Annotated in this window: 50 protein-coding genes and 3 tRNA genes (1 of these 53 running past the window's edge); 25 read left to right on the top strand and 28 right to left on the bottom strand. The window is 43.4% G+C overall.

All coding sequences use genetic code 11. The annotated features are described in order from the left end of the window. Positions 1-239: 239 nt before the first annotated feature. Complete coding sequence (locus H0S56_RS04400; RefSeq protein ID WP_005252483.1) at positions 240-845, bottom strand: LysE family translocator; 606 nt, start codon at positions 843-845, stop codon at positions 240-242. Between the two features lie 112 nt (positions 846-957). On the opposite strand from H0S56_RS04400, the gene H0S56_RS04395 reads away from it, so the two are divergent. Next, a complete protein-coding gene (locus tag H0S56_RS04395; RefSeq protein WP_004645712.1) occupies positions 958-1,452 on the top strand; it encodes an Lrp/AsnC family transcriptional regulator in 495 nt (164 codons plus the stop codon). 209 nt (positions 1,453-1,661) lie between these two features. On the opposite strand, the gene H0S56_RS04390 is transcribed toward H0S56_RS04395, so the two are convergent. The 7 genes from H0S56_RS04390 to H0S56_RS04360 form a co-directional block, all read right to left on the bottom strand. After that, positions 1,662-2,045 (bottom strand): hypothetical protein, encoded by a 384-nt coding sequence (locus H0S56_RS04390; RefSeq protein ID WP_195725744.1) that lies wholly within the window; start codon positions 2,043-2,045, stop codon positions 1,662-1,664. 230 nt (positions 2,046-2,275) lie between these two features. After that, complete coding sequence (xerA, locus tag H0S56_RS04385; protein ID WP_195725743.1) at positions 2,276-3,211, bottom strand: site-specific tyrosine recombinase/integron integrase; 936 nt, start codon at positions 3,209-3,211, stop codon at positions 2,276-2,278. After that, positions 3,212-3,817 carry an alpha/beta fold hydrolase gene (locus H0S56_RS04380; protein ID WP_195725742.1) on the bottom strand — a complete coding sequence of 202 codons (606 nt, stop codon included), beginning with the start codon at positions 3,815-3,817 and terminating at the stop codon, positions 3,212-3,214. 85 nt (positions 3,818-3,902) lie between these two features. Then, complete coding sequence (gene dapF / locus H0S56_RS04375; RefSeq protein WP_195725741.1) at positions 3,903-4,748, bottom strand: diaminopimelate epimerase; 846 nt, start codon at positions 4,746-4,748, stop codon at positions 3,903-3,905. A 12-nt stretch (positions 4,749-4,760) separates the two neighbouring features. Continuing rightward, a complete protein-coding gene (gene lysA / locus H0S56_RS04370; RefSeq protein ID WP_005252491.1) occupies positions 4,761-6,005 on the bottom strand; it encodes a diaminopimelate decarboxylase in 1,245 nt (414 codons plus the stop codon). Positions 6,006-6,029: 24 nt separating this feature from the next. Continuing rightward, entirely contained in the window at positions 6,030-6,263 is a 234-nt protein-coding gene (gene lptM / locus H0S56_RS04365) for an LPS translocon maturation chaperone LptM (RefSeq protein WP_195726050.1), read from the bottom strand. Positions 6,264-6,395: 132 nt separating this feature from the next. Then, a complete protein-coding gene (locus tag H0S56_RS04360; protein ID WP_129716710.1) occupies positions 6,396-7,799 on the bottom strand; it encodes an amino acid permease in 1,404 nt (467 codons plus the stop codon). Between the two features lie 319 nt (positions 7,800-8,118). Here H0S56_RS04360 and H0S56_RS04355 point away from each other — a divergent pair, with 319 nt between their 5' ends. Continuing rightward, entirely contained in the window at positions 8,119-9,465 is a 1,347-nt protein-coding gene (locus H0S56_RS04355) for an alanine/glycine:cation symporter family protein (protein WP_005103909.1), read from the top strand. A gap of 95 nt (positions 9,466-9,560) precedes the next feature. On the opposite strand, the gene H0S56_RS04350 is transcribed toward H0S56_RS04355, so the two are convergent. Then, positions 9,561-9,965: a hypothetical protein gene (locus H0S56_RS04350; RefSeq protein ID WP_195725740.1), complete on the bottom strand. Its 405-nt coding sequence runs from the start codon at positions 9,963-9,965 to the stop codon at positions 9,561-9,563. 174 nt (positions 9,966-10,139) lie between these two features. On the opposite strand from H0S56_RS04350, the gene radA reads away from it, so the two are divergent. The 6 genes from radA to H0S56_RS04320 all read left to right on the top strand — a co-directional run bounded on the left by radA (position 10,140) and on the right by H0S56_RS04320 (position 15,926). Beyond that, on the top strand, positions 10,140-11,531 hold the full coding sequence (gene radA / locus H0S56_RS04345; protein WP_004731817.1) for a DNA repair protein RadA: 1,392 nt from the start codon (positions 10,140-10,142) through the stop codon (positions 11,529-11,531). A 118-nt stretch (positions 11,532-11,649) separates the two neighbouring features. Continuing rightward, positions 11,650-12,654, top strand: coding sequence for a Tim44 domain-containing protein (locus H0S56_RS04340; RefSeq protein ID WP_004731819.1), 1,005 nt, complete (start codon positions 11,650-11,652; stop codon positions 12,652-12,654). 223 nt (positions 12,655-12,877) lie between these two features. Further along, the gene (locus H0S56_RS04335; protein ID WP_034438312.1) at positions 12,878-13,234 is read left to right on the top strand and encodes a hypothetical protein; all 357 of its coding nucleotides are present in this window, start codon (positions 12,878-12,880) and stop codon (positions 13,232-13,234) included. Position 13,235: 1 nt separating this feature from the next. Then, the gene (locus H0S56_RS04330; RefSeq protein WP_195725739.1) at positions 13,236-14,969 is read left to right on the top strand and encodes a PepSY-associated TM helix domain-containing protein; all 1,734 of its coding nucleotides are present in this window, start codon (positions 13,236-13,238) and stop codon (positions 14,967-14,969) included. Further along, positions 14,966-15,304 (top strand): DUF3325 domain-containing protein, encoded by a 339-nt coding sequence (locus H0S56_RS04325; RefSeq protein WP_195725738.1) that lies wholly within the window; start codon positions 14,966-14,968, stop codon positions 15,302-15,304. Before H0S56_RS04330 ends, H0S56_RS04325 begins: the two co-directional genes overlap by 4 nt. A gap of 97 nt (positions 15,305-15,401) precedes the next feature. Then, positions 15,402-15,926, top strand: coding sequence for a tetratricopeptide repeat protein (locus H0S56_RS04320; RefSeq protein ID WP_195725737.1), 525 nt, complete (start codon positions 15,402-15,404; stop codon positions 15,924-15,926). A 35-nt stretch (positions 15,927-15,961) separates the two neighbouring features. Here the strand turns inward: H0S56_RS04320 and H0S56_RS04315 are convergent, their stop codons facing one another. Beyond that, a complete protein-coding gene (locus tag H0S56_RS04315) occupies positions 15,962-16,540 on the bottom strand; it encodes a hypothetical protein (RefSeq protein ID WP_227554926.1) in 579 nt (192 codons plus the stop codon). A gap of 229 nt (positions 16,541-16,769) precedes the next feature. On the opposite strand from H0S56_RS04315, the gene ahcY reads away from it, so the two are divergent. The 6 genes from ahcY (at position 16,770) to H0S56_RS04285 (ending at position 26,722) form a co-directional block, all read left to right on the top strand. Beyond that, positions 16,770-18,152 carry an adenosylhomocysteinase gene (gene ahcY / locus H0S56_RS04310; protein WP_168386983.1) on the top strand — a complete coding sequence of 461 codons (1,383 nt, stop codon included), beginning with the start codon at positions 16,770-16,772 and terminating at the stop codon, positions 18,150-18,152. 181 nt (positions 18,153-18,333) lie between these two features. Beyond that, positions 18,334-19,170: a methylenetetrahydrofolate reductase [NAD(P)H] gene (metF, locus tag H0S56_RS04305; RefSeq protein ID WP_085064772.1), complete on the top strand. Its 837-nt coding sequence runs from the start codon at positions 18,334-18,336 to the stop codon at positions 19,168-19,170. Between the two features lie 37 nt (positions 19,171-19,207). After that, complete coding sequence (locus tag H0S56_RS04300) at positions 19,208-19,918, top strand: 16S rRNA (uracil(1498)-N(3))-methyltransferase (protein ID WP_195725736.1); 711 nt, start codon at positions 19,208-19,210, stop codon at positions 19,916-19,918. 177 nt (positions 19,919-20,095) lie between these two features. Further along, positions 20,096-22,972: a putative bifunctional diguanylate cyclase/phosphodiesterase gene (locus tag H0S56_RS04295; RefSeq protein ID WP_195725735.1), complete on the top strand. Its 2,877-nt coding sequence runs from the start codon at positions 20,096-20,098 to the stop codon at positions 22,970-22,972. 140 nt (positions 22,973-23,112) lie between these two features. Then, positions 23,113-25,392, top strand: a complete 2,280-nt coding sequence (locus tag H0S56_RS04290) for an NADP-dependent malic enzyme (protein ID WP_004280528.1) — start codon at positions 23,113-23,115, stop codon at positions 25,390-25,392. 94 nt (positions 25,393-25,486) lie between these two features. After that, entirely contained in the window at positions 25,487-26,722 is a 1,236-nt protein-coding gene (locus tag H0S56_RS04285) for a multifunctional CCA addition/repair protein (protein WP_195725734.1), read from the top strand. Between the two features lie 84 nt (positions 26,723-26,806). Here H0S56_RS04285 and epmA read toward each other — a convergent pair whose 3' ends face one another. From epmA to greB, 5 genes are all read right to left on the bottom strand, one after another. Further along, complete coding sequence (gene epmA / locus H0S56_RS04280) at positions 26,807-27,781, bottom strand: EF-P lysine aminoacylase EpmA (RefSeq protein ID WP_195725733.1); 975 nt, start codon at positions 27,779-27,781, stop codon at positions 26,807-26,809. Then, entirely contained in the window at positions 27,778-28,845 is a 1,068-nt protein-coding gene (locus H0S56_RS04275; protein WP_195725732.1) for a 4-phosphoerythronate dehydrogenase, read from the bottom strand. The genes epmA and H0S56_RS04275 overlap by 4 nt, the downstream gene beginning before the upstream one ends. Before the next feature lie 180 nt (positions 28,846-29,025). Further along, positions 29,026-29,115: transfer RNA gene (locus H0S56_RS04270), tRNA-Ser, on the bottom strand. A 271-nt stretch (positions 29,116-29,386) separates the two neighbouring features. Beyond that, positions 29,387-29,476 (bottom strand) — tRNA-Ser (locus H0S56_RS04265). A gap of 88 nt (positions 29,477-29,564) precedes the next feature. Continuing rightward, entirely contained in the window at positions 29,565-30,059 is a 495-nt protein-coding gene (gene greB / locus H0S56_RS04260) for a transcription elongation factor GreB (RefSeq protein ID WP_004645740.1), read from the bottom strand. 363 nt (positions 30,060-30,422) lie between these two features. On the opposite strand from greB, the gene H0S56_RS04255 reads away from it, so the two are divergent. After that, positions 30,423-31,538 (top strand): MltF family protein, encoded by a 1,116-nt coding sequence (locus tag H0S56_RS04255; RefSeq protein ID WP_004731846.1) that lies wholly within the window; start codon positions 30,423-30,425, stop codon positions 31,536-31,538. A gap of 93 nt (positions 31,539-31,631) precedes the next feature. Here the strand turns inward: H0S56_RS04255 and H0S56_RS04250 are convergent, their stop codons facing one another. Further along, complete coding sequence (locus tag H0S56_RS04250) at positions 31,632-32,018, bottom strand: SCP2 sterol-binding domain-containing protein (RefSeq protein ID WP_004280536.1); 387 nt, start codon at positions 32,016-32,018, stop codon at positions 31,632-31,634. A 203-nt stretch (positions 32,019-32,221) separates the two neighbouring features. Continuing rightward, positions 32,222-33,148 (bottom strand): tRNA 2-thiocytidine(32) synthetase TtcA, encoded by a 927-nt coding sequence (gene ttcA, locus H0S56_RS04245; RefSeq protein ID WP_005097691.1) that lies wholly within the window; start codon positions 33,146-33,148, stop codon positions 32,222-32,224. Positions 33,149-33,647: 499 nt separating this feature from the next. Here ttcA and H0S56_RS04240 point away from each other — a divergent pair, with 499 nt between their 5' ends. Together H0S56_RS04240 and htpX are read left to right on the top strand one after the other, a co-directional pair. Continuing rightward, positions 33,648-34,520, top strand: a complete 873-nt coding sequence (locus H0S56_RS04240) for a lytic transglycosylase domain-containing protein (protein ID WP_071850722.1) — start codon at positions 33,648-33,650, stop codon at positions 34,518-34,520. Positions 34,521-34,696: 176 nt separating this feature from the next. Next, positions 34,697-35,602, top strand: coding sequence for a protease HtpX (htpX, locus tag H0S56_RS04235; RefSeq protein WP_004280540.1), 906 nt, complete (start codon positions 34,697-34,699; stop codon positions 35,600-35,602). Positions 35,603-35,683: 81 nt separating this feature from the next. Here htpX and H0S56_RS04230 read toward each other — a convergent pair whose 3' ends face one another. From H0S56_RS04230 to H0S56_RS04205, 5 genes are all read right to left on the bottom strand, one after another. Then, entirely contained in the window at positions 35,684-36,265 is a 582-nt protein-coding gene (locus tag H0S56_RS04230; protein ID WP_195725731.1) for a DUF4112 domain-containing protein, read from the bottom strand. A 74-nt stretch (positions 36,266-36,339) separates the two neighbouring features. Next, the gene (mgtE, locus tag H0S56_RS04225; RefSeq protein WP_195725730.1) at positions 36,340-37,680 is read right to left on the bottom strand and encodes a magnesium transporter; all 1,341 of its coding nucleotides are present in this window, start codon (positions 37,678-37,680) and stop codon (positions 36,340-36,342) included. A gap of 163 nt (positions 37,681-37,843) precedes the next feature. Next, positions 37,844-40,972, bottom strand: coding sequence for an efflux RND transporter permease subunit (locus H0S56_RS04220; protein ID WP_195725729.1), 3,129 nt, complete (start codon positions 40,970-40,972; stop codon positions 37,844-37,846). A 172-nt stretch (positions 40,973-41,144) separates the two neighbouring features. After that, positions 41,145-44,240: a multidrug efflux RND transporter permease subunit gene (locus H0S56_RS04215; RefSeq protein ID WP_195725728.1), complete on the bottom strand. Its 3,096-nt coding sequence runs from the start codon at positions 44,238-44,240 to the stop codon at positions 41,145-41,147. Positions 44,241-44,496: 256 nt separating this feature from the next. Further along, positions 44,497-46,098, bottom strand: coding sequence for an isocitrate lyase (locus H0S56_RS04205; RefSeq protein WP_004280550.1), 1,602 nt, complete (start codon positions 46,096-46,098; stop codon positions 44,497-44,499). Positions 46,099-46,759: 661 nt separating this feature from the next. Here H0S56_RS04205 and H0S56_RS04200 point away from each other — a divergent pair. The 3 genes from H0S56_RS04200 to H0S56_RS04190 all read left to right on the top strand — a co-directional run bounded on the left by H0S56_RS04200 (position 46,760) and on the right by H0S56_RS04190 (position 49,543). Next, positions 46,760-47,749 (top strand): LysR family transcriptional regulator, encoded by a 990-nt coding sequence (locus tag H0S56_RS04200; RefSeq protein WP_005103940.1) that lies wholly within the window; start codon positions 46,760-46,762, stop codon positions 47,747-47,749. A gap of 127 nt (positions 47,750-47,876) precedes the next feature. Further along, positions 47,877-49,199, top strand: a complete 1,323-nt coding sequence (locus H0S56_RS04195) for a hemolysin family protein (protein ID WP_195725726.1) — start codon at positions 47,877-47,879, stop codon at positions 49,197-49,199. A gap of 65 nt (positions 49,200-49,264) precedes the next feature. Beyond that, the gene (locus H0S56_RS04190; protein WP_195725725.1) at positions 49,265-49,543 is read left to right on the top strand and encodes a hypothetical protein; all 279 of its coding nucleotides are present in this window, start codon (positions 49,265-49,267) and stop codon (positions 49,541-49,543) included. Between the two features lie 42 nt (positions 49,544-49,585). On the opposite strand, the gene H0S56_RS04185 is transcribed toward H0S56_RS04190, so the two are convergent. Beyond that, positions 49,586-50,092 carry a hypothetical protein gene (locus tag H0S56_RS04185; RefSeq protein ID WP_004280554.1) on the bottom strand — a complete coding sequence of 169 codons (507 nt, stop codon included), beginning with the start codon at positions 50,090-50,092 and terminating at the stop codon, positions 49,586-49,588. Positions 50,093-50,266: 174 nt separating this feature from the next. On the opposite strand from H0S56_RS04185, the gene H0S56_RS04180 reads away from it, so the two are divergent. From H0S56_RS04180 to H0S56_RS04170, 3 genes are all read left to right on the top strand, one after another. After that, positions 50,267-50,995, top strand: coding sequence for a hypothetical protein (locus H0S56_RS04180; RefSeq protein WP_004645749.1), 729 nt, complete (start codon positions 50,267-50,269; stop codon positions 50,993-50,995). Positions 50,996-51,165: 170 nt separating this feature from the next. Beyond that, positions 51,166-51,251 (top strand) — tRNA-Leu (locus H0S56_RS04175). A 91-nt stretch (positions 51,252-51,342) separates the two neighbouring features. Beyond that, positions 51,343-52,029 carry a hypothetical protein gene (locus tag H0S56_RS04170; protein ID WP_195725724.1) on the top strand — a complete coding sequence of 229 codons (687 nt, stop codon included), beginning with the start codon at positions 51,343-51,345 and terminating at the stop codon, positions 52,027-52,029. Between the two features lie 30 nt (positions 52,030-52,059). Here H0S56_RS04170 and H0S56_RS04165 read toward each other — a convergent pair whose 3' ends face one another. The 5 genes from H0S56_RS04165 to rlmE form a co-directional block, all read right to left on the bottom strand. Then, on the bottom strand, positions 52,060-52,374 hold the full coding sequence (locus tag H0S56_RS04165; protein ID WP_195725723.1) for a DUF5713 family protein: 315 nt from the start codon (positions 52,372-52,374) through the stop codon (positions 52,060-52,062). Positions 52,375-52,482: 108 nt separating this feature from the next. Then, positions 52,483-53,334 carry a dihydropteroate synthase gene (gene folP, locus H0S56_RS04160; RefSeq protein WP_195725722.1) on the bottom strand — a complete coding sequence of 284 codons (852 nt, stop codon included), beginning with the start codon at positions 53,332-53,334 and terminating at the stop codon, positions 52,483-52,485. Between the two features lie 78 nt (positions 53,335-53,412). After that, a complete protein-coding gene (locus H0S56_RS04155; protein WP_195726049.1) occupies positions 53,413-54,027 on the bottom strand; it encodes a GNAT family N-acetyltransferase in 615 nt (204 codons plus the stop codon). A 122-nt stretch (positions 54,028-54,149) separates the two neighbouring features. Beyond that, complete coding sequence (gene ftsH / locus H0S56_RS04150; RefSeq protein ID WP_004280565.1) at positions 54,150-56,039, bottom strand: ATP-dependent zinc metalloprotease FtsH; 1,890 nt, start codon at positions 56,037-56,039, stop codon at positions 54,150-54,152. A gap of 132 nt (positions 56,040-56,171) precedes the next feature. Continuing rightward, a complete protein-coding gene (gene rlmE / locus H0S56_RS04145; RefSeq protein WP_004645756.1) occupies positions 56,172-56,822 on the bottom strand; it encodes a 23S rRNA (uridine(2552)-2'-O)-methyltransferase RlmE in 651 nt (216 codons plus the stop codon). A 195-nt stretch (positions 56,823-57,017) separates the two neighbouring features. Here rlmE and yhbY point away from each other — a divergent pair, with 195 nt between their 5' ends. Together yhbY and H0S56_RS04135 are read left to right on the top strand one after the other, a co-directional pair. Beyond that, positions 57,018-57,341, top strand: coding sequence for a ribosome assembly RNA-binding protein YhbY (yhbY, locus tag H0S56_RS04140; RefSeq protein WP_004280569.1), 324 nt, complete (start codon positions 57,018-57,020; stop codon positions 57,339-57,341). Between the two features lie 11 nt (positions 57,342-57,352). Continuing rightward, positions 57,353-57,671: the 5' portion of a DOMON-like domain-containing protein gene (locus tag H0S56_RS04135; RefSeq protein WP_195725721.1), read on the top strand. It continues 221 nt past the right edge of the window; the window shows 319 of its 540 coding nt (coding positions 1-319); the start codon lies at positions 57,353-57,355; the stop codon falls past the right edge of the window.

Genomic DNA, 57,671 nt, shown 5'->3' with positions numbered 1-57,671 from the left:
TTTAATTTAAACTGATTTAAAGCAGCTTGAAGCAAAACAGCCGGAATATACGTATGTCAGCTTTTGTCATTTTGGACAGAACTCTTTTTGAGAGCGAATTAAACCTAATATAAAGACAAATTGACCAAATAATAAACCAGCGCATTGAATTCTACGCCGACAAAGTGAATATTTAATTTCAAATCTTCGCAATTATAAAAAAAAGCATACTGCGAAGAGTATGCTTTTTTGCAGCCAGATTAATTAATGATTAACCAGCTTGCGGCAAGTGCCAGTAAACCACCAGAAGTTCCATCCACCCATTTTTGTTTACGTTCATCCATTTGGGTTTTCTGGCTGATTTTGCTGAATAAAATACTTAAGCCACAATACACCACAAAAATCAGACTGATAAAAATAAAGGACAGAATCAAACCTTGACTGACAGTATTGGCCGATTTATCAATAAACTGCGGCAAAATCGCAAAATAAATCAACATGCCTTTCGGATTTAACAGTGCGGTAAAAAAACCTTTTTTAATCGGATTGGCTGAGGTCTTTTTCTCAATGTTCAGCGCGTTTTTACTGAATACCGATTTGAGCAAACCAAAGGCCAGATACAGCAGATAAGCAATCCCGAGCCAGCGAATCGTTTCAAACAGCACCGGAAAAGAGACAATAATAGCCGCAATCCCGAGTGCCACAAGGATCGAATGCACCAGATAACCGCAACACACCCCTAAGGTTGCCATCATGCCTGCTTTTGCATCTTTACCCATCACTTGAGACAGGATAAATAACATATCGGGTCCAGGCGTAAAAATCAGGGGAAGCACGGTCAGTGCAAAGAGTACAAATACAGACATTTCCTTTTCCTTTCAAACTCCAGAAAGTGAAATAAGTATCTGCGATTTTTTACAAAATTGGCTTTCAATTTATTTTATAATAAGTATTATTTTTCGAATATTATTCTAATTTATGAAAATATCCACCAAGTCTGTGCGGGTAAAACTTGATCGAATTGATAAAAATATCATTCGACATTTACAAGCCAATGGCCGTATTCAGAATAATGATCTGGCACGTGAAATCGGACTTTCACCTTCGTCCTGTTTACGCCGGGTAAAATTACTGGAAGATGCAGGCGTCATTCAGAATTACACGACTATTGTCGACCAACAAAAAATTGGTTTTCAGCTGATTTTATTTTCGCGCATCTGGCTGGTCGGTCAGGATGCTGAAACCATTGATACCTTTATTGAGGCGATGAAAGAATTGCCGCAAGTGATGGAGTGCTACATTATTTTGGGGGAAAGTGATGCGATGCTGAAAGTCGTGGTGCCTGATCTGGAAAGTTACCGGAAATTCCAGTCGACCCATTTGACCAAAAAAAATGGCATTACCAGTGTCAAAACGGATTTACCCAGCCAGATTATTAAACAGAGTTTCCAGCTGCCTTTAGAAGATTTATAGGCAAACTGATTTTAGACAACGACGCTATGTTCTTAATCTAAGATTTGCATAATCGTAGCTTGCTTAAACCATAACCTGTGCTATAAGCGTATAGATGGCAAGCTCTACCATAAGGAAAAGGTTGCCTATAGAAGCCAACCTTTTCCTCTTGAACAAAGCCAAACCACAGGACTGAATCTTATTTTTATGCTGTGTGAATACTTCAGAATTTACTCAGCTTCTTGTGCTAAAAAATCACGATGTACATGGCTTAAATCTACCAGCTCATAGTCTGCCAATTCAAAAATTTGCCAAATCGCAATCGCATCTTCTTTTAAATCCACTGCCTGGGTCGCACGATTCGACAATTGCCATTGCAAATCAGAAATCCATAAATAGTATTGCCTAGTCGCCGCATTAAAGGCCTGAACTTTTCCATCGGCATTAATCCCTTGAATGATGGCGCCTTCAGGTAAGGTCGCTTCAAGATTGGGTAAGCTAATGTCCACAAAATGCTTGATTTGTCGCAAACCATAACCTGCAAACATTTCTTTTTGAGCTTCACTTAACTGTGCATATTTTTGCTCTATATCTGCAATTACCAGTGTGTCCATGTCACCTCCCATCGGTCAAATACTGAGATGTTACTCAGCAATATTCATTTTAAATATTAAATACTATTTATTGTTATACCTGAAATGGCGCATTTAACGAATAAGACAATAGTGAAATGCTTACCCGAACGCCAGTGTTCAGTTCAATTCCATTTTAAGGTTTATATATGAAAGTTTTGTGCCAAAAATACGATTTTCATGATTTTTATTCTTTAACACTTGTCACATGATCAATCTTCTTTATGCTGCGCACGCGGATGGGCCTGATCATAAATCTGGGCTAGATGATCAAAATCGACATGAGTATAAATTTGCGTGGTGGTTAAATTACTGTGTCCCAGCATTTCCTGCACCGCGCGTAAGTCCCGGCTATTCGACAACATATGACTCGCAAAACAATGTCTTAATAAATGTGGATGTAAATCTACATTCACGCCTGCGCGCTGCGCCTGAAACTTGACCCGATTTTCAATTTGCCGTGCACCAAGCGGATTGCCTTTCTGGGTAATAAATACATTCGCCTCCGGCACAAAATCACCATTCCATAAAGGATAGATTTGCAACCAGGCCATCACGCTGTCTTTGGCCTTGGAACCGAAAGGCACTATCCGGGTTTTATTGCCTTTACCAGTAATGCGTAATAACTGCCGGTTGAAATCAATATCTTTAATTCGCAGGCTTTGCAGTTCTGCCAGACGCAGCCCACTCGAATAAAGCAATTCCAAAATCGCTTTGTCCCGGAGCCACATTTGCTGCTGTATTTCATTTTCAGGCGCAGGCTGATCTATAATCTGGTTGATGGTTTCAATATCCACCATGCCGGGCAAAGGACGCGATTGACGTTTTAACTGAAAATCATCAGCCGGGTTGAAAGCGAGATGCTGGGCCTGCTCGGCCCATTTCATAAACTGGCGGATAGACGAAAGCATGCGCTGAAGACTGCTGGGACTTAACTGATGCTGTTCAACTTTTTGAGCCAGAAACTGGCGTAAATCGGTGGCTTCTACATCGTTTAAATTGAGCTGCTCACGCTGGCAAAACTCTAAAAAATCCGAGACATCACGCTCATAAGCTTGCAAGGTATGTTTGGACTGGTTTTGAATTTCACGTTCTTTCAGCCACATGTTGAGCAAGAGTTGAGGTGAGACAATCACTGCTTGCTCCATTTAGAATTGCTCCAGATAATCTTGAATCAGCATTGCAACCTGATCTGCATGAGTGCTGGCAAAGAAATGATCTCCACCTTGGATAATATGCAGTTTTGCATTTTTAAAAATTCCTGCCAAGTATTGTCCAAGCTGAACAGTGCTTAAAGGATCATGATCGCCCCAGATCAGCAAGATCGGAACGTCAAGACTTACAAGCTGAACGCGGCTAAATTCAGTTTGGTCTTGTACAAACCAGTCCGGTGCTGTTTCAAAATGTTCACTATAATCTCTACGCCAGTCTGCACAATGAAATGTTTTTAAATTCAGCCCACCAGATGTCGCCAACAATACCAGTCCTTTGACTTTCTGTGGATGCTTAAGTGCCAATCCAACGGCCAAGATACCACCCATAGACTGGGCAATCAGAATAGAATCATCCTCTATCTGCTTTTCCACGAATTCTTGCAAATCATGCAGATTTTGAATGGCCAAATTTGGTGCTACGCCATCAAAGCTTGGATAGGCAATGACTTGCTGATCTGGATATTCGGTTAATGCTGCCCTTAATGGCTGCCAAAAGTGCTGGCTTCCTGAAGCACCCGGCAGGAACACAAGCTTATTCATCTCGGTCAAATTCTACGGTTTTTCCCATCCTAGCATAAAAAAAGCACCATCGAAGACAGTGCTTTTTTCTCAAGCGGAACCAAGCTTAACCCTGGAAATAACGTAAATCCAGACGTCCTTCATATACGGTCGCCGTTGGTCCGGTCATCCAGACCACATCACCTTCTTTCCATTCAATTTGCAGCTTGCCGCCTGCCAGTTCAACTTCGACTTTACTCGACAGCAGACCACGACGCATACCTGAAATTGCGGCAGCACAGGCACCTGTACCACAAGCTAAGGTCTCGCCTACACCACGCTCGTACACACGTAAACGTGCATGTTTTTCATCAATAATCTGCATAAAGCCAGCATTGACTCGTGCCGGGAAGCGCGCATGTGATTCAACTTGTGGACCAATACGTGCGACATCGGCAGCAATCACATCCGGTACGATTGTCACCGCATGTGGATTCCCCATATTGACCACATCAATGGTCAGATTTTCACCGCCAGCAAGATCGATGTCATACAGGCTCTCCGGCGCATCAGCTACAAATGGAATTTCCTGAGGCAAAAATTTTGGATAACCCATATTGACCCGTACCCAACCATTCGCACCCAATTCCGGCTCTACAATACCAGATTTGGTTTGTACCTTGATTTTGGTTTTGGTCGTGAGCTGACGATCATGTACAAATTTGGCAAAACAGCGCACGCCATTGCCACATTGTTCCACTTCTGAACCATCGGCATTAAAAATCCGATATTTAAAGTCTGCACTTGGGACATCGGGTGGCTCAACCACCAAGAGTTGATCAAAACCAATGCCGAAGTTACGATTGGCCAAACGCTGAATGGTCAAAGTGTCTAAATAAGCACGCTGGCTGATCAGGTCAACCACCATAAAGTCATTGCCCAGACCATGCATCTTGGTAAATTCTAATAACATCCTGATTTATCCTTAAGGCAATAAACGCTCACGTTCCCAGAGTGATTCAATCGTTTCACGTTCACGAATCAAATGCGCCTGATCAGCATCGACCATTACTTCAGCAGCACGGCCACGGCTGTTATAATTTGAACTCATCACAAAACCGTATGCACCTGCGCCCAGCACAGCCAGCACATCATTTTCCTTGATCGCAAGCTCACGCTCTTTACCCAGAAAATCACCAGTTTCACAAATTGCGCCCACCACATCCCATTCTTTCATTTCGACATCGGTACGAGGTGTAACAGATTGAATATCCATCCATGCTTCATATAACGCAGGGCGAATCAGGTCATTCATCGCTGCATCAATGATCGCGAAATTACGGTGATTGGTTGGCTTGAGCAGATCTACTTTAGTCAGCAGCACACCTGCATTGGCAGAAATACTACGTCCCGGTTCCATATACACTTTCAAGCCCAGTTTTTCTAAAGCTGGACGCAGCGCATTGGCATATTCTTCAACCGACGGCGGGGTTTCATCTTTATACGTCACACCCAGACCACCACCGATATCGATGTGTTTGAGGTGAATGCCCAGCTCTTTTAACTGGTCGATCATCACGATGACACGATCCAGTGCATCGACAAATGGCTGGGTTTCAGTCAACTGTGAACCAATATGGCAATCAATCCCGACCACATCCAGATTTGGCAATGACGCTGCATATTGATAAGTTTCAAACACGCTATCCGATGGAATACCGAATTTATTTTCTTTTAAGCCCGTTGAAATATAAGGATGGGTTTTGGCATCGACATCCGGATTGACACGCAATGAAATCGGCGCTTTGACATTTAATTCAGTCGCAACTTTCTGTATACGATCCAGCTCGGCATAAGATTCGACGTTAAAGCAGGCAATCCCAACTTCTAGCGCTTTTTTGATATCCGCTTCAGATTTACCCAGACCCGAAAATACAATTTTCGATGCATCACCACCGGCTTTCAGCACACGCGCCAATTCACCACCGGTCACAATATCAAAACCGGCACCCTGTTTGGCCAATACATTCAATACCGCAAGATTAGAGTTGGACTTTACCGCAAAACAGATTTGATGGTCGATAAAATCAAAAGCACGATCCATATCTAAAAAATGCTTTTCCAAAGTGGCTTTAGAATAAACATAGAGTGGTGTGCCAAATTGCTCCGCGAGCTGTTGTAATGAACATTGCTCAGCGTGCAATACCCCATTAATGCGGGTGAAACTCATGAAGGTATCCTTTCTGTGAAAGCGTTATGGTGTGGTTTTAACGTCTGAATCGGTAGGTGCAGCAAACTGTTGTTGCACGGGTGCCTCGCGTTCTTCATCGGACGCTTTAGGCTCAGTTTCAGTATTTTTGTATAACAGATACTTGGCACGCTTGTCGTAATTCGGATCATTTGGCAAGTGCAAAGCACCTGACTGTCCACAACCTGCAAGAACAAGACCTGTCGCTAAGATACTGATGTAGCAAATGACTTGGCGCATCTGACCACCTAATGTAATAGTTTCGATGAAGTATAACGCGATCATTCGGCATGACCCAAGCGTTAAACGCTAGAGAGTATCTTTAGACAAAAAAAAACGCCAGCAGATCGCTGACGTTTTTATTGATAAGGTTTATTTACGTTTCTGTTTATAGAAACCAAAATATCCAATGATTAGCAGGATAAACCAGATCGGACTGACCATCAGTGCCTGGCGGGTGTCGTCTTCCAGCGCCAAGACCACGATCATGCTCAGGAAGAAAATAATCACGATCCAACAGCTTACCAGACCGCCTGGCAACTTAAAGGTCGATTTGGCATGCAGTTCTGGACGTGTTTTATAATACACGATATAGCTCCAGATAATGATGATCCAGACACAAATAAACAGAATCGTAGATAAAGTCGTTGCCAAGGTAAAGGCCCGAACGGTATCCGGAACAAAATACTGAAGTGCTGCACCCAGCAACAAACATATCGCAGAGAAATACAGCGCATTTGCAGGCACTGCGCGACGGTTCAAGCGACCAAAGGCAACCGGTGCCTGCTCTTCACGCGACAGGCCAAATAGCATACGACTGGTCGAGAATACGCCACTGTTCATCGATGACATCACTGAGGACAATACCACCAGGTTCATGATAATCGCAGCCGCTGCAATACCAGCTTGACTGAACAGGTTTACAAACGGTGATACATTCGGATCAATCTGGTTCCATGGTGTCACTGACATCACAATTAGCAGTGCCAATACATAGAAAATAATGATACGAATCGGAATAGAGTTCACTGCTTTTGGCAGGTTCTTTTCCGGATCTTTGGTTTCAGCCGCGGTAGTACCCACCAGCTCTACCCCGACAAAGGCAAAGATTGCAATCTGGAAACCGGCCAGGAAGCCCATGGCACCCGTCGGGAACAAACCGCCATGCTCCCAGATATGACTAAAGGATGCGACCGTACCGGCATCATTGGTAAAGCCGGTAAACACCATCCACAGGCCAACGGCAATCAGCACCACAATGGCGATAATTTTGACCAGGGCAAACCAGAATTCCATTTCACCAAACAGTTTTACCGTGACCAGATTCAAGCCCATGATAAACACAATCGCGGCAACACTGATCATCACCCCTTCTTCAGGGCTAAAGGGCAAGCCATTATTGAAGAATTGCAGATAATAAATAATGGCTGACAGATCTGCGATCCCGATGGTGATCCAGCACAACCAGTAGGTCCAACCGACAAAGTATCCGGCCCAAGGCCCGATCAGATCCGTGGCAAAATCAATAAATGATTTATATTGCAAATTGGAAAGTAACAATTCCCCCAATGCACGCATCACCAGAAAGACCATAAAACCGATGATCATATAGATCACCAGAATCGAAGGACCTGCGAGACTGATGGTTTTACCCGAACCCATAAACAGGCCGGTTCCGATGGCGCCCCCAATGGCAATTAACTGTAGGTGCCGATTGGACAAACTCCGCTTTAATTCACCGTGCTCTGCCGATGAATTGTTATATTTTTCTGACATTATTAATTACAACTTTGAGTTTTACTCGCGACAAATTAACGTAAAAAATGCTGAATACAAAAATAAAATTTGCATCATTTGTATTTCCTGATTAATTGAAGAAGTTAATTTATTTTTCTTATATCGCTCTCCAGTTACATTTTTGCTTTATTTTTGACCTGAAAGATTCCAGTAATTTCTTGTCAAATTTTTAAAACTGTGTAAAAAATAAAATACTATTCAGCCAATTTATGCATTTAGGATGAATGCATCTGGCATAGCAATTGCTTTTTAAGCAATACCTCGAACTACACAGACATGGATCAATAAGAAGAATTTTATGCAAAATTTACAAAGTTTAATGGAAACTTTAAGCGGCTGGGTCTGGGGCCCTTATATGCTGGTACTGATTGTCGGTACCGGGATTTTCCTTACCTTCCGTTTATTGTTCTGGCAGTTCCGCATGTTGCCCCTAGCCTTCAAACAGGTCTTTGGCAAGCACCCTGACCATTCAGGTGATATTTCCCAATTTGCTTCATTGATGACCGCACTCTCTGCCACGATTGGTACCGGTAACATTGCCGGCGTAGCCACTGCCTGTGTCCTCGGGGGTCCGGGCGCCGTGTTCTGGATGTGGATGACCGCCCTGTTTGGTATGGCCACCAAATATGGCGAAGGTGTTCTGGCAGTCAAATACCGAGTCAAAAATGAAAAAGGTGAAATGTCGGGTGGTCCGATGTACTACATCGAGCGTGGTCTGAAATGGAAATGGCTGGCACTGATTTTTGCCTTGTTCGGGACACTGGCTTCTTTTGGAATCGGCAGTTCAGTACAGTCGAATACTGTAGCACTGGCGGTTGAAAACAGCTTGGGCATCGAAACCTGGATGACCGGTATCGTCATTACCGCCTTTTCAGCACTGGTGATTCTCGGCGGAATTCAAACCATTTCTCGCGCTTCTTCAGTAATTGTTCCAGTTATGGCCCTGGGCTATGTTGCAGGGGGAGTGACGATTATCATCAACAATCTGGAGTTAGTCGCTCCAGCCCTGAAAATGATCTTTACCTATGCCTTTACCGGTGAGGCTGCTGTAGGTGGTGCGATTGGCGCAGCGATTCGTTATGGTGTAGCGCGTGGAGTATTCTCCAACGAAGCCGGTATGGGTTCTGCACCGATTGCGGCCGCAGCAGCGAAAACCGATCATCCGGCGCGTCAAGGTCTGGTGTCTATGACTGGTACCTTTATTGATACGATTATCGTCTGTTCGATTACCGGTATTGTACTGGTGATGGGTTATATCATGGCCGGCAACTCATTCGGTGACCAGACCGGCGCAGTATTGACCATCAGCGCGTTTGACAAACTGTTGCCTGGGATCGGCGGCTGGATTGTGACCCTCGGGATTATTTTCTTTGCTTATTCCACCATCTTGGGTTGGAGCTACTATGGCGAGAAATGTGCCACTTATTTGCTCGGTGAGAAGTTTGTGCTGCCCTATCGCATTATTTATATCGCTTCGGTATTTATTGGCTGTGTGGCGACCCTTGATCTGGTTTGGCTCTTCGCCGATACCTTTAATGGGCTCATGGCGGTTCCAAACTTAATTGCACTATTGCTTTTATCCGGAGTGATTGCCAAGGAATCGAAAGACTTTATTGCAAGACGTAAATCTGGTGAACTTTATTAATTGATAAGCTATTTAATTACTCAACTTAAATAGTAAAGAGCCACGTCAATCGTGGCTTTTTCTGCTTAATCTTTTCCATTTTTCATTATGAAAATTTAGCAACGCAAACCACCCCATTGTGGTACTTTGCTATCAGACTCGAGTTCAAGCGCCAGAGCCAAAGAAAGAACAAAAAACAGAATCCCGTCAATTTTCATATTGCCCTGATCATCTTCCAGATACTCACTCAGTTTTTGGTAGGCTTTATGCTGCAGATCAAAAGGTACATCCAGATAAAGACCACCCAGGTAGATTTCACTATGGACGGTTTGATCCACACCTAAACACGGCATATAGACAATGCCCTGTTGCTCTAGCCAGCCGATCAAAATCTGGCGAACCGAGTTTGCGTCCCGATCTGGATGTACATAATGATCAAAATGCACAAACAGCACATCACGGTTTTTTTCACGTGCGATCGCATCAATATGTTTCAGCAATTGTGACAAGATCTGTTCCATTCCAGCATAACAAGATGGGCATTATAGACGGCGTTGACGCATAGCATTCAAATCAGCATAAATAAAAACGACAAGCCTTGTCGTAAAAACTATGATTTTTCAGGTGAAAGGCTTGGTTTTCTATAGCATTCACCGCTATGCTGTCACTCAATTTCAATCGCTACATCTTCAAATATGGCTAAAGCAAAAAGTGTGTATCGTTGTGAACAGTGTGGTGCCGATCATCCAAAATGGTCGGGGCAGTGTTCTGAATGCGGGGAATGGAACAGCCTGGTTGAGGTGACCATTGCACCGGCAGTGACGCATCGCGCCCAGCCAAAAATCGGTGGTGGATATGCAGGCCAGGCGTCCAGCATCACGACTTTAAATCAGGTTTCAGTCTCTCATGAAACCCGTCTGCCGACGGGGATCAGCGAATTTGACCGGGTCTTGGGTGGCGGACTGGTGACCGGTTCGGTGGTCTTGATCGGCGGTGATCCCGGGATTGGTAAATCGACTATTTTGCTACAAACAGCCACGCACATGGCATCTGCCAAAAATCCAGCCCTGTATGTGACCGGTGAGGAATCCTTGTCTCAGGTGGCTTTACGTGCCCAGCGTCTGGATCTGCCGACCGATCAGCTCAAAGTCATGGCAGAAACCTGTGTCGAACGTATTTGTGAAGTGCTGGCCCAGCAACGTCCTGCGGTGGCCATTTTGGACTCGATCCAAACCCTGTATACCGAGACCCTACAATCTGCACCGGGTGGTGTCTCACAGATTCGTGAATCAGCGGCTCTGCTGACCCGTTTTGCCAAAAATAGCGGTACATCTTTATTCTTGGTCGGTCATGTGACCAAAGAAGGCGCCTTGGCAGGTCCGCGCGTACTGGAACATATGGTCGACTGTGTGCTGTATTTTGAAGGCCAATCGGATTCACGTTACCGGATGATTCGAGCGGTCAAAAACCGTTTTGGTGCAGTCAATGAACTCGGTGTGTTCGGCATGACCGATAAAGGTCTACGCGAAGTTTCCAATCCTTCAGCCATCTTTTTAAGCCGTTATGATGAAGCCATTCCCGGCTCGATTGTGATGATCAGCCGTGAAGGTACGCGCCCGCTTCTGGTTGAAGTTCAGGCATTGGTCGATGATGCACATGGCCAACCAAGACGCGTAGCGCTTGGTTTGGATCAGAACCGTCTAAATATGCTCCTTGCAGTCATGCATCGGCATGGTGGTGTGCAAACCTCCGGCCAGGATGTTTATGTCAATATTGTCGGTGGTTTGAAAATCACCGAAACAGGTTCGGATCTGGCGGTACTTCTCGCCTGCGCTTCCAGCATTCGTGGCAAAGCCTTACCGCAACAGCTGGCGGTTTTTGGGGAAGTCGGACTGTCTGGAGAGATTCGCCCTGTGCCGAACGGTCAGGAACGGCTGAAAGAAGCGATTAAACATGGTTTTAAATACATTATTGTCCCTCGCGGCAATGCACCGCAAAAATCCATTGAGGGCGTGCAAATTATTGCAGTTGCGCGTTTACATGAAGCCTTGAGCGAGGCAATGGCGCTGAGTGATGAACTCAATTAACTGTAAACCGGCTCATTTCGTACAAAGAGCAAAAAAATACAGATTTTTGATTGAAATTCCACACAAAGCCTATATAAATAGACTGTACAAACAGGTTTTATTCTCATAGGAAAAATGAATGGAAGTTCGACAGCGCGGTTTGATCACAGGTATCTTGACAGCAGTTTTATTGGTTGCGCCTTTTGCAGCTGAAGCAAAACGTGCAGGTGGCGGTAAAAGTCACGGCATGCAACGTTCTGCACAACCTACTCAATCTTATCAACAACCTCGTCAAGCTGCGCCTGCTCAACAAGCGCCAGTTGCCGGTGCTGCAACCCAGCAAAAATCCGGTCCGGGTGTCGGCGGCATGGTTGCCGCGGGTGTAGCCGGTGCTGCGATTGGTGCAGTTGCTGCCAATGCCTTGGCGGATGATCAAAGTGTAGCAGCATCTGAAGCTCAGGCTGCTCAAGCCGAAGAGGAAAAAGGTGGTATTCCAGGCTGGATCTGGATCCTTCTTGCTGCTGCTGTTGCCTTCTTCATTTTCCGTAAGATGGGCGCAAAAAAAAAAGTAGCTTCTAACCCATACGCACCAAATAGCGGTGCTGGTAATACAGCACCTTTTGGTCAGGCACCGACTGCACCTCGCGGTGGTGACAGTACCAATATTTTTGGTCAGAATGTGGGTGGTCAAACGTCAAGCAACAATGCTCCGTTCGGTTCTGCTCCGGTAAATAACGCGCCTTTTGGTGCAGCTTATACCCAAAGTGGCAGCCAGTTACCGGATGGTACTGAACCTGCAGCATTCTTGCGTGTAGCGCGTCAGCGTTTTAACCATATTCAGTCCATGAATACAGCAAGCAACATTTCTGAAATTCAGCGTTATCTGACTCCTGAACTTTATCAGTCAATGTATAACGACATCATGAGCAATCAGGATCAGGATGTTGCCGAGTTTTCAAATCTGAATGCGATGGTCGTCGACTCATCGACTGACAATGGCCAATATATTGTCAGCGTACGCTTTACAGGTACGGTAAGCGAAGACTTAAACAGCTTGCCGCAACCGTTCGCAGAAATCTGGCATTTCACCAAACCAGCAGGTTCAAATCAGGACTGGGTGGTTGCAGGTATTCAGCAAGACTAATCGTGAATAAATGAAGTTTAGACAGCGGCCTTCGAGCCGCTGTTTTTATTTTCAAGCCTTACATTTTGATCTTTTTTAATTCCCTTCCCCCTCTCTTTTTTAACCTAACTTCCAGTTTTACTTATTTTTCATATAAATAGTTCAACAACCCATATTTAAAATCTAAACAATAATTGTTATCATTATCATTAATTACTTCATAAGTTTGTAAATAGAATTTTCGATGATGAATAGTCCGAATATGCAAGCCATAGCGACTGGAACAGTTACTGCACCGAAACCATCAAGCAAAAATAAAGTCAAAGCAAATATGCTGGCTTATCGTGGGATGATTTTATATCGCTTTATTCTGGCGGGTGCTGGCGGTTATCTACTGGCTACACTGGCAACGATCTTGATTGCCCAGCTTTTTATCGACAGTGGAAGCAGTGCAGCCATGTCCGCCACCCTGATTGGCTTTAGCTTGAATGCTGCTGCATTTATCTGGGTATTTATGGTGAATAAGACGCTCAAAGCTACGCTCGGGATCGCGATTCCCGGTGTTTTACTCTATATCGCCTATAAGCTTTTAGGAAATTGAGATGAGAGTAGACGCAAAACCCGAAGGTCCACGCCAGTCGATGTCGTGGTTGCATACTTGGGCCAGTCTGATTTTAGGCTGGCTTTTATATGCGATTTTCTTGACCGGAACCTTAAGCTTTTTCCAGAACGAAATTACCGTCTGGATGAAACCGGAATTTCATCAATCAGTTCCACCAAAGACTCAAATCGAACAAACCCGTGTGGCACTGGCTTATCTGCAACAGCACCATCCGGATGCTGGCAGCTGGGCAATCCAGCTTCCTAACTCACGCCAAAATACTACCACCCTGACTATTCGTAGTGCCGGCGAAGATCCGCGTGCCCGTCGTGGCGGTACCCGCGTGACGATTGACAGCGCCACCGGCGAAGTTTTGCAAGCGCGTGAAACACGCGGTGGTTCATTCTTATACCGTTTCCACTTTGAATTGTATGGTTTGCCAAGAATCTGGGCGCGCTGGATGGTCGGCGTTGCGACCCTGCTCATGCTGGTGGCAATCATCAGCGGTGTCATTACCCATAAGAAAATTTTCAAGGATTTTTTTACTTTCCGTCCCGGCAAAGGTCAGCGTTCATGGTTGGATGCACACAATGCTACTGCGGTATTTGCCCTGCCCTTTCACATCATGATTACCTTCAGTGGCTTATTATTATTGCTTTTTACCCTCATGCCCTGGGGCGTAAACCAGATTTATGAAAATCGTGGTGCTTTCCTTCAGGATCAACGTAAGAGTTTGGTTCAAGACAACAGTATTCAGGCTGAATCCCGTGACAGCCATAGTGAGAGCAAAGAACGTCGACCGCAAGCTGAGAGAGAAAATCGTGGCGAGCGCGGTGAAATGTCGGCACGCAGTGAAGGTCGCCGCTCTCGTGATGAAATACAAGCTGTACCTCCTGCACCATTAACCGATCTTACTCCGATCTTGGCAACAGCCGAAAAAGAATGGAAAAATAATCCAGTGGGTACGATAACCATCATCCAGCCAAATACCGTAAAAGCTGAAATTGAACTTCGTGCCTTAAACGGAGTCAGCATAGCTTATCGTAATGTTTATCCGAGCCTTGCTTTTAATGGCGTAACAGGTGATTTAGAGCCGGATCAAACCACACTGAAAACGCCTTCGGTCGCAAATGGTATTTATAATGTATTCACCACATTGCATGAAGCACGTGGCGTGGACTTGGCTCTACGCTGGTTATTGTTCATCTCAGGTGTGGTGGGCACCTTGATGATTGCGACCGGCTTGATTCTATGGTGTGTCAAACGTGCGCCACAACAACAGAAGCAAGGCTATAAATCCTTTGGTTATCGTCTTGTGGAAGTCACCAATATCGCTGCCATTATTGGCTTACCGATTGCCTGCGCCACCTATTTCTATGCCAACCGTTTCATTCCGGCAGACATGGACATGCGTCTGAACTGGGAAATACGTAGCTTCTTTATTGTCTGGTTGCTGACCTTGCTCTATGCCATGATTCGCAGTCATCGTCAGGCTTGGCTGGAACTATTACTGCTTGCTACTGCCGCATTTGCCTTGCTGCCAATCGTCAATTTTCTGACCGGCGGCCAGGCAATCTGGAACACCATTATGCATGGTCAATGGGTGATTGCGTCTTTTGATCTGGCGATGTGGGTGCTTGCGATCCTGTTCTGGTTTTCATTTAAAAAAGTGAAAAACCATAAAGGTTTGTCGCCTAAAAAAGCCAAGGCTGCTCTCAAGGAGAATCGGGCATGATGTTCTTCTTCCTGATTTGGGCTTTAACTTCACTGGGTTTCTTTGCGCTTGCAATGTCGATGTCCAAACATCAAAAACAGATTTTTGATACAGAACTTGACCCTGCAAAGACACAACTTGCGACTATTCTGGGTTGGGTATTGCTCATAATTGCCCTGATTCTGTGTCTGTTAACAGGATTTGCCAGCAATATGATCAGTTACTGGCTGGGTAGTCTAACTTTTGCAGCACTGGTGGTCGGTTTAAGTCTGAGCTATCTGGCAAGTAAAATTAAAGTGATCGTAATGTTCTGTGTGTTCATCGCTTCGATCTCAGGGATTATTTGCTTGATCTAATCATTTGATTGACCAATCTCTTTAAAAAGCTGGCCTTCGGATTGGCTTTTTTGCTTTAAACCTTTTAGTCTACGCACAATATTTTTGAGATGTTGATATGACCCAGCGTGTTTCTCCCTCTGCTGTCCTGACCAATCTTGCCTTAGCCGGTAATGCTGAAGCGCAATTTGAACTAGCTGAGCTGTATATGCAAAGCGAGCATGATGATGACATCATTCTGGCTGAAGAATGGGCATTGAAAGCTGCCAACGGCGGGCTGGTGGATGCAATGTACTGGTTAGGTGAAGGTTATACCGTTTATGCCAAAGAATTAGCAGAAGAAGATCCGGAAGAATCCATAGCTCACTTTGAGTTAGCCTATTACTGGTTAAGCAAGGCCAATATTGAGAAGCACCCTGCTGCGACTTTAGAACTGGCAGGTTTCTACCGTCGCGGTGATGTAATTGAAAAAGATGTAGAGAAATCGATTTCTTTAGTTAAACAGGCTGCGGAATGGGGCGAGGTTCAGGCCATGCGCGATCTTGCTTTTATTTATGCCACTGGTTTAGGTGTAGATGGCGATGAAGAACTAGCTGAGTTCTGGGCCCAAAAAGCGCATGCTGCTGAGCAAGAAGCTAAATAAAACGAAAAGCCCGTCAAATGATGGGCTTTTTATTATCATATATGATTCACAATAAATTCTATTTCCTTTATTAAATAATCTAAAAGCTCATTTAATCCAATCAAATCATTAAGCCTCATAACACTATAATTACTATGATCTATTTTTTCTTTCAATTTTAATAAGGCTTTCGTTCTCTCTGTTTCTGCATATTTATAATCCTCCCTCTTCGCATTGATGCGTATTTTTTTTAATTCACTAATATCATGAGATAAGAAAACGATATATTTATCCTTTATTAGTGTAGGAATTGAATGAGCAATTAAATTTCTAACAAATAAGTTCTTCTCAACTTTCCCCAATAAATAAATTATTTCACCATTCAAATGCTTATGTAATTCTTTCACATTTATAAGCTGTGACAAAGGTAAGGTTCTCACTTCATCCTTATATGTAGGTATTTCTACATATGTTACGAGCCTCTTGAGATGCACCTCCAACCTATTAAAATTTATAAGTAAATCTATGATCAATAATTTACATCCAGTTTTTAGCTCACAGTGTCCAAGGAAATCCAGTGGTTTATCTTGGATCAGCACATCGATGGATTTTGTAATTTCCTCTAAGTCATCCATTCTTCTTCCTTAGTATATTTTTAAGTCAATGTATTTGTATCGGATTTTATATAACTTGGCTATCACTTTAAATCCAAGTACAATACTGCGCTAGTCGAGGGATGCTGCGACGTTTTACAGGCACTAAATGTAAAATCGCTAGGCTCGACCATCGGTCAGACATTCGTTCTGATCAACAACGGCATCCGCGAACAGAACGATCCAATCTATTTTTTCCTAGGAGATCCTGATGAACGCGGTTACTGCTTCATTTACAGATTACAAAGTTGCTGATATTTCACTTGCTGATTACGGCCGTAAAGAAATTAAACTTGCAGAAGCTGAAATGCCAGCCCTAATGGGTCTGCGTAAACGCTATGCTGCTGCTAAACCACTTGCTGGCGCTAAAATCTTGGGTTGTATCCACATGACAATCCAAACTGCTGTTCTTATTGAAACACTGGTTGAATTAGGCGCAGAAGTTCGCTGGACTTCATGTAACATCTTCTCGACTCAAGACCATGCTGCTGCTGCAATCGCTGCTGCGGGCATTCCTGTATTTGCTTGGAAAGGCGAAACTGAAGAAGAATACATGTGGTGTCTTGAACAACAAATCAATGTAAATGGCACGCCTTGGGATGCCAACATGATTCTTGACGATGGCGGTGATTTAACACTACTTGTTCATGAAAAATACCCAGAAGTGATTGAAAAAATTCACGGTGTAACTGAAGAAACAACGACAGGTGTTCAACGTCTGTATGAAATGCTTCGTGATGGCACTTTAAAAGTTCCTGCAATCAACGTAAACGATTCAGTAACCAAGTCTAAAAACGACAACAAATACGGTTGCCGTCACTCACTGAACGATGCAATCAAACGTGGTACAGATATGCTTTTATCTGGCCGTCGTGCACTTGTGATCGGTTATGGTGACGTAGGTAAAGGTTCTGCGCAATCCCTTCGTCAAGAAGGCATGATTGTACGCGTAACTGAAGTTGATCCAATCTGCGCAATGCAAGCATGCATGGACGGTTACGAAGTTGTATCTCCATACAAAAATGGCGTGCAAACTGGCAAGAAAGAAGACATCAATGTTGACCTTCTTCAAAACACTGACCTTATCGTAACTACAACAGGTAACTACCACGTATGTGACGCTGCAATGCTTGATTCATTAAAAGCTGGCGCAGTTGTTTGTAACATCGGTCACTTTGATACTGAAATTGATACAGCTTACCTACGTGGCTACAAGTGGGTTGAAGTTAAACCTCAAGTACACCAGGTGTATCGTTCAGAAAATGAAAATGATTACCTGATCCTTCTTTCTGAAGGCCGTTTGGTGAACCTTGGTAATGCGACTGGTCACCCATCACGTATTATGGATGGTTCATTTGCCAACCAGGTATTGGGTCAAATGCATTTATTCGCTGAGAAATTTGCTGATCTTCCAGAATCTGAAAAAGCTGCACAAATTCGTGTAGAACTTCTTCCTAAGAAATTAGATGAAGAAGTTGCTGCTGCGATGGTTGCTGGTTTCGGTGGTGTCTTGACTCAACTGACTCAAGAACAAGCGGATTACTTGGGTGTTCAAGTTGAAGGTCCATTCAAGTCTGATGCTTATAAATACTAATTTTTGTTTTTACCTCTCCCTAGCCCTCTCCTAAAAGGAGAGGGAAACTTCTATTGTGAAAATAGTTAGAGGGTAAGTTTTAAAGACTTTAACTATCGTAATGGAAGTCCCTTCTCCCTTTGGGAGAAGGTTAGGATGAGGGCAATCCAAAATTACAAGTATTTATAAAAAGGATTTGAACATGTCTAAACAGATTCCAATTTCATTTGAATTTTTCCCGACCAAAACTGATGTAGGTGCGGAAAAACTCAAGGTTGTACATCAAGAGTTACAACTCTTAAATCCAGAATTCTTCTCTGTGACCTATGGTGCTGGTGGTTCCACTCGTGAACGCACCCTGTCTACTATCAATGACTTTAATGGCAAAGGTGCACCTGTTGCCCCTCACCTGTCTTGTATTGGCGATGACAAAGCGCGTATTGCTGAACTTCTAGATCTGTACAAATCTCAAGGCATTGACCGTATTGTTGCCCTGCGTGGTGACTTGCCTTCAGGCCAAGTGGGTTTGGGCGAATTACCTTATGCAGCTGATCTGGTTCGCTTTATCCGTGAACATTCAGGCGATCATTTTAAGATTGAAGTCGCAGCTTATCCGGAAATGCATCCTCAGGCTGAAAGCTTTGACAAAGACATTCAGCACTTTGTTGATAAAGTCAATACAGGTGCTAATGCTGCTTTAACTCAGTTCTTCTTCAATCCAGATGCTTATTTCTATTTTGTAGATCGTATCCAGAAAGCAGGAATCGATATTCCAGTTGCGCCAGGCATCATGCCAATTACCAATGCCAGCAATCTGATTCGCTTTGCTGATGGTACCGGCGCTGAGATTCCACGCTGGATTCGTAAGCAACTGGCAACTTATGGTGACGATACTGCCAGCATTAAAGCCTTTGGCCATGAAGTTGTAGTTAAATTCTGTGAGCGTCTGCTTGCAGGTGGTGCACCAAGTTTGCATTTTTACACCATGAATACTACTGACCCGACCCGTCAGCTGGTCACCGATCTTGGTTTAGCTTAAGCCCTTTATTTCACCGATTTTTTGAGTAGAACGATCAATGCCACGTTTTTATATAGATGCTGATTTAACTGTTGATGTCAGCCTTGAGCTTACGGAAACTGTATTTCATCATTGGGTAAAGGTTTTACGCGCGCAAGTCGGTGAAAGCGCGACCCTGTTCAATGGACAGGGTGGCGAATATGACGTGACTTTAACCGAGGTTGCTAAAAAATCAGCCACCGTCTCGGTCAATGCATTTAATCCTGCCAATCGCACACCAAAGTTCCAGGCTTTGCTCGGTCAGGTGATGAGTAAAGGCGACCGTATGGATTATGCGATTCAGAAAGCAGTCGAACTGGGCGTTTCCGAAATTCAGCTGCTGACTTCGGATCGTTGTGAAATGCGTTTAAAGTATGATCGCGACCAGAAAAAGCTGGATCACTGGCAAGGCATTGTTATTGCGGCTTGTGAACAATGTGGTCTAAACATTGTGCCTGAAATTTTAGCGCCCATGTCACTTGAAAAATGGCTGGATACTGAACTTCCGAACACCAAACTGGTTTTAGCACCCAATAAAGATGAAACAGATGTACTGGCAGATGCGACTTTAGATCTTGCCCTGCTGATTGGCCCCGAAGGTGGCTTGAGTGAGGCAGAAATTAGTGCCGCAAACCAGAAAGGTTTTCTCAACTGGTGTATCGGCGAGCGTGTACTACGTACCGAAACTGCTCCTGTTGTTGCCCTGTCAATTTTGAATTATGTGCTTTAGTTCATCGGATGGGTAAAAATTTGTCTTTAATTTTGTTGATTTTTATTTTTAAGACATCTAATCTCGACTAAAGAATAACAAATACTTATTAATTGATTTCACACATTTCCTGGGGTTTTTATAACAACAATGCACAAGGACGAAAACCGTTTAGGATGAATACAGGCATTGAATCACATGGTTGATAATCAGGACGACTATATTCAACAGCATTTACATGATGCTCAAATTGCGAATACGCTTCGCCATAGTCGCTATTTTTTGCTCAGTATCATGGTGATTTGCCTCTATATTTTTTGTATTTATCACATTCAATATAGTCCTTCTAATACGTATTTTAATACCTGGTTTATTCTGACAGAATTTCTGGTCAGCATGTGTTGGCTGGTAAGTACGCTGTATTTTAAACCTGAACAATATAACCAGAAAAGTGCACACCGCTGGTTACAGATACAGAGTCTGGCTGTTGGCATCAGTATCGCGGCAGGTATTTTTACGATTTATTATTATTTGCCACAGGCCAATCCTGCATTTGAAGATATTGAAGCACTGACCTTGTCTGCCTTGTTGCTGATTGTTACCCAAGCTTTCGGTTTAACCTACCTGACCCAGAAACTGAGCTATTTTTGTCTGGTCTTTTTGCCGTCCTTATTCCCTTTTTTACTGTCGCAGCTTGACCATGTCGGTCATTCCAATCCCTTTTTTGGTCTGGCCTTAAACTTTGCGCTCATAGTGATTCTGCTGTGCGCGACAAGTAGTTATCGAATTCACAGCCGCACCTCACGTCTGTATGCGGAAAATGATATTTTGGTGAAAAATGCAGAACAGCAAGTGCATTGGACTGATGAACTATGCCAGCAACTCAAAACTGAAGTCAATAAATCCAAAGATATTGAACAGCAATTACAGCTCAGTAACCAATTGCTGGAGCAAAAAGTACGGGAACGTACCTATGATATTGAACAGATCAATCATGACCTGAAGAATCAGCAGCAGAATCTAAAACTTGCACATGAAATTGCCGGTATTCGGCCATGGGACTGGAATATTCAAGAGCGCAGCATCACCTTAACCAATCATAAAGACGAAAAGATTCTGCGCGATTCCAAAGATCATCATCTGCAATTACAGTATCTGATTCACCCTGAAGATCTGGCCTATTTTAAGCGCAATATGAAGCAGCATCTGCGTGGCCAGATTGAACGCTATGATGCCACTTACCGGATCAAGCTCAGTGAAGGTGGCTGGAGTTGGGTACATGATATTGGCCGGGTGATCAGTCGTGATCCTAAAAATAAAAAACCCTTGCGCATGGTCGGTATCCGTCGTGATATCCAGCAGGAACGTCTGTCTCAAGAACGTTTAAAACTGGTGGCCAGTGTACTGGAACAAGCTGCGGAAGGCATTTTCATTCTGAATCTTGATTTAGATTATATCGATGTCAATCCCCACTACGAATACCTGAGCGGTTTTGAGCGTGACCAGATCATCGGTAAATCCTTATTTGATATTGCGGTGCAAAATAAATCCCAGCAACGTACTTTTCAGGCCAATATTGTCAAACAGATCCAGAAGATTGGCTCTTATGATGGAGAGGTTTATGCAAAATTTCTGTCTGGCAAAGAGTCGACCTTATGGCTGCATATTAATGCCGTGACTGATGATGAAGGCCGGATTACCCATTATATTGGCATCGTATCAGATCTGACTGAACGTAAATTACAGGAACAGCGCCTGTCCTATCTGGAAAATTATGACACGCTGACTGACTTACCGAACCGCTTTTATTATAATTATCAGCTGCATCAATATCTAGTTTCGCAAAAAGACTCTATTAAAGAGATGGCTGTGATTCGGCTTAACATCGACCGTTTCCGGCCATTGAATGAATACCTGTCCAATAACGGCGGTGATGAACTTTTACGTCAGGTGGCGCAGCGGCTGCGCATGACCAATGCAGAAGCGCTATTTGTGGCACATCTAAATGGCGATGATTTTGCGATTCTCTATGAAATTTCACATATTCGCCCGTCAGTTCAGCACCATTGTGAACGCATCGCTCAGGCCTTTAGCAGACCGTTTAATATTTACGGTCAGGAGCATGTGATTACCCTGTCCATGGGAGTGGCATTTTATCCGGATCATGGCCGTCAGCTCGATTATTTAAATAACTGCGCTGAACAGGCATTGAACGAAGCCAAAAATCTCGGCGGCAATACTATTCACTTTTATTCCAGTGAAAATAATGCTTTACAGAACAAAGGGGTTTTCCTGGAACGTGATTTGCGCAAAGCAATCCAGAATAATGAACTGGTGGTGTATTATCAGCCAAAAATCAATTTCAGCGATCAAAGCATTTATGGCTTCGAAGCGCTGATTCGCTGGAACCATCCAGAAAAAGGCATTATCGCACCAGGCCTATTTATACCGTTAGCTGAACAGACCAGCCTGATTTCAGACATTGGCCGTCTGGTGATCCAGCAGGCCGCTAAACAGATTCGCCAATGGAATGATCTGGGCTTTAATCATATTTGTGTATCAGTCAATATCGTGGCGCAGCAATTGCGTCGTGGTCAATTACTTGATGATCTGGACCAAGCGATTGCAGACAACCATATTTCTGGCGCCAGCCTGGAGCTGGAAATTACCGAATCTTCTTTAATTGAAAATTCGGAAGCGGTCAAAAACCTGCTGAATGAAATTAAACAGCGACATATTCATATTGCCCTAGATGATTTCGGTACAGGTTATTCTTCTCTCTCCTATCTTGCTGATTTTCCAATTGATACCTTAAAAATTGATCGCAGTTTTGTTTGCAAGATTGGGGAAAACAAACAGGCAGCGATTGTCAGCGCCATGGTGGCCATGGGTAAAGCCATGGGCATGACCGTGGTCGCGGAAGGGATCGAGACTGAAGAACAGCTAGAATATCTACGTGATTTAGACTGTGATATTGCCCAGGGTTACTTATTTTCCAAACCGCTTCCTGAGCAGGATGCAACCGCTTATTTAGTACGAGACAAGACGCATCAGACTTATATATCTCAAGTCTAAGTCCATACCCGAGCACAATAAGTTTGTTGGAAAAACGGCCGTCTTTGTCTGTCCGAACTGGCCAACAAATGGTATATTCAGGAACATAAATAAATTTTTTGCCCGCTGACCGGGTAATCTTTACAACGATCGAGAGACTGATGGACGAACAATCTTTAAAGCAACAGGCCCTTTACTATCACGAATTTCCTACCCCGGGGAAAATCAGCGTTACACCAAGCAAACAATTGGTCAACCAACGTGACTTGGCCCTTGCTTACTCGCCTGGCGTAGCTGCACCATGTCTTGAGATTGAACGCGACCCTTCAACTGCTGCATTGTATACGGCTCGTGGTAACCTGGTTGCTGTCGTGACCAATGGTACTGCCGTGCTTGGCCTGGGTAATATTGGTCCTTTGGCTTCTAAACCTGTTATGGAAGGTAAAGGCGTATTATTCAAAAAATTTGCTGGCGTTGATGTATTCGATATCGAAATTGCTGAAAATGATCCAGACAAAATTGTGGATATTGTCGCTGCATTAGAACCGACTTTCGGCGGGATTAACCTTGAAGATATCAAGGCGCCAGAGTGTTTCTATATCGAGCAAAAATTGCGTGAACGCATGAATATTCCGGTATTCCATGATGATCAGCACGGTACTTCGATCATTGTCGGTTCTGCGCTCCTCAATGCGTTACAAATCAACGGCAAAAAAATTGAAGACATCAAGATTGTGGCTTCAGGCGCGGGTGCTGCTGCACTGTCTTGTTTGAATCTGCTTTGCGCTCTGGGTGCTAAAAAAGAGAACATCATCGTTGCCGATTCACGCGGTCTGCTGACTACGCATCGTGAAGGCCTGGATGAATCCAAGAAAGCCTATGTACAAGACATCGAAGCTACTCAGCTCGGTGACGTGATTGCGGGTGCAGACATGTTCCTCGGTCTTTCTGCTGCGGGCATTTTGACCAAAGAAATGGTCAAGGTCATGGCTGAAGATCCGATCATCTTTGCCTTGGCAAACCCGGATCCAGAAATTCTGCCTGAACATGCGCATGAAGTACGTGATGACGTGATCATGGCAACTGGCCGTTCTGACTATCCGAACCAGGTGAATAACGCACTGTGCTTCCCGTACATCTTCCGTGGTGCGCTGGACGTTGGTGCAACCACCATTAACGAAGAAATGAAAATTGCCTGTGTCCATGCAATTGCACGCATGGCACACGTTGAAGCTGATGCGGCGACTTATGGTGAAAAATCTGCATCATTTGGCCGTGAATACCTGATTCCAGGTCCACTGGATCAACGCCTGATTCTAGAAATCGCACCTGCTGTAGCACAAGCTGCAATGGATTCTGGTGTTGCAACACGCCCAATCACGGATTTCTCGCACTATCGTCAACGTTTGTCTGAGTTTGTCTACAACTCTGCCTTCATGATGAAACCAATCTTTGAACAGGCTAAATCTGATCCTAAACGTATTGCTTATGCGGAAGGTGAAGACCTGCGTGTACTTCGCGCAGTTCAAATTGCGGTAGATGATGGTTTGGCAATCCCGATTCTGGTGGGTCGCCCAGCTGTCATTGAAGCCAACATCAAAAAATTGGGTCTACGTCTTGAAGATGGTGTGAATATCACCATTGTCGATCAGGAAAAGAACCCGAACTATGAAATGTTTGCAGACGATTACTACAACATTATGCAGCGCAAGGGTGTAACGCCTGAATATGCACAGCGTGAAGCACGTCGCCGCTCTACCCTGATCGCTGCAATGCTGGTGAAACATGGCATGGCAGACGGTATGCTGTGTGGTACGTATTCAAGCTATGACATTCACCTGGACTTCGTCAGCAACATCATTGGCAAGAAAGATGGTCATAACACTTTCTTTACCCTGAATGCCTTGATGCTTGAAGACCGCAACCTGTTCATTGCCGATACCTATGTCAACACCAATCCAACGGCTGAGCAGCTGGCTGAAATGACCATTCTGGCCGCTGAAGAAGTTCGCCGTTTTGGTATGACACCACGTATTGCCCTGCTGTCTCACTCAAGTTTCGGTTCAGACCAGCATGATGCTAGCGCGCAAAAAATGCGTAAGGTATATGACATCCTGTCTGAAATCGCGCCTGAGCTGGAAGTTGAAGGTGAAATGCACGGTGATGCTGCTCTGGATGAAAACATTCGTCAGTTTGCATTCCCGAATTCACGTTTCAAAGGCTCTGCAAACTTGCTAATCATGCCGAATCTAGATGCTGCCAATATCTCGTTTAACCTGTTAAAGGCAACTTCAGGCAACAACGTAACGATTGGTCCAATTCTTCTAGGTGCTGCGAAACCTGTGCACATCTTGACACCGACTGCGACCACGCGTCGTGTGATCAACATGACTGCACTGACTGTTGCAGAAATCCAGCAAGCGGAACAAGATGCACTTTAAGCTAATGACAAGATAACGACGCATCAGCCTCGTTTCTTAACTTGAGAAAACCTCTATTCTGTAGCATGATGCTTGTAAGAATAGAGGTTTTTTCATGCAAGTTTATTTAGTAGGCGGCGCAGTTCGAGATCATTTGCTCGGACACCCCTATCACGAAAAAGATTATGTAGTCGTTGGTGCAACCCCCGCGCAAATGCTTGACTTAGGCTATCAGCCCGTAGGCAAAGATTTCCCTGTTTTTCTACATCCCCAAACAAAAGAAGAATATGCACTGGCGCGTACCGAACGTAAATCTGGTGCCGGTTATCATGGTTTTGAGTTTCATACCGATATCAGCGTTACGCTAGAGCAGGATCTGATTCGTCGCGATCTGACCATTAATGCCATGGCCATGGATGATGCCGGCCAGGTTTATGATCCCTATGGCGGTCAACAGGATCTAGAAAACCGGATTCTACGTCATGTTTCCGATGCCTTTGTCGAAGATCCATTACGGGTACTGCGGATTGCCCGGTTTGCTGCCCGTTATACCAGTGCAGGCTTTATGATTGCCAATGAAACTTTGGCGTTAATGCAACGCTTGACTGAATCCGGTGAATTAAATGCATTGACACCGGAACGCGTTTGGAAAGAAACTTCCCGTGCTTTATCCGAACGTCATGCTGATGTGTATTTTGAAGTTTTACGTCAATGTGGTGCTTTAAAGGTGCTATTCCCTGAGATTGATGCCTTATATGGCATTCCACAACGCCCTGAATATCATCCGGAAATTGACTGTGGCATTCATACCATGATGTCCTTGCAGCAAGCGTGTCGTCAAAATTATAGTCTGGATGTACGTTTTGCCGTTTTAGTGCATGACTTAGGAAAAGCTTTGACACCAGTTGAAGAATTACCGCGACATATCATGCATGAAGAACGAGGCATCAAGCCAGTGAATGAACTGTGTGACCGCTTAAAAGTGCCGACGTATACCAAGCAGCTGGCTTTGGCGGTATGTAAAGAGCATCTGAAATGCCATCAGGCCTTCAATCTTAAGCCGGGAACCTTATGGCGATTATTGCAACGCCTAGATGTGTTACGTCGCCCTGAACGTGTCGAAGCTTTTGTACAGGCTTGTGAATGTGATTCACGTGGCCGTCTAGGTCTGGAAGATCGTGCTTATCCACAAGCGCAATACGTCCTTGATGCCATGCAGACCGTACGTGCCATCAAGGCACAAGACTTGCCTGCCGATATTCAGGGACCGGATATTGGCGAGATGCTGATTGAACGACGGATTCAGGCACTCGGTGAACTCAAAGCACAACAAACCGTAGCGATTGAATAATAAAAAAAGCACCTTCGGGTGCTTTTTTTATAGCTTAATTTATCTTTATGACAAAAGGAATTAAGAAATATCGCATCCGCTGGATCAGGAAATATCTGCCGGGAAAGTAATCACCTTTTCCAGTTTCATTTGATTGATCGCAATCATCAACAAACGGTCAATTCCAAGGGCAATTCCTGAACATTCCGGCATATTCGGTAAAGCCGCCAGTAAATATTCATCGATAGGCATGACATGCAAGCCAAGTTTGGCTCGTTCAGCATTATCTGCCTCAAAGCGCGAACGCAATACGTCAGCATCAATCAGCTCATCATAAGCATTGGCCAATTCCAAACCTTCGATATATAGCTCAAAACGTGCGGCGACCAGTTCACCATCTTCATCGGTTCGGGTTTTGGCCAGTGATGCCATTTCAGGGGGGAAATCAGTCAGGAATACTGCAGTATCAAAACCCAGACTCGGTTCAACCATATGTGAAAATAACAGGTCGATATAACCGAGACGATCCTCGCCTAAATCCAGATTGAGTCCAACGCGGCGGCAGCAATCTTTCAATTCTTGTAAAGTTGCCTGAAGCGGATTGAGATCCAGACGATCCATGAACACGTGCTTATAACTCAGAATGGTCGGACGTATTTCGCCAAAACGTGCTTTCAAGGTCACATTCAACAGATCAGATACTTCAAACATCAAATCTTTTAAACTAAATCCCGGACGATACCATTCCAGCATGGTGAATTCGCTATTGTGCTTACGCCCATGTTCATCATCACGGAAGACTTTACAGACTTGATAAATGGGTCCAGAGCCACTGGCCAATAAGCGTTTCATGGCAAATTCGGGTGAGGTCTGCAAATAATGTGTATGCGCTTTACCCAGCACATGGCGCTGGGCCTGTACCGAGGCTAAATGCACATCAGTCACACCGGCTTGAGACAAAATCGGTGTTTCGACTTCTAATACATCGCGCTCAGCAAAAAACTGACGGATTTGACGATATAAATTCGCCCGCGCGTGCATGGCTTGAAGGTCACAAGTGGGTTGATACGTCATTGTCATGCCTTCGGCCCACCATGTGCTGCCCACTCACGACGCAGCGGATAGGTTTTACGTAAATGATCAAATGCCTGCTGATCGATTTTGCCTTCTTTGAGACAGGCACGTAGATTGGCATCATCACGAGCAATGTCATAAATTTGGGATAAATGCTGTTGCAATGCCATTTTTACATCCTGCCCCTGAAAAAACTGCTCACAGATAGGCAGCTGGGATTCAAACTGTTTATTGGCTGCAAAACCGAAAGTTTGACAAAAAGCTTCGTAAATCATCTGGGTACCACGTGCCTTGCCTTCCAGGCTATAGCCGGCAATATGCGGAGTCACCAAAGTCACCAGATCCAGAAGTTCTGCTGAAATCAGCGGTTCGTGTTCAAAAACATCCAAAATTACGGGGCGTTGTGTCGCTTTAATATCTTGAATTAAGGCAGTTTCTTCAATCACTGGCCCACGCGCTGAGTTAATCAGGATCGCGTCAGGCTGCATTTTTGCCAACGCAGTAGCATTAAATAAATGATAGGTTGGATATATGCCTGTTTTGGTTAAAGGGACATGAATTGAAACGGCGTCCCCCTGCTGCAGCAGTTCATGAAATTCGACTTGATCAACCTGCTCTCTTTGCACAAAAGGATCGCAACCGATCACGCGCCAGCCCAAGAGCTTCGCCATATAAGCCAGTCGGGTTCCGACATTACCCAAACCGACAATACCCAGGGTAAATGTCGTATTGGCATCGAGTAATTCAGGACGTACCTGCAATAATGCGGTAATGACATATTCAGCCACTGCTTGCGCATTACAGCCGGCTGCATTACTCCACTGAATCCCATGTTGTTCTAATGCAGCAATATCCAAATGATCTGTACCAATGGTGGCACTGCCCACAAATTTGATCGAACTATTCTGTAGCAGTACTTCATTGACCTGAGTCACTGAACGTACCAGCAAGCTATCGGCATCTTTGACATCATCTGCGCTTAAGGTTCGCCCTGCACAATGTTGAATGTCACCAAATTCGGAAAAGAAATAATCGGTAAATGCCAGATTTTCATCTGCGACAATTTTCATAATGAAATCCATATGATGCTTGGGCGTATGATAGCGCGTTGGCGCCTCTGACTCTATATTTGGCCGATACGCCCATTTTTCAAGATTTTATGCCTTGAGTTCAGGACTGAGGAATTGAGTATTCAATATCTGCAGCCTAAAAAGAAAAACCCCAATCTTTCGACTGGGGTTTTAAAAATTTGGCGGAAGCGGTGAGATTCGAACTCACGGAGGACTCACACCCTCGTCGGTTTTCAAGACCGGTGCATTAAACCGCTCTGCCACGCTTCCTTGGCCGCCATCATATAAATAAATTAGATTTTTGGCAATAAAATTTAGCGAAACTTCTATAAAAAGCGGCTTATTCAGCTAAAAATTATCCGAAATCAAAGCCAACCTGGGCATTTTCAATCAAAGATTTGAATCTTGAAATGATCTTGAGTTGTATTTAACTCAGTAGAGAATAATGAGAGAAATAACCACATTCAGCATCAAGCGGATCAACAACTGAAAAATATTCAGACATAAAAAACCCAGTCAAATTGACTGGGTTTTTAAAATTTGGCGGAAGCGGTGAGATTCGAACTCACGGAGGACTCACACCCTCGTCGGTTTTCAAGACCGGTGCATTAAACCGCTCTGCCACGCTTCCATGGCCGACATGATATAAACAAAAATCATGCTTGGCAAATATTTTTATGCTTTCACTGCATCAACTGCACAAAATAAAATCAATTACATTAATCTGCTGAATTTTCTGGCTTTTCATAACGAATTGAGTTGATGAACCAAAGTTTCTTGCCGGAGGGGGTCAATACCTCGGCCTCATCATCGACCTGCTTGCCTAATAACGCGCGTGCCATCGGTGAACTGATCGAAATATGCTGCGGATGATGATCATAAATTTCATCTACACCGACAATACGTAAAGTTTTTTGTTCACCTTCTTCATTTTCAATGTCCACCCAGGCACCAAAATAAACCTTACCCTCCTGCTCCGGGGAAAAATCGATGATTTTCAGTTCTTCGAGGCGCTTGCCGAGATACCTGACCCGTCGATCAATTTTACGCAAAATTTGCTTGTTATATTGGTAGTCTGCGTTTTCAGAACGGTCGCCGAGACTGGCTGCCCAGTTCACTTTTTTGGTAATTTCAGGACGCTCTTCATGCCAGAGATTCTTAAGTTCTGCCACTAATTTATCGTGTCCAGCACGGGTGATTAAGTTGGATTTCATACGTCTTGCTGATCATATTTTCAGTGTTTTAACTTACAAACAGCTTATTTTATTTACCATTTTAACACAATGGCAAAATTCCAAAAAAAATTAACTTTATATTTCAGTATCTTAAAATTATTTTTAAAAATAATTTGTGTACAAAATTTGACAATCGTTTTTCAGATCATTAATATGCCAGCAACTCCCAGAAATGCTTACTTTTTAATCTATGTAGTTTTTCTACATAATTATCTTTAAATCTCTTGTCATTTTGAATGACGTCATGACTGCCCAACCCTTATTGAATTTATCAAACTGTTAAAATTTCTGGCTTTATTGGCTGTGATTTTTAGGGCATAAATTACTTGTAGCGGAGACAACATGCACAGTAGTTCATCCACTGGGTCGAGGCTTTGCCTAAGATCTGTAATTTCTTCTCTCCCTTTGAAAGCACTTGTACTGAGCACTGCATTTATTCCCCTACACAGTATCAATGCAAGTAAGACCACACTTCAGTTTGATCATGTGGTCAATAGCAATAAGTTGACCGTGGTTGCGGTTGAAAATCCGACTACCGTATTCCAGGATGGACAACATCTGCATGGCTTCGGTTATGATCTGGTTCGTAACTATGCTAACAATCTGAATGTAAAACTCGATTTTAAAATCGTTCCTGATAATCAGACTGCCCTACAGTGGGTTGCTCAGGGTAAAGCCAATCTGGCTATGACGACTACTGATATACGCACCATTGAAAACAAGCGTTTGACGTCATTCTCAGCCACTTGTGGCGATGAATCAATTCTGTCGAGTAATGGCTTGAATACCAATTTAAATCTGGTGTTTAAATCTGCTACAGATCCTTTGAGCCAGACGGCCAGTGCTTTTGTCTGCAAAGGCAAACAAAGTGGTGCCATTAAGCAGCTTGCTTCATTTTATAATCAGAATGTGGTGAAAGAGGAATCTTGGACCACCATTCAACGTGATTTGAACAACCGTCTGCCGATCTATGAAGCGAGTTTTAAACAGACAGCGCAGCAGTATGACCTGGATTGGCATTTACTGGCGGCCATTGGTTATCAGGAATCTTATCTGAAACCGAATTCAGTTTCTCCGACGGGTGTGCGTGGTTTGATGATGCTGACCAACAGTACAGCAAAAGCCATGGGCGTGAGTAACCGTACCGATCCTACTCAAAGCATTCAGGGTGGTGCCAAGTATTATGATCAAATGCTTAGTCGCTATGATCATATTCCTTTTCCAGATCGGAACTGGTTTGCACTGGTAGCTTATAATATGGGCCCAGGTGCAGTGAATCAGTTGCAAAAGCGCATTCAGTCGCAAGGCAAGAACCCGAATAACTGGGTGAACTTATATGCCTATCTGGATCAGAATAAAGCCAATAATGGTCGCTACCGTCAAGCGGTACAATATGTGACCCGCATTCGTGCTTATTTGGAACATATCAAGACCACACCACAATTGGTGAATATCTAAGCTAAAACCTTAGCATTAATCAAAATGACATAAAAAAAGCTTACCTCAGGGTAAGCTTTTTTCGTCTTTATTCAGGCTAATGTCTTAGTAGAATTAAGCCGTGGTATTTTCAAGTACTTTCTTGAACAAATCTTTTTGTTCCTGACTTGGTTTTGCAGTCTGAAGTGCCATCAATTGTGACATATCACCCTGTACTTTGATTTTGCCGGTCATGAAGGCCTGCATCGCAGCAGCCATATCAAACTCCAGAAAAACTTTACGTAACGTTTCGCCGTCCATATTCAAAGTCGTTTTGGCATTTGAAGACAAACCTTTTTTAATTGCTCCACCATCTAAAGATAGTTCAGTATTACCTGTAGTGTCCGCTACAACCAAATTAATCGCCAGGTTCGCCAAAGCTGGTGGCAAGTTTAAATCACCAGCTTGCGCAGTAAGTGTTTCTACAGTTGAAAACCAATCATCAGTTAAAAAAGCAGGCATGATCTTTCCTCAAATTATTTGTTCATTTGTGTCGACTATCCAGACGACATCATGTTGAAGCTATTATGCTCGTGCTTTGTTATATCATGATCATTAGCGCAAAGGCTAACGAATTTTGTACGCGTCGTTCAATTTTTGTAGTTCTATTTTTATTTATTTTTCATACAGACATCAACCCGAAGGCTGATATCTGTGTGCTGAAATTATTCTGCGGCAAAGCCCAGATTGACCATATTAATCCGGCGTTTCTCGCCTTCCAGCGCTTCTTCAGTCGAACAGCTGTCTTTGAAGTCAAATTCGCGCTGGCTGTCCAGCACTTCAAAGTCAAACAATTCACGATCGACCAGCTGTGATGGCGAGACATTTTGCAATGCACCAAAAATACTGTGCAGACGTTTTGGATGTGCCTTATCCCAATCACGTAACATGTCATTGATAATTGCGCGCTGCAGGTTCGCCTGAGAGCCACATAAATTACATGGAATAATTGGAAATTGACGCATTTCTGCATATTTGATGATGTCTTTTTCTTCCACATAAGCCAGTGGACGAATCAGAATGTTCTTTTTGTCAGAAGACAACAGTTTTGGTGGCATGGCCTTCAAGCTGCCGCCATGGAACAGGTTCAGGAAGAAGGTCGCCAGAATATCATCACGGTGATGCCCCAGCGCAACCTTGGTCGCACCAATTTCCTGGGCAAAGCCATACAAAGAGCCACGGCGTAGACGCGAACAGACGGCGCAATAAGTCTTACCTTCCGGGGTCAACTTTTTGGTGATGCTGTAGGTGTCTTTTTCCAGAATGTAATACGGAATGTTATTTTCTTCTAAATAACGTGGTAATACATCTTCCGGGAAGCCTGGCTGTTTCTGATCCAGATTCACCGCCACGACATCAAAGTTGATCGGTGCGATACGCTTGAACTGCAACATGATATCTAACAGGGTGTAACTGTCTTTACCACCTGAAATACACACCATGACCTTATCGCCTTCTTCAATCATTTTGAAGTCACGAATGGCATGTCCGACCTGGCGACGCAGCTTCTTTAACAAACGATAGTAGGCTGAGCTTGTTGGCAGTTCAGGTTTGAAATTAAATCCTTGTTCGGACTCAACTGGCGAGTACATAGACGAGATTCACCCATAAAAAAAATACCGCGCAATTTTAGCCGATTCAGACCGCTATCGCATCAAAAGAATTTATTTTCATGAAAATGTCTTATTAGTTTCATTTTCATGTTTTATTTAGATTGATATATTGAACGATTGCGATCATTTTTTAGTCAAGATGCTTATCTTTTGGACTTTTCCACAGTTGTCCACAAAAGCTGTGGATAACTTTGTGGATTGAAACAGACTTGACAACTTGTCCGGCTCAAAAGATAAGGCTTTTCTTTAAATTGATCATTTTTTGATCAATTTAATTATTTATAAAAATCAATTAGTTAACCCTGTCAAGCCTAAGGTTTTAAATTAAATCATATTTTTTTTTCTACTGCTAAAATGTAAAAAATGACTTGCATTTACAAACTCGTTTATAAATGCAGCGCACAAGTCTTTTCATTCCGTAATTTTTTGTTAAACTCTTTATTGAATTTTTCTCGCTTGTGTTTACTTAATATAAACAATGAAAATAAATGTGTATGTTTTGGGGCGTTATGGGATCAGTGGTTTGCTATTGGCAAGCTGTTGTCATTTTGCTTATGCCGGTCAAACGATCTATCAATTACGTGACAGTAATGGCAGTACTTTATTGACCAATAAGAAAAGTCGCTATAACCATCTACAGGTAGAAAAGAAAACCTATTATCCAGACAGCAATATTCACAGTTATAGCAACTGGGGTTCAAGTGAAGCTTCGGTATTGCCAAGTTATAGTAAAAATAAAAATGCCTATGACTCGATCATCCGTCAGGCAGCACAAACCTATGGTGTATCTGAAGGCTTGATTAAAGCCGTGATGCATACCGAATCCGGTTTTAATGTGCAGGCACGTTCTCCAGTCGGTGCACAGGGCTTAATGCAACTCATGCCCGCGACTGCCCGTCGTTTTAATGTCAGCAATGCTTATGACCCGCAGCAGAATATTATGGCAGGTGCCAAATATCTGGCCTGGTTATTGAAACGTTTTAATGGCAATACTACCTTGGCACTGGCCGGCTATAATGCCGGTGAAGGTAATGTTGCCAAATATAAGGGCGTGCCACCGTTTCGTGAAACTCAGGACTATGTCCGTCGTGTCAGCAGCCGTTATCAGAACTTATATGCCCAAGGAATTGGCAATACTAGTTCTGTCTATACAGCATCTTCTGATAATGGTCGTGTGATTGCCAGTTCTGACAATTATTCGACTGAAACCACCACAGCTTCCAATATTCAGGCTGCAAAATACCAGCGTCAGATCATTGCTCAAGCGGATGGCAGTTTCACCGATGCACCGGCAGGCTCTTATGCCACCGCCAATGCGTCAGCATCTGCAAAAATATATTTAAGTGAATAATTCCTAAACAGCTTTGTTTTTAAAGACCTATGTTTTTATTTGTACAAAAAATATCCTGTGTTTTTTGTAGCCAAATGCTATTTTTTCCTTGAATTCTTCTCAATTTCACCGCATATTGATTTCAATGATTTACATTTAATAATCAGATTATTTTTCTGTAATAAGAGGATTTCTCAATGATGCGGATTGGTTTGTTCTTGCTAACCAACCTCGCGGTACTGGTTGTAGCTGGCATTATCTTGTCACTCTTCGGTGTCGGTAGTTACCATGGCGCAGGTGGCTTGAATCTAGGCAACCTGTTGGTCATCTGTTTTGTGTTCGGTATGGTCGGCTCAATGATTTCCCTGTTCATGTCTAAATGGATGGCGAAAAAGACCACGGGTACTGAACTGATTGACCCGAATGCACCTCGTAACCAAGCTGAAGCCTGGTTGCTCCAAGAAGTTGCACAACTTTCTCAGCGTGCAGGCATTAAAATGCCGGAAGTGGGTATTTTCCCCTCTTACCAGTCGAATGCCTTTGCCACCGGCTGGAACAAAAATGATGCTCTCGTTGCGGTATCAACTGGCTTGCTTGAGCGTATGAACAAAGACGAACTTCGTGCAGTATTGGCGCATGAGATTGGTCATGTCGCCAATGGTGACATGGTCACTCTGGCACTAATCCAAGGTGTTGTGAACGCCTTCGTGATGTTCTTCGCACGTGTCGCAGGTGATTTTATTGACCGCAATGTCTTTGGTCGTGAAGAAGGTGAAGCCCCGGGTATTGCCTATTTCGTGATTACTATTGTACTGGATATCGTGTTCGGTATCTTGGCATCGTCGATTGTGATGTGGTTCTCTCGTCACCGTGAATACCGTGCTGATGAAGCAGGCGCACGTCTGGCAGGTAAACAAGCTATGATTTCAGCATTACTGCGCTTACAGGCAGAATCTGAAATGCCAGATGCCATGCCGAAAGAAATGAAAGCATTTGCGATTTCTGCGGGTAAAGAAGAAGGCTTTAGCCTTGCTGCATTGTTCCAGACGCATCCAAGCATCGAACAACGTGTCGCTGCATTGCAACAACTTGATTGTGCTTAAGTAAAACTTTAGTTTTGATTCAAAAAGAGCCTGCAATTGCAGGCTTTTTTTATTGGATTTAATTATTCTTTAGCTGACCTATCATTGGCTGAACCATTGATACAGCGCCATAGCACCCCACCCGATCGCGAAGATAAATAAAATCAGGAATAAAGTACCTAAAATATCGGGGATATGAATCCAGATCCAGGCCACCACGGGATTGCGCCAGAATGCAGATTGCTGTTGTTTGCGCTCCAGACTTTCATGCAAAAATGGATGCACCACATGCCGGTCACTGCTAATCTGATATTCCTCACGAATATGCAAGTGCACGACATCGAGCGCCTTGCGACTGGGCCGAATAAAAATATCAAAGACCGTGCCCGCCACCGGAATAAATCCTACTACCGCATCGATCGCCGCCATCTTCATCACCGGATTGAGTTTGGCACCCGGCACCCCGATCTGTTTGGCCTTATGAATGGCATAACAGGTCAATACAAAACCGGCAATATCTCCAGCAACCGGAATTGTACTTAAAGCCGCGTCTGCTCCCACCCCTTGCTTGGTAAAAGGAATACGTACCACTGAATCCATCATATTGGCAAACTTGGCCAGATCACGTTCCAGACGTATCACCTCTTGTTGACTTAGTTTTGGTTTTTGTTCAGGCTCAGGCATAGGTTATTCCAGAAATAATGCTGATTTTCTTGAGCATAAAGTATTTTTTCTACGCTGATGTATCAATCTGTGAATTAAAACAATAATTTGGAAGCAACGAATAAATACAGAATTACACCGGTAGCATCGCAGATGGAAGTCACCAACGGCGCCGAAGCACTGGCAGGATCAAGTTTGAGTTTATTTAAAATAAAAGGCAGACTCATGCCGATCAGACAGCCCATCAACACAATTCCGAGCATACTGATGGCCAGCACCACTGCCACCATAATATCTCCCCGAATATAACCCAGAATGGATACAGCAATCGCCATGGTGCCACCTAAACATAGTGCCACCAGCGATTCACGACTAAGCAGGTTAAACCAGTCCTTGAACTCGACATCGCCTGTGGCCAAGGCACGCACCATCAAGGTGGCTGATTGCGAACCGGCATTCCCGCCACTCCCCACCAAAAGCGGTAAGAAAAATACCAACACGATATGTGCGGCAATGATCTCTTCAAAGTGTGCAATGCCGATTCCCGAGAGCAGACTGCCAAAAACCAGAATGACCAGCCAAAAGACCCGCTTCTGATACAGGGTCAAAATCGGGGCAGTTTTAAGGCTCAATTCAGTCAACGGTGTCACTGCACCCGACTTTAAAATATCTTCAGTGGTTTCGGCTTCGACAATGTCCATAGCATCGTCATAAGTAACAATTCCTAAGAGTTTTTGCTGTGCATCAACCACAGGCAGAGCAATAAAATCATAATAGACCAAGGCTCGAGCTACAATTTCCTGATCATCTGTTACCTGAGCAGAAATCACTTCGCGTTGCATTACCTCGGCAATGCTCAGCTCAGGTAAGGCCTGTATGATCTGCCTTAGGGAAATCACACCGATCAGCCGTTTTTCTGCATCGACAATATAAATCAGATACAGGGTTTCCTGCCCCGCGGCCACTACACGTAAAGCCTGTATCGCTTCATCCATGGTTAAATCGGATGAGAGCGTCACAAAACTTGAGCTCATCATGGCACCCGCTGTACCTTCCGGATAGATGGCCAGATCTTTGAGGGTTTGCTGGGATTCTTCAGATAATGCACTCATCAATTGCAGCTGTAGCGGCGGCGAAAACTGCTTATAAATATCGACAAAATCATCAGAAGGCATTGCGTCCAGAATGGGAACAAGTTCTGAAATAGATAAGTGCTGTGCCACGTTTAACTGTTGCCCTAGGGGCATAAAAGCATAGACCAAGCTCGGTTCACTCAGTTCCCTTAAAATTCGGGCCTGTTGCCGAGCATCTAAACGACTTAAAATGCGCGCCTGATCGGCGACATTCAGCTGATTGAGTAAGCCTACAGCGATGTCGTGATTTTCAGAATGTAATTGTTGTTGGATATGCTGGATTTTTTCTGAAATTGTCGGCATAAGCAGCTCATTATAAAAGTCTGGCATTCAAGAGAGGTTTGTCCTGATCCCTATGTATCCTAATTTTTTCATGTGAATAATTTTAATGATCATGCTGCAATATGACGATATTTTTTGTATAAATCAATTCCTCGATATTTAGCCATAAAAAAGCCTGACTGAGTCAGGCTTGTTCACTTTCTAAAGATGGATACTCTATCACCACTGATTTAGAAACCGTTTTTTTAATCATCAGACTACGGATCAATACATACATAAAGGGAATAAACAGCAGTACCAGGACAGTAGCAAATAGTACCCCGCCAAAAACACTACTGCCAATCTCCTGCCGGCTGATTGCACTGACACCTGTGGCAAACATCAAAGGTAGTACGCCCGATGCAAATGCAATGGAAGTCATGACAATAGGACGCAAGCGTAAGCCCGCAGCCATTATCGCGGCCTGAACCGGAGTATGACCTGCCCGCTCTGCTTGTGCAGCAAACTCTACAATCAAAATTGCATTTTTACAGGACAGACCGATAGTCGTCAGCAAGGCGATATGAAAGTAAATATCGTTCGCAAAACCAAACCAGACACAGAACAGAATACTTCCTCCCACGCCCAGAGGAATCGCGGTCAACACCACAGCAGGAATCGTCCAGCTTTCATAGAGTGCCGTTAAACATAAGAAAATAAAGGCAATCGAAATTAGATACAAGAAAATAGCTTGCCCACTGCTACGTTTTTCTTCTAAGGCGGCTCCACTCCAGGCCAAATTTACTCCGTCTTGTTCATCGACTAAAGCTTCGACATCTTGCATGGTTTGACTCGAAAATTGATCTTTGGGAATACCTGCATATACAGGCACGGCGTTATAGCCCATATAACGATTGATACTATTCGGTCCACCTTGCCAATTTAGCGTAGTGAATTGATTAAACGATAACATTTCGCCTGTGCTATTGCGGACATGCCAATGTGCCAAATCTTCAGGTTTAGAACGGAACTCCGCTTCGCCTTGCATGATGACCCGTTTGATTTGTCCACGATCAATAAAGTCATTGATATAGGTACCACTCCAAGCCGCAGCCAACGTACTGTTAAAACTTTGCTGAGGTACGGCATATTTGAGTAAACGTTCTATATCCAGTTTAATATTCAGCTCGGCACTTTCTTTGGGTACATCAAGTTGTAAATATTCAATCGATGATTTTGCTTTGGCACGGGTTTCAATCTCAGAGAAGGATTGCTGTAAAAACTCGCTGCCCCGTGAATCTAAATCTTGTAACCAAAAGTCGACCACACGTCCATTACTAGACATAGAAGGCGCCATAAAGAAAATCTGGGCATTGGCATGATTGGCAAAGTGCTTTTGTGCACGATCTACAATAGCAAAGACGGTATCTTCAGGATTTTTACGCGCTGCCCAGTCCTTTAATACGACAAAGAGCTGACCACGATAAGGCCCAACCCCAACATTGTTTCCGCTATACCAAATCCCAATGCTTTGGATGCGCTCAGATTCATGCTGCATTAAATAGTCTTGGACTTCACGCCCGACTTTTTCTATCTCAGAACGTGGTGCATTGCCTGGCATCACAATTTGACCCATGACAAAGCCCATATCTTCCGTTGGCATCAGCCCTTCGGGCAAGGTTTTATAAAGCCAGCCAAAGCCTAAAACACATATACTAAATACAGCCAACATCGTCATTTTAAACTGCATGCTACGTGCAGAAAGCTTTTGGTAATGCATGGTGAGCTTATCCATGCCACGATTAAAACGCTGTGCCCATTTTGGTTGATGTGGTTGACGCTTTAGCATTTGCGCTGCAAATGTAGGGGTGATGATAAGTGCCACCAATAAAGAAAGTAGCATTGCCACGACCAACGTGATGGAAAACTGACGATAGATGACCCCTGTCATACTGCCAAAAAATGCCATGGGAATAAATACAGCAGTTAAGACCAGAGTAATCCCGATCAATGCACCGCTAATTTCCTTCATTGACTTTAAAGCTGCAGCCTGAGCATCCAAATGTTCTTCATGCATCAAACGTTCAATGTTTTCCACGACCACAATGGCATCATCGACCAACAGGCCAATCGCCAAAATCAGGGCAAACAAGGTAAAACTGTTTAAGCTCATTCCCAGTACATACAGCACCGCAAATGTGGCTAAAACTACAATCGGAATCGTGACTGCAGGAATAATAGTGGCGCGCCAGTTTTGCAGGAAGATAAACATCACCAAGACTACCAGTACCATCGCTTCAACCAGAGTTTTCGCGACTTGTTCAATTGAACTGGTAATAAATGGGGTTTTGTCCATGGTCATACGCAATTGATAATGTGCAGGCAAATTGGCTTGGGCATTTTTCAATACCGTTTGCATCTCCTCTGAAACCGCAATGGCATTACTCCGTGGTGCCAATTGAATCGATAATGCAGCGGATAAATGACCGTTGGTATAATTTAAATGATTATAACTTTCTGCCCCTAATTCAACACGTGCGACATCTTTCAAATACAGGACCGAACCAGAATCTGTTGTTTTCACAATAATTTTTTCAAATTCATCAATGCTACTTAAACGTGAATCCGCACTGACCTTAGCATTCATGTATTGATCTTGTGCTGTCGGTAATCCACCAATAGAACCAGACACAAGTGGTGCATTTTGTGCCTCGACTGCATTGCGAATATCACTCGGCATCAGATTAAATTGGCGCAGTTTATGTGGATTGAGCCAAATGCGCATCGCATAGCCTGCGCCATAAAGCTCCACCTCACCCATCCCGTCAATACGGGAAAAACGCGGTTCAACATGCACCATTAAATAGTCAGCAAGCTCTGTAGGTGTCGCCTTCCCTGATTCATCATATAAACTCAGTAATGCAAATTGATCATAACCTTGTTTATAAACAGCCACTCCATTTTGCTGGGTTTCTTCAGGCAATCGACTTAGCACACCATTGACCGCATTTTGCACTTGCAACAGTGCCTGATCGAGATCTACTCCTTGCTCAAACGACAGTGTCAGATTTGCACGTCCCACGCTACTGTTGGACTGAAAGCTTTCCAAACCTTCAATGCCTTTCACCGCTTGTTCTAAAATTTGCGTGACCGATTGCTCAACGGTTTCCGCAGATGCACCACGATACCCCGCAGAAACCCCTAACGCAGGTGTATCCATATTCGGCATATGCTCAATCGGAATTTTTTGCAGTGCAAAAATTCCTAATACCATCATGATAATGGCGATGACGGCTGCAAATTTAGGTCGATAAATAAAAAAGCGTGACAACATGAATAAAAATCTCCATCAGATGCATTCTCACGACGCATTCTTCTATGAATAGATGATTTCTATAGCAATTTTCACACCATACTGCAGACTCAACCAGCCATTGGATTAATCTTAAGGATAAAAAAATCCCCGTATAAACGAGGATTTTTCAGCTCTACAGTTTTCCCTTGTTTTAAGCACGCGATTTTTTGATGATGAGTTGGCGAATCAAAACATACATAAATGGAATAAAAATCAGCACCAGCAATGTTCCAAAAATAACACCACCAAATACACTCACCCCAATTTCCTGACGACTCACCGCACCTGCCCCTGTAGCAAAGACCAACGGTAAAATCCCTGCGCCAAAGGCCAAAGAAGTCATCAAGATCGGACGTAGGCGTAAAGAGGCACCTTCTAGTGCCGCCTCTACTACCGATTTGCCTTGTTGCTGCGCTAACGAAGCAAATTCCACAATCAGAATGGCATTCTTACAGGACAGACCGATGGTGGTCAGCAAGGCAATCTGGAAATAGATATCATTCGGGAAACCAGCCAGATAACTGAAAATAATATTGCCACCAATCCCGAGTGGAATAGCTGACATCACGGCGGTTGGAATGCTCCAGCTTTCATATAAAGCCGCCAGACAGAGAAAAATAAAACCAATTGAAATCAGATACAGCCAGATCGCCTGATTATTGGACTGTTTTTCCTCAAAGGAAAGACCGCTCCAGACTACATCGACTCCCTCCTGCTCGGCAATCAAAGCTTCCACATCCTGCATGGCCTGGCCGGAACTGCTGTCTTTGGCCCGATCCGCTTCCATTTGCAATGCGGTATACCCCATAAAGCGGTTGACCACTTCAGGGCCACCACTCCAGCCCACTTGCGAGAAGTTGCTGAAAGGCACCATCTGATTCTGGTCATTACGTACATGCCACTGCGCCAAATCTTCCGGCTTGGAGCGGAATTCAGCATCACCCTGCATAATCACCCGTTTAATCCGGCCACGATCAATAAAGTCATTAATATAACTGCCGCCCCAGGCGCTGGATAAGGTACTGTTGATTGCCGATTGGGTCAGGCCATTGGCCATGGCCTGTTTCTGGTCAATATTGACGCGTAGCTCTGCTTTGTCAGGATTAGAACGCTTGCCCAGATTTTCAAAGCTCGTATAGTTGCCCACCCTAGCTTCCAGTGCTTTAAACTGTTGTTCCAGATATTGCCGGCCATTGCCATTGATATCTCGAATCCAGAAATCCAGACCATCGGTTTGTCCCAAACCATTGACTGAAGCTGGCATGGACACGTTAATTTGTGCATTGCGATTACTCTGGAAATGCTTCAAAGCCCGTTCACGAATCGCTTGTGCAGTATTGTCCTGACCGGAACGCGCACCCCAATGTTTTAATGCCACAAAACCGGTCGCCAGATTCTGACCAGTTCCAGAGAAATTTCGCCCATAACGGATCATCACTAGATTGACGTTGGCTTGTTCCTGATCCAGAAAATACTTACGGACTTCCTCTCCGATCTGAATAGTATTTTTCATCGGGGCGCCTTCCTGCAATTTGATTTGCAAGCTTAAGATCCCCTGATCCTCACTCGGCAAGAAACTGGTCGGCAAAGCACGATAGAACAGCGCAAACACACCGATCAATCCAGCAAACAATAGTAGACAAATCGCCTGACGCTGAATCGTGAGTTTAGACAAATTCAGATAATGATGTTTTAAATGATCCAGTTTCTGATTAAACCAGGACGCCCATTTTGCCGGTTTAGGATTCGGTTTTAGGATAAGCGCGCACAATGCTGGGGTTAGAATCAATGCCACCATTAAAGACAGCGACATGGCCGCAACCAAAGTGATAGAAAACTGGCGATAGATCACGCCAGTCGATCCACCAAAAAAAGCCATTGGAATAAAGACTGCGGTTAAGACCAAAGTAATCCCGATCAGTGCCCCACTAATTTCCTGCATGGATTCCAGGGCAGCGTCTTTGGCGGACAGTTGCTTTTCATGCATCAATCGTTCAACGTTTTCCACCACAACAATCGCATCATCCACCAACAGACCAATCGCCAGAACCAGCGCAAATAAGGTTAAAGTGTTGATACTCATACCCAGTGCATACAGCACCGCCATCGTACCCAAAATCACCACTGGAACAGTCACGGTAGGAATCAAAGTTGCACGCCAGTTCTGCAAGAAAATGAACATCACAATGATGACCAAAATCACGGCTTCGATCAGGGTTTTGACCACTTCTTTAATTGATTCTTGTACAAAAGGCGTATTATCACGCGGGTAAGCAATTTTATAGCCGTCAGGCAATTGCTGGGAAATGCGGGCAATTTCAGCTTTAATCAGATTAGAGGTGGCAATGGCATTGGCCCCTGACGCCAGTGAAATACCCAGACCAGCCGATGGATAACCATTATTAGTACTATAAGATTGATAATTTTCAGCACCCAGTTCCACCCGCGCAATGTCTTTCAAATAAATAAAGCTGCCGGCACGATCCGATTTGACAATAATATTCTGGAATTCTTCTACGGTTTTTAGCCGTGAACCGGAGGTGACTTTGGCATTCAGGTATTGCTCATCTATGGCTGGAAGATCACCAATTGCACCAGCAGCGACCTGAGTATTCTGGGCTTCAATCGCAACACGCACATCGCTTGGCATCAGGTTATATTGTTTTAATTTTTCCGGATTCAGCCAGATCCGCATCGCATATTGTGAACCAAAAACATCCACCTCACCAATGCCTTCAATCCGGGAAATGTCCTGTTCCAGATGGGTCATCAGATAGTCGGAAAGTTCAATATTGTTGCTGCGCCCCGACTCATCATACAGGCTGATCACCATATGGGTATCACCGAGCGATTTAAAGACATTAACGCCTTGGCGTTGTACATCTTCCGGTAATCGGTTTAGTACCCCATTAATCGCATTTTGTACCTGAACCTGTGCGGTATCTGGGTCGGTGCCATTTTCAAAGCTAATACTGACCCGGCTGCGCCCTGAAGAATCACTACTCGAACTGAAATACAGCAGATGATCAATGCCTTTGATTTGCTGTTCCAGCACTTGAGTCACACTTTCTTCCACAGTTTCTGCAGAAGCACCGCTATAAGTTGCTGCCACCGTTATCCTTGGCGGCGCAATGTCCGGATAACGTTCCACTGGCAGGTTCATCACTGCGAACAAGCCGATTGCCATGACAACAATCGCCAGTACCCCAGCAAAGATCGGGCGGTGGATAAAAAATTTAGACAGCATAAGTCCGGGTCACTTTTAATTAAATAGGGGTAAATTGATGCAGAACATAAGCATGCTATATCCAAATATTCAGTGACATAGCACTAGAATGCAAGAATTAAACACATAAAACTGCGATAAAAACCAATCATGGAGAAATTATGGATTATCCCTCTTGAGCACGTTCTTGAGATTGCTCTTCCCTATTTATTAATAGCATTTTTCCAAACAAAAAACCCTGCAGATGCAGGGTTTTTTGGTGAATCAATTAAGCGGATTAAGCGCTGAACTGGTTCATTGTGTTTTTAGAATCATCACCAGCTTTCAATGCATTGTCACCAGCGAAGATTTCTTTGTGGTCATCACCGATGTCAGAACCAGCCATTGCTTGGTGTTTAACACATGCGATACCGCCGCGGATTTCTTTACGTTGTACGCCAGCAACATAAGCCAACATACCTTCAGTACCGAAGTAACCTTGAGCAAGCTCATGAGTAGAAAGCGCAGCTGTGTGGTAAGTCGGAAGTGTGATCAAGTGATGGAACACACCCGCTTCACGAGCAGCATCAGCTTGGAAGGTACGAACTTTTTCGTCAGCTTCAGCAGCCAGTTCAGTTGCATCGTACTCAGCGCTCATTAACTTAGCACGGTCGTAAGCAGAAACGTCTTTACCTTCAGCAACCCAACGGTCATATGCTTGTTGACGGAAGTTTAAAGTCCAGTTGAACGAAGGCGAGTTGTTATAAACAAGTTTCGCATTTGGAACTGTTTCACGTACACGGTTAACCATGTGAGCGATTTCAGCAACGTTTGGCGTTGCAGTTTCGATCCAAAGAAGGTCAGCACCGTTTTGTAAGCTAGTTACACAGTCAAGTACGACGCGGTCGATTTGCGTGCCTTCACGGAACTGGTATAGACCAGAAGCAAGACGTTTAGGACGGTGAAGTTTACCATCACGCTTGATCAGGATTTCGTCTTCTTGCGCTTCTGAAATGTCAATTTCAGTTGTGTCTAAGTAGCTGATGTATTGAGAAGCGATGTCGCCTGGCTCTTTAACCACTGGGATTTTTTGAGTCAAGTCAGCGCCTTCAGAGTCAGTACGTGCAACGATGATACCGTCGTCAAGACCCATTTCTAGGAATGCATAACGAAGCGCGTGGATTTTCGCGATGAAGTCTTCGTGTGGAACTGTTACTTTACCAGCTTGGTGACCACATTGTTTCGCATCAGAAACCTGGTTTTCGATTTGTAGTGCACAAGCACCCGCTTCGATCATTTTCTTAGCAAGTAAGTAAGTCGCTTCTTCGTTACCGAAACCAGCGTCGATGTCCGCAATAATTGGCACAACGTGAGTTTGGAAGTTGTCGATTTGTGAAGTGATTTCAGCTGCTTTAGCAGTGTCGCCCGCTTCTTGTGCTTTTTTAAGTGCACGGAACAAGTCGTTTAATTCTTTCGCATCAGCTTGACGTAAGAAAGTGTAGATTTCTTCGATCAATGCAGGAACAGAAGTTTTTTCGTGCATAGATTGGTCAGGAAGTGGACCGAATTCTGAACGAAGCGCTGCAACCATCCAACCAGAAAGGTAGATGTAGCGACGTTCAGTTGTACCGAAGTATTTTTTGTTCGCAATCATTTTTTGTTGCGCGATGAAACCGTGCCAGCAACCTAGTGATTGAGTGTATTTGCTAGAGTCTGCATCATAAGCAGCCATATCACGACGCATAATTGCCGCTGTATATTTCGCAATGTCTAAACCAGTTTTGAAACGGTTTTGAAGTTGCATACGCGCAGCATCTTCAGGACTGATGTCTGCCCAAGTGTTACCGAATTTCGCTTTTAATTCGCGGATTGCATCAATCGCTGTTTGGTATGTAGTCATGATATATTCCTGTAATAATATTAGGATTTTTCTGCAACGAACCGCTCAAATCACACCCTCAATGACTTGTTCAGATTTTCGACGATCCGTTGGGATAGCTAAAGATTAGTGGGCTTATGAAAATTAATCCAATAGTCTGCAAGAATCTTCAGTATTTATTTAAAAAATGAGTAGATCAAAGTCTTAGTACAATCTTGATAAATTATATTAAATTAGTGTTTTATATAAATTTATTTAAAAATAAAAATGGATAAAATTTCTGCATGTTGCTTAAAAATAATTCATTAGACTTAAGTCTGGATATGGGTTTTATGCCCTTTTATTTTTAAAAAATGCTGATCTTCGATGATTTATTCAACTTAAGGAATTTTTGATTTAGTTTACTTTTCACTCAAATCTTGAACGTAAAAACGGCCTTTATGATTTTCTTTTAAAGCGAAAAGAGGGCTTTCATTCCAATTTATAAAAAGGCTAAATGATGGTCCATTTAACGTGCATCTTTTCTCTTATGTACACTTTGAATAATGGAGCTTAAGCCTGTGTTAATTCTGTAAACTTTATCAGTGAGCACATGGCTTTTTTTCATCGGCGCTTTACACAAGGCCTGGCAATTATGGCATAATCATCATAATTTCTTGTATTTATTCTCGGTATTTCTTTTATGAATCTGGAGCGGGTCGATCTCAATCTATTAATTTATCTTGATGTACTTCTTCGCGAAAAAAATGTCACACGTGCAGCAGAACAATTGGGTGTTACCCAGCCTGCCATGAGTAACATCTTGCGCCGATTACGCAATTTATTTAATGATCCCCTCCTGATCCGTTCTTCTGAAGGCATGACCCCAACCGAACGTGCTTTAGAATTACAACCACGTATTCGGGATGCCCTGGCTGACTTGTCGATGATTCTGGAACCACGTACCGAGTTCCGTCCTTATACCTCAAATCGTGTCTTCCGGATCATGACCTCGGATTATGCAGAAGCCACGCTGGTTCCGCGTCTGGTTAAAGCACTACGTTCAGAAGCGCCGAATGTGGTATTGGATTTTCTGACGCCAAGTGACGTGTCGTATCGTGACATGGAACAAGGCAAGGTCGATCTGGCAATCAACCGTTTTAATGAAATCCCACAAAGTTTTCATCAGGTATTGGTCTGGCGTGACAGCTTTTCTTGTCTTTTAAATAACAAGCATCCTGCCGCAAGCAATTTAAACCTTAAAAGTTACCTGGATGCACAGCATATCTGGGTTTCTAAAACCGGTATGGGGGTTGGCTTCGGGGTAAATCCTGAAAAACAGGCTGGTTTAGGCTGGATTGATCAGGCTTTAGAGCGGATTGGCCAGAAACGTAAAATTTCGGTCTTTACCCGTCATTACCAGATGCCGGGTTTATTGGCTTCCAATGTCGACTTGGTCGCAACACTTCCTTCACGCATCGCACGCCTGCAAGCAAAGAATCACAATTTAATTCTAAAAGATCCGCCATTTTATATTCCGGAATTTGAATTGAAAATGGCATGGTGCCCTTTATTGCATCATCATCCGGCACATCGCTGGTTACGTCAGCTGATTTTGTATGTTGCGCGTCAAATGATTGAAGAAGAAAACCGTGAATTCCTGAGCAATAATTCTCAATTTTCACATTATTAAACTCAAAATCTTCTAAATTCTTATTTTTTAAGATTATACTTTGAAGACTTGAGTTGTCGTTGTTACACCTCAAGTCTTTTTTTGTGTTAAAAATATCCCAAGATACTATTCATCCACAGGTGGATTTGTGAGCCTCTTACAAAATATCGTGATTATCTTAATACTCATCACGGGGGCCGGTTTTTTATCTTTAACTGAAATCGCCCTCGCAGGTGCCCGTAAAGTCAAACTCAAAATTCTGGCTGAGTCGGGTGATCATCGCGCTCAAAAAGTTTTAGATCTACAAGAAAATTCTGCGGACTTCTTTGCAGCCTCTCAAATTGGTTTAAATGCAGTTGCCATTCTCGGCGGTATTTTAGGTGAAGGTGCCTTCCGCCCTTATATTTATAATTTTGTTTCCCGCTTTTACCAAGGACCTTGGGCTGACAATATTAGCTTTGCGCTCTCCTTTACTGTCGTCACTTCATTATTTATTTTATTTGCGGACCTGATGCCGAAACGTCTGGCCATGATTGCGCCAGAAAAGATCGCAGTCTCAGTCATCGAGCCAATTCAGATTTTCATTAAAGTCTGTAAACCTTTGGCCTGGTTTATTAACGCGATTGCCAACATGCTGTTCCGCCTGTTTAAAGTAAATACCATCCGTGATGACAATATTACTTTTGATGATATTTCCGCAGTGATGGATGCGGGTGCACAGGCCGGTGTACTACAAAAACAGGAACATCATTTCATTGAAAATGTATTCGAGCTTGAAGAGCGTAACGTTCCTTCGAGTATGACTACCCGTGAAAATGTGGTGTTCTTTACCTTAAATGAACCGGAAGTAAGTATTCGGCAAAAGCTGGCGGAATATCCCTATTCCAAGTTTCTGGTGTGTAGTAATGACATCGACAGTGTGATTGGCTATGTCGATGCCAAAGATATTCTGGTGCGTATTTTGAATAACCAGTCGCTGCTGCAGCTCAATGAAAATACCATCCGTAATGTCTTGACCATTCCTGATACTTTGACTTTATCGGAAGTTCTGGATCGTTTCCGCTCCACCAAGGAAAAGTTTGCCGTCGTCATTAATGAATATGCGCTGGTCGTTGGGGTGATTACCCTTTCTGATATTATGATTACCGTGATGGGTGACTGGGTGACGCCAATTGAAGCCGATCAGCAAATTATTAAACGTGACAATAATTCTTGGTTGATTGAAGGCAGTACACCGATTGAAGACATCAAGCATGCGCTTGAAATTGATGAGATGCCTGATGATGAAAACTATGAAACCATTGCTGGCTTCATGATGTATAAATTACGCAAGATTCCACGTCCTGCAGATGCAGTGATATTTGGTGCTTATAAGTTTGAAGTGGTGGATGTCGATCATTTTAAAATTGACCAGTTACTGGTGACCCGCTTAATCGAAACCAATTCAGTTATTCAAGAAGAATCAGATTAATCTGGTTCTTCTTTTTATTCCTCTGTTTCAAAAATTATTCTAATAAAAAAATCATAAGGTGAGTGATGAATATTTCTGCATTATTGGCATGTCTGTTTTTTTATTCAGCCCTGTATTTGTTTTACTTCATTCTTGCCAAACAACAGAATCCCCTGCTTTTACTGGCAGCCATCATTCTAATGGTTTTAACGGTGTTCATTATTCCCTACCCGCATGAACGTCGTCGTCGAGGTTTCGACTCGACCTTGAGGTTTGGAGAATATTTTTATTGGCCCTTGATCACCTGGTGGCGTTTATTTATCTTGCCCATCAGCTGGCTGATTGCGCTGATGTATCGCGATTAAAAAAAGCACCCAAAGGTGCTTTCGTTTAGATCTGGTTATAGCTTAGATTTTTGCTAATAAAGCTTCTAGAACGGCTTGATAGTGAATCTGGATATCATCTTCTAAAATTTTGTAGGCATTATCGAATTGCACCATTGGCCAGCCTTCTTTCCAGAATGGGAAAATATTGTGCAGGTCATGGGTGACAATCGCATCTTCACGCACAATTGCTTGGGCAATTTGTGACAGCACTTGCGCAGTTTCAGCGCCATCAATCGCCATATAATCAATTCCGCGCGCTTTTAAAATACGAATTCGGTCTTTTTTATAACGGATTTTTTTGATTTGTGCTGCATTCAGACCCAAAGCCAAAGATACGGCTTCGACAAATTTGTCTTCAAATGACTGATTCAATGCTACTAAGGCTGCTTTATGCGCTTCCTGACGACCAGCTTTACCACCCTGACGAATTGCTGCTTGCGCCTCAGTATTTAGCTCATCCTTTTTCATACTTTGCAGGATGTCTAAAATTTCGATGTCGCTTAACGCCTGAGGAGATTGATCAGTCATAAACTGTCCTTAAAAAAATAAATCTTGAATCGGCTATTTTCGCATAATTCGTCGCTAAAAAACTAAAATCTTCATGATTAAAACAGTGCTACGTTCTGAAACTGCATTTCTTCTGCGATTTTGCGCAAAATCGACTATAGTGCTTCATCTATATATTAAATTAATCTCTGGATGATGCCCACTACGCAAGTGACTTTGTTGCTGCAGCAACTTAAGCGCCAATATCCGACTGCATTTAAAGGAAATTACCTGTTTTACAGTCAGATTAAAATCCGTGGAATCTGGGGTAAAGCCAAGCTTTTAATTCCTTGGGCCTTGGCCGCCATGATTTTTGTTCCCATCAGTTTGATGTTAGGAGATTTCGTACAGCAATCTTTTGTGCAAATCAGCGAATTTCAGGCGCAGAGTTATGCCATGTTGGCCATTCTACTGTTCCTGATGTTGAGTCTCACCTTGATTCTGTACCAGATTCAGCATTCTTCTTATTCGCTGTATCAATTATTACGGCATACCCCGATCAAGATGGCTATTGTGATTCTGATGCAAGCCTTAAATCTGGTCTTTATACAAAGCAGTTTGCTGATGTGGAGCTTATTCTTCTTTGGCGTGAGCTTTGGTTTTGTGCGCTTTTATCGAGAAAATTTATTCAAGGAAAATAGTAAAAATACTGAGCACTATCAGCTACAACAATTACGTAAAATCTGTTTTTGGGCTTATAAACAAACCTGCCTGATCCGACTAAAATTACGTTTTTATTCAAGCCATGATCCTCGGTATGCCGAACTAAAACAGCAATTAAATCACTATGCCGGGTTATATACGCGGCTGCTGAAATATGAGCATCAATATTGTAAAACGATCAAGCATCTAGATGTCGACAGCTATCTGGATGAAAATTCATAGTTCTCTCTATCCTTTTTCATTGGCCATCTTAAAGATCTGCAAATATTGAATTTTAAAAAACGTTGATTTGCTGATTTTTAGAATAGAAGCCACGGAATTGCTTGAAAAGAAAGCAATCATTTCGGAATTTGCTTGCCAAGCTTTATTTCGTCCTCTATTATTGCGCACATGCCCGAGTGGTGAAATCGGTAGACACAGGGGATTTAAAATCCCCCGCCCACAAAGCGTGCCAGTTCGAGTCTGGCCTCGGGCACCATTTTAATATTTATTAAAATGGTGCAATAAAAAATCCAGCATTAGGCTGGTTTTTTTGTGCCTGAATTTTATTCTTTTAGCGCGAAATCCCCATGTCAGAATTAAAACACTTTGATCTCGCTACATTACAATTACGTCATCCAGACGCTTTTTTCCTTAAGCTGCGTTATAGCCGCTTTAAATTTAATGCCTTGCAAAATATCCAGTTTGTTATCGCGATTAATTTACTGTCCCTTCTGGTCTGTGTAGCGTGTAGTCTCAGCTCCGTATTTCTGGAATATTATTTTTTCAAGAATGCCACGATTGCCTTTAATGTCACCTTAATTGTGCTGATGGCACTGCTTTATCCTTATATCTGGCATGCACAATATCAGGCGCAATTTAGTTCCAAAGCCTATAGTCAGCGTTTGCAAAACTGTCTCTATCTGCAAATTCCAATTTTTCTGAGCTTATTGCTCAACCTTTATCTGATTCATTCGGATGTACTGGTCATCATTAGTATGATCATTTTAGCGATTTCTTCCTTTGGGGTGGTCATCCTGGAACCTTTATTTAAAAGTTCCTGTAGTGCGATTGACCAGATCAGGTTGCAGAAACTCCGACAACTGGCTTTTTGGGCTTATCAACAATCCAAATCAAAAACACCACAACAGATTCAAGGTCAATCGAATCTGCAGGCTTATTACCAAAACCTTTATCAGCAATGCATGAATGAAGAGCAACGATTACTCGGCTCAATTTGCTTTAATAGCTTTAAAGATTATTTGAACAGACAATAAAAAACCCTGCATCTGCAGGGTTTTCTTAAATCACCATTCACGATTGGTAATCAGTTCTTCCATTTCAATCTCGAACAGGCCGTGCTCTTGCACCACCATCATCATGGCTTCGGCAATATAATCCGCGGCAGTATCATCCAGAGACGAATCCAGATCTTCGAACTGAGGTTTCATGACATTAATATCAGCCACAGTCAGATTGGCAAGCTGATAAACCTCTTGATCTGACAAACCTGATTTAGCGATTTTTTGGGCAAAACGTTCGATATGCTGCTTGATTTCAGCAACCAGAATATCGGGATAATATTCATCATCGAACATGGGGAGAAGTAAATCTGCAAACATTACAGGCACTCTAAAGGATGACTATCTAATCTAAGCGTGCCTATATAGCATATTGTTGCTTAAAAGCCAAACAACATTGCCAAGTGATTGATTTGCAGCTCTCAATTTCTAAGCCGTTTGCATAGCCTGCCAGACTTTAATCGCATCGGCTGTAGCCTTAACATCATGTGCCCGTACCATACATGCACCCTGCTGAATACTCAACAAATGCGCTGTTGCAGAGCCTACTACCCGCTCTTGCGGTTCTGCACCATTTAGAACTGCTCCGATAAAGCGTTTACGAGATAAAGCAGACAAAATTGGATAGCCCATTTCAGTAAGTTTATAAAATTCGTTAAGCAACTGCAGATTTTGCTGTGCATTTTTCGCGAAACCAAAACCTGGGTCGATCATGATATTTTCTGCTTTTACTCCAACATCTAAAGCATCCTGAACGCGCTGGGATAACTCGCGAATCACATCGGAAGTGACATCTTCATATTGATCCAGATTGTTCATGGTGGTCGGTTCACCGCGCATATGCATGATGATCACTGGAATATTCAGCTCTGCTGCGGTCTGCAATGCATTCGGCCGAGTCAAAGCACGGACATCATTCCAGATATGCGCTCCGGCCTGAACCGCTGCACGAATCACTTCAGGTTGCGACGTATCAATCGAGAGAATAACCTTGTGTTTGGATAAAGCTTCAACGACAGGCACTACGCGGCGAATTTCTTCTTCCACTTCTACCACTGAGGCACCTGGACGGGTCGATTCACCGCCAATATCAATCACGGTTGCGCCTTCGGCCATCATTTCCAGTGCGCGGGCGACTGCATCTTCTTTTTGATTATGCCGACCACCATCACTAAAAGAGTCCGGGGTGACATTGAGAATCCCCATTACATGCGGCTGGGATAAATCCAATTTTAAATCACCAAATGTCCATACATGTGGTAACAAAGGCATCAGCTGCATGATTCAATACTCACTCAAAATAACCCCAATATTGTCTTATGGATAATTAAATAAAGCAAAGCTGAATAAGAATAATCGCTAGATTTCGAAGTAATTGTTTCGGGAATATTGCATCAGTTTAGATTGTAATAATGCTTTCACATCTACCCATTCACTTTCTAAAATACTATAGATGTAGCTGTCTCGAATAGTCTGTCCATCTTTACGTAGCATATGACACCTGATAATGCCATCTCGTTTGGCACCTATTGCTTCAATCGCTTTTTGGCTGGGAAGATTCAAGTGATCAGTCCGAAAGCCGACCACCTGAGCATTTAAATTTTCAAAAGCATGTCTTAACAAAAGATATTTACAGACGTGATTTACATAGGTTTTGTGATAGCGCTTGGCATACCAGGTATAACCAATTTCAAAACGTGGAATTTCCGCCTTAATATCATGATAACTAGTGGTTCCAATTGCTCGGCCGGAGTTTAAATCAATCACAGCAAAAGCCATCCTTTCACCTTGAGCTTGCTGTTCAAAAGCCTGAGTAAAATATTTTTTTAAGTTAGGCAGATAAGGCACTGAGTTATATAAAACCTCACCTAAATTTTCTTCAGCGCATGCGATAGCTAAATCAGAAAAATGCTCCCAGCTCAACGGTTCAAGACGAAGCTGGTAAACACTGGATTCCAGAACAGGCATATTCATTTTTATTTTCTTATTCATTTTTATTTTCTTATTCATTTTTAATAGCTCAATATAACACTCAAAAAGCTATGACAAAAATGACAAGCATAAAAAACCACCCGAAGGCGGTTTTTTTATTGAGCTTAGTTCGCTGGCAATGGCGGAGGAGTCAACGGACCATCATCTGGGGTTACATCAATCACAGGATTATCTGCAACATAGACTTTTGGTGGCTGAGGCTCACGACCTTCCATGATGTCACGAATTTGATCACGATCAATGGTTTCCCATTCCATCAAGGCTTTCACCATCGCATGGGCAATATCTTTTTTACTTTCCAAGATATCGCGTGCGATTTTATATTGCTCATCCAGAATTCGACGAATTTCACGATCGACTTCTAGTTGTGTGGTTTCCGAAATACTGCGACTACCAATACTGCCCATGAAAGATTGCTGTGCATCTTCTTCATAGACCATGACACCGAGTTTGTCCGACATACCATATTTGGTCACCATCGCACGTGCCATTTTGGTTGCACGTTCGAAGTCATTTGAAGCGCCGGTCGACATCTGGTTAATGAAGACTTCTTCAGCAATACGGCCACCAAACAAAATCGAAAGTTCATTCAACATTTTGTCTTTGTAATGGCTGGTCTGGTCAAATTCAGGCAACTGCCAGGTGACACCTAAAGCCCAGCCACGCGGCATGATCGTCACCTTATGCACAGGATCTGTACCTGGCAAACTTTCAGCAACAATCGCATGACCTGCTTCATGATAAGCCGTCGCGCGACGCTCTTCATCACGAAGTACCATCGATTTACGCTCAGGACCCATATACAGCTTGTCTTTTGCATCTTCAAAGTCATGCATATCGACGGTGTTTTTGTTACGGCGTGCAGCAAATAAAGCAGCTTCATTCACCAGGTTTGCTAATTGCGCACCCGAGAAGCCCGGTGTACCACGTGCAAGAACTTTAACATCCACACCTGTCACTGAAGGCAATTTTTTCAAATGTACATTCAGGATTTGTTCACGACCTTTAATGTCTGGCAAACCAACCACAACTTGACGGTCAAAACGGCCTGGACGAAGAAGTGCTTTATCCAGTACATCTGCACGGTTGGTTGCAGCAATCACGATAATGCCTTCATTGCCCTCAAAGCCGTCCATTTCAACCAGCATCTGGTTCAGTGTCTGTTCACGTTCATCGTGACCACCACCAGTACCTGAACCACGATGACGACCGACTGCATCAATCTCATCAATAAAGATGATACATGGCGCATGACGTTTTGCCTGTTCGAACATGTCACGTACACGGGATGCACCGACACCGACAAACATCTCAACGAAGTCAGAACCTGAAATACTAAAGAATGGAACTTTCGCTTCACCGGCAATGGCTTTGGCAAGTAAGGTTTTACCCGTACCTGGAGGACCCACCATTAACACACCACGTGGAATACTCGCACCCAGACGTTTAAATTTGGTTGGATCTTTCAGGAAATCTACGATTTCAACGACTTCTTGCTTGGCTTCGTCACAACCGGCAACATCAGTGAAAGTGACTTTAATCTGGTCTTCAGACAGCATTTTGGCTTTAGATTTACCAAAACTCATTGGGCCGTTTTTACCACCTGCACCGCCACCCATGTTGCGCATAAAGAACATGAATAACAAAATGATTAAAAGTACAGGGAAACTTGCAATAAGCAACTGCATGAGCAAGCCTTGACGTTGTGGTGCTTCACCTTCGACCACAACATTATTTTTAATCAGGCTTGGCATCAGTTCAGGATCCTGAACTGCCGGACGAATACTTTCAAACTCTGAACCGTTTGATTTTTCGCCACGAATTCTTTCGCCGTCAATCACAACTTGTTTAATTTGGCCAGCATTGACCGCGGCAACAAACTCTGAGTAGTTCATTGTAGTCGGTTGATTGCGGTCACTGACGTTGCTGAAGATTAACACCAGCACACCCAGTATCACGAGCCACAATACGGCATTCTTAAAAAGATCGCTCAAAGCTTTATTCCCATTCCAATCTAATTTGATCATGCCCTGTTCAGGGTGACCTTAATACTTAAGCTGTAAATCAACTTACAATTATCTGAAAACGTACAAAATGCACAATTTTTAACGACTTGGCAAGTAGACTTATTTTAAAGCCTTCTTACGTCCCTGCCCGATCAGGAAAACTTCCTTGGAACGAGCACGTGATGCCAAAGGTTTAGATGTTTTCAGAACATCAAAACTATCAACCACTTGCTTACGGAATTCGTCAAAACCTGAGCCTTGGAAAACTTTTACCACAAATTGACCTTTGGGGCCTAGCACCTTATTGGCAAAATCCAGTGCAAGTTCACACAAGTAAATCTGACGCGGTTGATCTACAGCCTTATTACCTGATGTATTGGGGGCCATATCTGAAATTACAACGTCTACAGTACGACCATCTAAAATTTCTAACAATTGCTGGAAGACTTCTTCTTCACGAAAGTCGCCTTGCAAGAAAGTCACATCAGGTAATGCATCCATTGGTAAAATGTCAGATGCAATCAATAAACCCTTGTCACCGACTAGCTTACCTGCGATTTGTGACCAACTCCCGGGAGCTGCACCCAAGTCGACCACGGTCATGCCGGGTTTGATGATTTTGTACTTTTCTTGCATCTCTAAGAGCTTATATGCTGCACGCGCACGATAGCCGTCCTTTTGTGCCTTTTTCACATAAGGATCGTCTAAATGCTCTCTCATCCAATCACGACTACTTTTAGATAACTTTTGGTTGGTAATGCGTGTAGCCATAACTCTCTAAATAAAAAAACGTCCAATTATTAATTGTACGTGAAAAAGACATATTTTGCAGTATACATGTGTATCTAAATCTAGGAGTTTTGCTCGTTATGAAGAGATATTGGAAATGATTATTTCCTGATAATTTAAAGCGTTTGTTTTTTGCTTTTGCTATACTAAGCCGTTTTAAAATTCAGGTTATCTCTCATGGCGTCTTTATCTATTCAGGAACGTAAGCGTTTACGTCAAATCGGACATGCTTTAAACCCGGTCGTTATGCTGGGTGACAAAGGCCTGACTGAAAATGTCATCGAAGAATTGGCGCGTGCTTTAAACGATCACGAACTGATTAAAGTGAAAATCGTAGCTGAAGATCGCGAAGCGCGTGCAGCACTGATTGCTGAAATTTCAGAAGCGACTGGTGCTGAAGTGGTTCAAACTATTGGTAAAATTGCACTGCTTTACAAGAAAGCTGCGAAACAAAACCAAAAATTGTCTAACCTTGTCCGTTTCGCTCATTTGTCTAACTAAGTACAGGACTTATGGCAAGTTACGAACTTAGCGCATTTGATCGCCGTTTTCAGGCCATCTCTCTGGTTGCCGCCATTGAACAGCAAGGCCCATGCAATTTAAATGTGGGCTTCTGGATCCGTGATCCCAATCAGTACATCTTGTGGCCCGACATGGTGACGGCACATCCCCGTCAGGATTTCCTGTGGGAACAGACCTGCTTTGAAATTTTTATTGGGGTTCAGGGCGAAGATTTTTATCGTGAGATTAATCTTTCCCCTTCTCAGGCCTGGCAGGCTTATCAATTTGAAGAATACCGTTATCCTGAAGGTATGCCACCGCAAGCTGCGG

The sequence above is a fragment of the Acinetobacter lwoffii genome, from assembly GCF_015602705.1.
Classification (GTDB): Bacteria; Pseudomonadota; Gammaproteobacteria; order Pseudomonadales; family Moraxellaceae; genus Acinetobacter; species Acinetobacter lwoffii_E.
The sequence above is the reverse complement of the archived record's forward strand: the minus strand, read 5'-3'. Positions and strand labels throughout refer to the sequence as shown.

Coding starts and splice junctions, on each gene's coding strand:
- H0S56_RS04400 (WP_005252483.1), bottom strand. CDS start 845: ATGTCTGTATTTGTACTCTTTGCACTGACCGTGCTTCCCCTGATTTTT.
- H0S56_RS04395 (WP_004645712.1), top strand. CDS start 958: ATGAAAATATCCACCAAGTCTGTGCGGGTAAAACTTGATCGAATTGAT.
- H0S56_RS04390 (WP_195725744.1), bottom strand. CDS start 2,045: ATGGACACACTGGTAATTGCAGATATAGAGCAAAAATATGCACAGTTA.
- xerA (WP_195725743.1), bottom strand. CDS start 3,211: ATGGAGCAAGCAGTGATTGTCTCACCTCAACTCTTGCTCAACATGTGG.
- H0S56_RS04380 (WP_195725742.1), bottom strand. CDS start 3,817: ATGAATAAGCTTGTGTTCCTGCCGGGTGCTTCAGGAAGCCAGCACTTT.
- dapF (WP_195725741.1), bottom strand. CDS start 4,748: ATGTTATTAGAATTTACCAAGATGCATGGTCTGGGCAATGACTTTATG.
- lysA (WP_005252491.1), bottom strand. CDS start 6,005: ATGAGTTTCACCCGCATTAATGGGGTATTGCACGCTGAGCAATGTTCA.
- lptM (WP_195726050.1), bottom strand. CDS start 6,263: ATGCGCCAAGTCATTTGCTACATCAGTATCTTAGCGACAGGTCTTGTT.
- H0S56_RS04360 (WP_129716710.1), bottom strand. CDS start 7,799: ATGTCAGAAAAATATAACAATTCATCGGCAGAGCACGGTGAATTAAAG.
- H0S56_RS04355 (WP_005103909.1), top strand. CDS start 8,119: ATGCAAAATTTACAAAGTTTAATGGAAACTTTAAGCGGCTGGGTCTGG.
- H0S56_RS04350 (WP_195725740.1), bottom strand. CDS start 9,965: ATGGAACAGATCTTGTCACAATTGCTGAAACATATTGATGCGATCGCA.
- radA (WP_004731817.1), top strand. CDS start 10,140: ATGGCTAAAGCAAAAAGTGTGTATCGTTGTGAACAGTGTGGTGCCGAT.
- H0S56_RS04340 (WP_004731819.1), top strand. CDS start 11,650: ATGGAAGTTCGACAGCGCGGTTTGATCACAGGTATCTTGACAGCAGTT.
- H0S56_RS04335 (WP_034438312.1), top strand. CDS start 12,878: ATGATGAATAGTCCGAATATGCAAGCCATAGCGACTGGAACAGTTACT.
- H0S56_RS04330 (WP_195725739.1), top strand. CDS start 13,236: ATGAGAGTAGACGCAAAACCCGAAGGTCCACGCCAGTCGATGTCGTGG.
- H0S56_RS04325 (WP_195725738.1), top strand. CDS start 14,966: ATGATGTTCTTCTTCCTGATTTGGGCTTTAACTTCACTGGGTTTCTTT.
- H0S56_RS04320 (WP_195725737.1), top strand. CDS start 15,402: ATGACCCAGCGTGTTTCTCCCTCTGCTGTCCTGACCAATCTTGCCTTA.
- H0S56_RS04315 (WP_227554926.1), bottom strand. CDS start 16,540: ATGGATGACTTAGAGGAAATTACAAAATCCATCGATGTGCTGATCCAA.
- ahcY (WP_168386983.1), top strand. CDS start 16,770: ATGAACGCGGTTACTGCTTCATTTACAGATTACAAAGTTGCTGATATT.
- metF (WP_085064772.1), top strand. CDS start 18,334: ATGTCTAAACAGATTCCAATTTCATTTGAATTTTTCCCGACCAAAACT.
- H0S56_RS04300 (WP_195725736.1), top strand. CDS start 19,208: ATGCCACGTTTTTATATAGATGCTGATTTAACTGTTGATGTCAGCCTT.
- H0S56_RS04295 (WP_195725735.1), top strand. CDS start 20,096: ATGGTTGATAATCAGGACGACTATATTCAACAGCATTTACATGATGCT.
- H0S56_RS04290 (WP_004280528.1), top strand. CDS start 23,113: ATGGACGAACAATCTTTAAAGCAACAGGCCCTTTACTATCACGAATTT.
- H0S56_RS04285 (WP_195725734.1), top strand. CDS start 25,487: ATGCAAGTTTATTTAGTAGGCGGCGCAGTTCGAGATCATTTGCTCGGA.
- epmA (WP_195725733.1), bottom strand. CDS start 27,781: ATGACAATGACGTATCAACCCACTTGTGACCTTCAAGCCATGCACGCG.
- H0S56_RS04275 (WP_195725732.1), bottom strand. CDS start 28,845: ATGAAAATTGTCGCAGATGAAAATCTGGCATTTACCGATTATTTCTTT.
- greB (WP_004645740.1), bottom strand. CDS start 30,059: ATGAAATCCAACTTAATCACCCGTGCTGGACACGATAAATTAGTGGCA.
- H0S56_RS04255 (WP_004731846.1), top strand. CDS start 30,423: ATGCACAGTAGTTCATCCACTGGGTCGAGGCTTTGCCTAAGATCTGTA.
- H0S56_RS04250 (WP_004280536.1), bottom strand. CDS start 32,018: ATGCCTGCTTTTTTAACTGATGATTGGTTTTCAACTGTAGAAACACTT.
- ttcA (WP_005097691.1), bottom strand. CDS start 33,148: ATGTACTCGCCAGTTGAGTCCGAACAAGGATTTAATTTCAAACCTGAA.
- H0S56_RS04240 (WP_071850722.1), top strand. CDS start 33,648: ATGAAAATAAATGTGTATGTTTTGGGGCGTTATGGGATCAGTGGTTTG.
- htpX (WP_004280540.1), top strand. CDS start 34,697: ATGATGCGGATTGGTTTGTTCTTGCTAACCAACCTCGCGGTACTGGTT.
- H0S56_RS04230 (WP_195725731.1), bottom strand. CDS start 36,265: ATGCCTGAGCCTGAACAAAAACCAAAACTAAGTCAACAAGAGGTGATA.
- mgtE (WP_195725730.1), bottom strand. CDS start 37,680: ATGCCGACAATTTCAGAAAAAATCCAGCATATCCAACAACAATTACAT.
- H0S56_RS04220 (WP_195725729.1), bottom strand. CDS start 40,972: ATGTTGTCACGCTTTTTTATTTATCGACCTAAATTTGCAGCCGTCATC.
- H0S56_RS04215 (WP_195725728.1), bottom strand. CDS start 44,240: ATGCTGTCTAAATTTTTTATCCACCGCCCGATCTTTGCTGGGGTACTG.
- H0S56_RS04205 (WP_004280550.1), bottom strand. CDS start 46,098: ATGACTACATACCAAACAGCGATTGATGCAATCCGCGAATTAAAAGCG.
- H0S56_RS04200 (WP_005103940.1), top strand. CDS start 46,760: ATGAATCTGGAGCGGGTCGATCTCAATCTATTAATTTATCTTGATGTA.
- H0S56_RS04190 (WP_195725725.1), top strand. CDS start 49,265: ATGAATATTTCTGCATTATTGGCATGTCTGTTTTTTTATTCAGCCCTG.
- H0S56_RS04185 (WP_004280554.1), bottom strand. CDS start 50,092: ATGACTGATCAATCTCCTCAGGCGTTAAGCGACATCGAAATTTTAGAC.
- H0S56_RS04180 (WP_004645749.1), top strand. CDS start 50,267: ATGCCCACTACGCAAGTGACTTTGTTGCTGCAGCAACTTAAGCGCCAA.
- H0S56_RS04170 (WP_195725724.1), top strand. CDS start 51,343: ATGTCAGAATTAAAACACTTTGATCTCGCTACATTACAATTACGTCAT.
- H0S56_RS04165 (WP_195725723.1), bottom strand. CDS start 52,374: ATGTTTGCAGATTTACTTCTCCCCATGTTCGATGATGAATATTATCCC.
- folP (WP_195725722.1), bottom strand. CDS start 53,334: ATGCAGCTGATGCCTTTGTTACCACATGTATGGACATTTGGTGATTTA.
- H0S56_RS04155 (WP_195726049.1), bottom strand. CDS start 54,027: ATGAATATGCCTGTTCTGGAATCCAGTGTTTACCAGCTTCGTCTTGAA.
- rlmE (WP_004645756.1), bottom strand. CDS start 56,822: ATGGCTACACGCATTACCAACCAAAAGTTATCTAAAAGTAGTCGTGAT.
- yhbY (WP_004280569.1), top strand. CDS start 57,018: ATGGCGTCTTTATCTATTCAGGAACGTAAGCGTTTACGTCAAATCGGA.